At 71.4% G+C, this 45867-nt stretch carries 44 protein-coding genes; 22 read left to right on the top strand and 22 right to left on the bottom strand.

Going from position 1 to position 45867, the window contains the following annotated elements; translation table 11 throughout:
- Nucleotides 1–135 precede the first annotated feature (135 nt).
- Together KDK95_RS35965 and KDK95_RS18810 are read right to left on the bottom strand one after the other, a co-directional pair.
- The gene (locus tag KDK95_RS35965) at nucleotides 136–1275 is read right to left on the bottom strand and encodes a VIT1/CCC1 transporter family protein (RefSeq protein ID WP_212519509.1); all 1140 of its coding nucleotides are present in this window, start codon (nucleotides 1273–1275) and stop codon (nucleotides 136–138) included.
- 71 nt (nucleotides 1276–1346) lie between these two features.
- On the bottom strand, nucleotides 1347–2057 hold the full coding sequence (locus KDK95_RS18810) for a thaumatin family protein (RefSeq protein WP_249161520.1): 711 nt from the start codon (nucleotides 2055–2057) through the stop codon (nucleotides 1347–1349).
- Here KDK95_RS18810 and KDK95_RS35970 point away from each other — a divergent pair.
- Nucleotides 2056–2364: a hypothetical protein gene (locus tag KDK95_RS35970; protein ID WP_249161521.1), complete on the top strand. Its 309-nt coding sequence runs from the start codon at nucleotides 2056–2058 to the stop codon at nucleotides 2362–2364. The genes KDK95_RS18810 and KDK95_RS35970 overlap by 2 nt on opposite strands.
- Before the next feature lie 215 nt (nucleotides 2365–2579).
- Here the strand turns inward: KDK95_RS35970 and KDK95_RS18815 are convergent, their stop codons facing one another.
- Nucleotides 2580–2792: a hypothetical protein gene (locus KDK95_RS18815; RefSeq protein WP_212519511.1), complete on the bottom strand. Its 213-nt coding sequence runs from the start codon at nucleotides 2790–2792 to the stop codon at nucleotides 2580–2582.
- Here KDK95_RS18815 and KDK95_RS18820 point away from each other — a divergent pair.
- The 3 genes from KDK95_RS18820 to rho all read left to right on the top strand — a co-directional run bounded on the left by KDK95_RS18820 (nucleotide 2785) and on the right by rho (nucleotide 6751).
- Nucleotides 2785–3468: a thaumatin family protein gene (locus tag KDK95_RS18820; RefSeq protein ID WP_212519512.1), complete on the top strand. Its 684-nt coding sequence runs from the start codon at nucleotides 2785–2787 to the stop codon at nucleotides 3466–3468. The genes KDK95_RS18815 and KDK95_RS18820 overlap by 8 nt on opposite strands.
- Complete coding sequence (locus tag KDK95_RS18825; RefSeq protein ID WP_212519513.1) at nucleotides 3465–5327, top strand: sigma-70 family RNA polymerase sigma factor; 1863 nt, start codon at nucleotides 3465–3467, stop codon at nucleotides 5325–5327. The genes KDK95_RS18820 and KDK95_RS18825 overlap by 4 nt, the downstream gene beginning before the upstream one ends.
- Before the next feature lie 206 nt (nucleotides 5328–5533).
- Complete coding sequence (rho, locus tag KDK95_RS18830; RefSeq protein WP_249161522.1) at nucleotides 5534–6751, top strand: transcription termination factor Rho; 1218 nt, start codon at nucleotides 5534–5536, stop codon at nucleotides 6749–6751.
- Nucleotides 6752–6801: 50 nt separating this feature from the next.
- On the opposite strand, the gene KDK95_RS18835 is transcribed toward rho, so the two are convergent.
- Entirely contained in the window at nucleotides 6802–7557 is a 756-nt protein-coding gene (locus KDK95_RS18835; RefSeq protein ID WP_212519514.1) for an alpha/beta fold hydrolase, read from the bottom strand.
- Nucleotides 7558–7648: 91 nt separating this feature from the next.
- Between KDK95_RS18835 and KDK95_RS18840 the strand changes: the two genes are divergently transcribed.
- Nucleotides 7649–8944, top strand: a complete 1296-nt coding sequence (locus KDK95_RS18840) for an NRAMP family divalent metal transporter (RefSeq protein ID WP_307844451.1) — start codon at nucleotides 7649–7651, stop codon at nucleotides 8942–8944.
- Between the two features lie 30 nt (nucleotides 8945–8974).
- Here the strand turns inward: KDK95_RS18840 and KDK95_RS18845 are convergent, their stop codons facing one another.
- A complete protein-coding gene (locus KDK95_RS18845; RefSeq protein ID WP_212519515.1) occupies nucleotides 8975–9322 on the bottom strand; it encodes a hypothetical protein in 348 nt (115 codons plus the stop codon).
- Between the two features lie 71 nt (nucleotides 9323–9393).
- Entirely contained in the window at nucleotides 9394–10119 is a 726-nt protein-coding gene (locus KDK95_RS18850; protein ID WP_212519516.1) for an SDR family oxidoreductase, read from the bottom strand.
- A gap of 90 nt (nucleotides 10120–10209) precedes the next feature.
- Here KDK95_RS18850 and KDK95_RS18855 point away from each other — a divergent pair, with 90 nt between their 5' ends.
- The gene (locus KDK95_RS18855; RefSeq protein WP_212519517.1) at nucleotides 10210–10797 is read left to right on the top strand and encodes a TetR/AcrR family transcriptional regulator; all 588 of its coding nucleotides are present in this window, start codon (nucleotides 10210–10212) and stop codon (nucleotides 10795–10797) included.
- Here KDK95_RS18855 and pdxR read toward each other — a convergent pair.
- Complete coding sequence (gene pdxR / locus KDK95_RS18860) at nucleotides 10794–12299, bottom strand: MocR-like pyridoxine biosynthesis transcription factor PdxR (protein ID WP_212519518.1); 1506 nt, start codon at nucleotides 12297–12299, stop codon at nucleotides 10794–10796. The genes KDK95_RS18855 and pdxR overlap by 4 nt on opposite strands.
- A gap of 28 nt (nucleotides 12300–12327) precedes the next feature.
- Here pdxR and KDK95_RS18865 point away from each other — a divergent pair, with 28 nt between their 5' ends.
- Genes KDK95_RS18865 through KDK95_RS18875 form a run of 3 tightly spaced genes read left to right on the top strand, consistent with a single transcriptional unit; the run spans nucleotide 12328 to nucleotide 15093 of the window.
- Nucleotides 12328–13326 (top strand): DMT family transporter, encoded by a 999-nt coding sequence (locus tag KDK95_RS18865; RefSeq protein ID WP_212519519.1) that lies wholly within the window; start codon nucleotides 12328–12330, stop codon nucleotides 13324–13326.
- Nucleotides 13327–13376: 50 nt separating this feature from the next.
- Nucleotides 13377–13718, top strand: a complete 342-nt coding sequence (locus tag KDK95_RS18870) for a YciI family protein (RefSeq protein WP_212519551.1) — start codon at nucleotides 13377–13379, stop codon at nucleotides 13716–13718.
- 22 nt (nucleotides 13719–13740) lie between these two features.
- The gene (locus KDK95_RS18875) at nucleotides 13741–15093 is read left to right on the top strand and encodes an RNA polymerase sigma factor (protein ID WP_212519520.1); all 1353 of its coding nucleotides are present in this window, start codon (nucleotides 13741–13743) and stop codon (nucleotides 15091–15093) included.
- Here the strand turns inward: KDK95_RS18875 and KDK95_RS18880 are convergent.
- On the bottom strand, nucleotides 15044–15697 hold the full coding sequence (locus KDK95_RS18880; RefSeq protein ID WP_212519521.1) for a DUF998 domain-containing protein: 654 nt from the start codon (nucleotides 15695–15697) through the stop codon (nucleotides 15044–15046). The two genes, KDK95_RS18875 and KDK95_RS18880, sit on opposite strands and share 50 nt — an antisense overlap.
- Nucleotides 15698–15712: 15 nt before the next feature.
- Nucleotides 15713–18094: a SpoIIE family protein phosphatase gene (locus KDK95_RS18885; RefSeq protein WP_212519522.1), complete on the bottom strand. Its 2382-nt coding sequence runs from the start codon at nucleotides 18092–18094 to the stop codon at nucleotides 15713–15715.
- Between the two features lie 184 nt (nucleotides 18095–18278).
- Here KDK95_RS18885 and KDK95_RS18890 point away from each other — a divergent pair, with 184 nt between their 5' ends.
- Nucleotides 18279–19562: a citrate synthase gene (locus KDK95_RS18890; protein WP_212519523.1), complete on the top strand. Its 1284-nt coding sequence runs from the start codon at nucleotides 18279–18281 to the stop codon at nucleotides 19560–19562.
- 15 nt (nucleotides 19563–19577) lie between these two features.
- On the opposite strand, the gene KDK95_RS18895 is transcribed toward KDK95_RS18890, so the two are convergent.
- Both KDK95_RS18895 and KDK95_RS18900 read right to left on the bottom strand, forming a co-directional pair.
- The gene (locus tag KDK95_RS18895; protein ID WP_212519524.1) at nucleotides 19578–21143 is read right to left on the bottom strand and encodes a sensor histidine kinase; all 1566 of its coding nucleotides are present in this window, start codon (nucleotides 21141–21143) and stop codon (nucleotides 19578–19580) included.
- Entirely contained in the window at nucleotides 21140–21838 is a 699-nt protein-coding gene (locus KDK95_RS18900) for a response regulator transcription factor (RefSeq protein ID WP_212519525.1), read from the bottom strand. Before KDK95_RS18900 ends, KDK95_RS18895 begins: the two co-directional genes overlap by 4 nt.
- 212 nt (nucleotides 21839–22050) lie before the next feature.
- On the opposite strand from KDK95_RS18900, the gene KDK95_RS18905 reads away from it, so the two are divergent.
- Genes KDK95_RS18905 through KDK95_RS18915 form a run of 3 tightly spaced genes read left to right on the top strand, consistent with a single transcriptional unit; the run spans nucleotide 22051 to nucleotide 26359 of the window.
- Nucleotides 22051–23220, top strand: a complete 1170-nt coding sequence (locus KDK95_RS18905) for an NAD-dependent epimerase/dehydratase family protein (RefSeq protein ID WP_212519526.1) — start codon at nucleotides 22051–22053, stop codon at nucleotides 23218–23220.
- Nucleotides 23217–24161 (top strand): NAD-dependent epimerase/dehydratase family protein, encoded by a 945-nt coding sequence (locus KDK95_RS18910; RefSeq protein WP_212519527.1) that lies wholly within the window; start codon nucleotides 23217–23219, stop codon nucleotides 24159–24161. The genes KDK95_RS18905 and KDK95_RS18910 overlap by 4 nt, the downstream gene beginning before the upstream one ends.
- A complete protein-coding gene (locus KDK95_RS18915) occupies nucleotides 24122–26359 on the top strand; it encodes a glycosyltransferase family 2 protein (protein ID WP_212519528.1) in 2238 nt (745 codons plus the stop codon). The genes KDK95_RS18910 and KDK95_RS18915 overlap by 40 nt, the downstream gene beginning before the upstream one ends.
- On the opposite strand, the gene KDK95_RS18920 is transcribed toward KDK95_RS18915, so the two are convergent.
- Complete coding sequence (locus KDK95_RS18920) at nucleotides 26260–26709, bottom strand: GtrA family protein (protein ID WP_212519529.1); 450 nt, start codon at nucleotides 26707–26709, stop codon at nucleotides 26260–26262. The two genes, KDK95_RS18915 and KDK95_RS18920, sit on opposite strands and share 100 nt — an antisense overlap.
- Before the next feature lie 307 nt (nucleotides 26710–27016).
- Between KDK95_RS18920 and KDK95_RS18925 the strand changes: the two genes are divergently transcribed.
- The 3 genes from KDK95_RS18925 (at nucleotide 27017) to KDK95_RS18935 (ending at nucleotide 30059) form a co-directional block, all read left to right on the top strand.
- A complete protein-coding gene (locus KDK95_RS18925) occupies nucleotides 27017–28129 on the top strand; it encodes a tyrosine-protein phosphatase (protein ID WP_212519530.1) in 1113 nt (370 codons plus the stop codon).
- Between the two features lie 62 nt (nucleotides 28130–28191).
- Nucleotides 28192–29172 (top strand): LacI family DNA-binding transcriptional regulator, encoded by a 981-nt coding sequence (locus KDK95_RS18930; protein ID WP_212519531.1) that lies wholly within the window; start codon nucleotides 28192–28194, stop codon nucleotides 29170–29172.
- A 98-nt stretch (nucleotides 29173–29270) separates the two neighbouring features.
- Complete coding sequence (locus tag KDK95_RS18935; RefSeq protein WP_212519532.1) at nucleotides 29271–30059, top strand: hypothetical protein; 789 nt, start codon at nucleotides 29271–29273, stop codon at nucleotides 30057–30059.
- A gap of 43 nt (nucleotides 30060–30102) precedes the next feature.
- Here KDK95_RS18935 and KDK95_RS18940 read toward each other — a convergent pair whose 3' ends face one another.
- Nucleotides 30103–31035 carry a LacI family DNA-binding transcriptional regulator gene (locus tag KDK95_RS18940; protein ID WP_212519533.1) on the bottom strand — a complete coding sequence of 311 codons (933 nt, stop codon included), beginning with the start codon at nucleotides 31033–31035 and terminating at the stop codon, nucleotides 30103–30105.
- Nucleotides 31036–31238: 203 nt separating this feature from the next.
- On the opposite strand from KDK95_RS18940, the gene KDK95_RS18945 reads away from it, so the two are divergent.
- Genes KDK95_RS18945 through KDK95_RS18965 form a run of 5 tightly spaced genes read left to right on the top strand, consistent with a single transcriptional unit; the run spans nucleotide 31239 to nucleotide 37520 of the window.
- Nucleotides 31239–32675, top strand: coding sequence for an aldehyde dehydrogenase family protein (locus tag KDK95_RS18945; protein WP_212519534.1), 1437 nt, complete (start codon nucleotides 31239–31241; stop codon nucleotides 32673–32675).
- On the top strand, nucleotides 32672–33859 hold the full coding sequence (gene lhgD, locus KDK95_RS18950) for an L-2-hydroxyglutarate dehydrogenase (protein ID WP_212519535.1): 1188 nt from the start codon (nucleotides 32672–32674) through the stop codon (nucleotides 33857–33859). The genes KDK95_RS18945 and lhgD overlap by 4 nt, the downstream gene beginning before the upstream one ends.
- A gap of 31 nt (nucleotides 33860–33890) precedes the next feature.
- The gene (locus KDK95_RS18955) at nucleotides 33891–34757 is read left to right on the top strand and encodes an amidohydrolase family protein (protein WP_212519536.1); all 867 of its coding nucleotides are present in this window, start codon (nucleotides 33891–33893) and stop codon (nucleotides 34755–34757) included.
- Nucleotides 34757–36436 (top strand): thiamine pyrophosphate-dependent enzyme, encoded by a 1680-nt coding sequence (locus tag KDK95_RS18960; protein ID WP_212519537.1) that lies wholly within the window; start codon nucleotides 34757–34759, stop codon nucleotides 36434–36436. The genes KDK95_RS18955 and KDK95_RS18960 overlap by 1 nt, the downstream gene beginning before the upstream one ends.
- A gap of 22 nt (nucleotides 36437–36458) precedes the next feature.
- Nucleotides 36459–37520: an Ldh family oxidoreductase gene (locus tag KDK95_RS18965; RefSeq protein WP_249161526.1), complete on the top strand. Its 1062-nt coding sequence runs from the start codon at nucleotides 36459–36461 to the stop codon at nucleotides 37518–37520.
- 185 nt (nucleotides 37521–37705) lie between these two features.
- Here KDK95_RS18965 and KDK95_RS18970 read toward each other — a convergent pair whose 3' ends face one another.
- The 9 genes from KDK95_RS18970 to KDK95_RS19010 form a co-directional block, all read right to left on the bottom strand.
- A complete protein-coding gene (locus tag KDK95_RS18970; protein ID WP_212519539.1) occupies nucleotides 37706–38737 on the bottom strand; it encodes a uroporphyrinogen decarboxylase/cobalamine-independent methonine synthase family protein in 1032 nt (343 codons plus the stop codon).
- Nucleotides 38730–39194 carry a GlcG/HbpS family heme-binding protein gene (locus KDK95_RS18975; RefSeq protein WP_212519540.1) on the bottom strand — a complete coding sequence of 155 codons (465 nt, stop codon included), beginning with the start codon at nucleotides 39192–39194 and terminating at the stop codon, nucleotides 38730–38732. Before KDK95_RS18975 ends, KDK95_RS18970 begins: the two co-directional genes overlap by 8 nt.
- Nucleotides 39194–39979 carry an alpha/beta fold hydrolase gene (locus KDK95_RS18980; RefSeq protein ID WP_212519541.1) on the bottom strand — a complete coding sequence of 262 codons (786 nt, stop codon included), beginning with the start codon at nucleotides 39977–39979 and terminating at the stop codon, nucleotides 39194–39196. The genes KDK95_RS18975 and KDK95_RS18980 overlap by 1 nt, the downstream gene beginning before the upstream one ends.
- Nucleotides 39980–39984: 5 nt before the next feature.
- A complete protein-coding gene (locus KDK95_RS18985) occupies nucleotides 39985–40383 on the bottom strand; it encodes a VOC family protein (RefSeq protein WP_212519542.1) in 399 nt (132 codons plus the stop codon).
- Nucleotides 40380–41162, bottom strand: coding sequence for a fumarylacetoacetate hydrolase family protein (locus KDK95_RS18990; protein WP_212519543.1), 783 nt, complete (start codon nucleotides 41160–41162; stop codon nucleotides 40380–40382). Before KDK95_RS18990 ends, KDK95_RS18985 begins: the two co-directional genes overlap by 4 nt.
- On the bottom strand, nucleotides 41162–42616 hold the full coding sequence (locus KDK95_RS18995; RefSeq protein ID WP_212519544.1) for an NAD-dependent succinate-semialdehyde dehydrogenase: 1455 nt from the start codon (nucleotides 42614–42616) through the stop codon (nucleotides 41162–41164). The genes KDK95_RS18990 and KDK95_RS18995 overlap by 1 nt, the downstream gene beginning before the upstream one ends.
- Before the next feature lies 1 nt (nucleotide 42617).
- On the bottom strand, nucleotides 42618–43499 hold the full coding sequence (locus tag KDK95_RS19000) for a VOC family protein (RefSeq protein WP_212519545.1): 882 nt from the start codon (nucleotides 43497–43499) through the stop codon (nucleotides 42618–42620).
- A gap of 66 nt (nucleotides 43500–43565) precedes the next feature.
- Entirely contained in the window at nucleotides 43566–44507 is a 942-nt protein-coding gene (locus KDK95_RS19005; RefSeq protein WP_212519546.1) for a LysR family transcriptional regulator, read from the bottom strand.
- A 112-nt stretch (nucleotides 44508–44619) separates the two neighbouring features.
- Nucleotides 44620–45186, bottom strand: a complete 567-nt coding sequence (locus tag KDK95_RS19010; protein WP_212519547.1) for a carboxymuconolactone decarboxylase family protein — start codon at nucleotides 45184–45186, stop codon at nucleotides 44620–44622.
- A 141-nt stretch (nucleotides 45187–45327) separates the two neighbouring features.
- Here KDK95_RS19010 and KDK95_RS19015 point away from each other — a divergent pair, with 141 nt between their 5' ends.
- Nucleotides 45328–45735 carry a cupin domain-containing protein gene (locus KDK95_RS19015; RefSeq protein ID WP_212519548.1) on the top strand — a complete coding sequence of 136 codons (408 nt, stop codon included), beginning with the start codon at nucleotides 45328–45330 and terminating at the stop codon, nucleotides 45733–45735.
- The last annotated feature ends 132 nt before the right edge of the window (nucleotides 45736–45867 follow it).

The following is a 45867-nucleotide window of genomic DNA, read 5'->3' on the forward strand; positions in this document are numbered from 1 at the left end:
GCGGCCGCTGAACGCGGTGAACGTGAACAGCGCCACCGCGCGGTACGGAGGCTGCTCCGGCATCAGGCCCCGGATGTGGTCGAGCCCCTCCTGCTCCCACGGGTACGGGCTCGGCCCGATCTGCGCCGCGATGGTTCAGGACACGCGGGTGCCGATCAGGTGGCCGATGGCGAAGGTCACGGCGGCTGCGAGGCCGCCGACTACCATCTGGCGGAGCCCGGAGCGCCAGGCGGAGCGGCCGTTGAGCAGGCCGATTCCGGCGCCTACGGCGAACAGGGCTAGGCCGAACAGTACGATCGCGGCGACCAGCGCTGCCGTGCCGCTGCCGAGGAGGTAGGGCACCACGACGACGAATGCGCCGACGGCGAACGCGAGGAGGCTGGAGAAGGCCGCCGACCACGGGGAGCCGAGCGAGTCCGGATCCAGCCCTAGCTCTTCTCTGGCCAGGGTGTCCAGCGCGACCTCACGGTCGGCCATCACCCGGTCGGCGACCTTTTCGGCCTCCGCCTTGGCCAGGCCCTTGGCCCGGTAGAGCAGCACCAGCTCGGCGTGCTCCTCCTCGGGGTTCTCCTCGAGCTCCTGGGCCTCGAGCGAGATCTCCCGCTCGAACATCTCGCGCTGGCCGGTCATCGAGATGTACTCGCCGGCCGCCATCGAGAAGGACCCGGCCAGCAGGCCGGCGATGCCGGCTAGCAGGATCGTCGAGCGGGACGAGCCTGATCCGGCGAAGCCCATGACCAGCGACGTGTTGGACACCAGCCCGTCGCTGACGCCGAAGATCGCGGCGCGCAGGGCGCCGGAGCGGTCGCCGCGGTGCCAGGCCTCGCGCTTGGCGATCTGCTGCCGCGGGTCGGGCTTGCCGCCCTCGATCAGCTTGGCCAGGGCCCGGGCGTGGCCCCGCTCGTCGCCGGCCATCCCGGGCGCGGCGTCCGGGTCGGCGTCGTACATCCCGGCGTCGGCGCGCTCGGCCCGCTCGATCATCGGCAGCACGGCCTGCGTCGACAGGCGGCGCGCGGCCACCCCGATCATCCGGGTCCGCAGGCTCGTCCGGCCGGGCGGCGGCACCGGCTCGCCGGCGTCCCTGAGCATCGTCTCCCAGTGCGAGGCGTGCCGCCGCTCGATCGCCGCGAGCTCCTCGAAGATCGTCCGCCGCTCGCCCTGCTCGTTCTCGGCGAGGCTGCGGTACATCGCCTCCGCGTCGCGCTCGCTGGCCAGCAGCTCGCGCCAGCGCGTCGGCCGGTCGGTCTTCTTCTCGCGGTTCATGTGCTCCCTCACGTGCTGCGATCCACCGCGGGCGGCAACCCGCTCGTGTATTCAAACACGCAGTTCACCGTCGGTATGCCCGCCTAGGGGGTGATGCCGAAGGTGATCCGGTAGTCGCAGTGTCCCTTGCACGCCATGGTCGCCGAGTCGTCGAACGCGTAGGAGTAGGCGTACGGCTCCGCGTCCTTGAAGACGAGCTTGGCGTAGTCGACCGGCCACTTCGCCGGGTCGCAGTTCGCGCGGCCGGACCACGAGCCGGTGCAGCAGTAGGCGTCCCCGCCGAACGCGGCGCACGCGGTCTCGCAGGCGACCGCCTGGCCGTCCGCCTTGACCTGCATCGCGCTCGGGCAGACGACGGCCTTCGTGCACGCGCCCTGGTAGCAGCCGTTCGAGCTGATCGGGTCGGCGTCGACGCGGTGCGTGGTGTTGATGTACATCGGCAGGTTCGCGCCGTCGACCATGCTCACGTCGTAGAAGTCCATGCCGTCGAACGAGTCGAGGGTCAGTTCGGCGAGTGTGGTGGCCCCGCCCTCCGAACCCTGGCACTGGAAGAGGCCGCCGCAGTCGCCGGTCTGGCAGTGCCCGACGCCGCTCGCGTTGAACGAGCAGCCGGTGCGTCCCCAGACGCGGCCGCCCCAGCCGTTCGGGACCTTGAAGGTGACGCTCTGGCCGGGTGCCAGCTTCCAGCCGGTGACCGGGATCGGGTGCTGCGCGTTCGGGTTGGTCGCGGCCCAGATCGTCTCGTCGTCGGCGTTGACGATGGTGATCAGGTGGTAGCTCGAGGAGTCGGCCATGGCGGCGCTCACCGGGGCCGATGTGGCCGACGTGGCCGATGCATGTGCGCTCTTCGAGGTTGAAGGGGTGGTTGAGGTTGACGGTGACGTTGTTGGGCTTGGGCTGGCGGCGGCGGTCGTCGGGATCGCGGTGGCGGACGCGCTGCTTGAGGAGTGCGTGGGCACGGGCGATCCGTCGGCGGTGTCGTGCGCGCCGAGCGGGCCGACGGTGGTGAGCCAGGTTGCCGTGCCGAGCGCCGCGGCAACGGCGAGCAACGACAGTAGGACAGTGCGCGTAGTTCGGCGGCCGGAAGTGCGTCTTCTGTGATTCACGCTCAGGAGACCGCGGCCGGCGCTTCCGGATTACCGATTTTTTTTCGGTAATCCTGCCGCGGCCGCGCCGGTCTCCTGTGCACTGGCCACCAATCCTCCTGGAGTACGAATGAGCGGACGTAGCGCGATCGCGCTGGTCCTCGTGGCGCTGGCAGTGATCGCCGGAGGCGTTTTCTACGCGAACTCGCGGTCTGATGCGCCGGCGACGGTTCACGCGGCGTCCGCGGAACTCTCTCCGAGTTCGCTCGCGACGTCCGCCGCGTCGTCGCCGGTCGCGTCGCCGAGCGCTTCGCCGACACCGAGCGCGAGCACGGCGAGCAGTGCCGCGAGCCACACGCCGAGCGCCTCGACGCACAGCGCGTCGGCGACCGGTTCGTCGTCCCTCGTCGCACCCGCCGGGTGGCGGAGGTTGACGATGGTCAACCGGCTCGATCAGACGATCTGGCCCGCGATCGCCGCGGACCCGAAGCACCCGATCTCCGCGACCGGCTGGGTGCTGGCGCCCGGCGCCAGCCTCAGTATCCTGATCCCGGATCACTGGGACGTGCGGATGTGGGCGCGCACCGGCTGCTCGTTCGACGCCTCCGGGGTCGGATCGTGCACGAGCGGCGGCTGCGGGCGCCTCGAGTGCGGGAGCACCTGGGGCGAGTTCCCCTCGACGCTCGCGGAGTTCAACCTCAACGCGTGGAACGGTATGGACTTCTACGATGTGAGCCTCGTGGAGGGCAACAACCTGCCGATGTGGGTCAACAGCTACGGCGGCACGTCCACCGACAAGCTCGACGCGAACGGCTGCTCGGCGGCCGGGTGCACCCGCGATGCGAACCTGACCTGCCCGGCGAAGCTGCAGCGCGTGCGCGGCGGGAAGGTCGTGGCGTGCCTGAGCGCCTGCCTCGTGTTCAACACCGCTCAGACGTGCTGCACCGGCGCGTACGCGGCGCGGTCGGCGTGCGTTCCCTCGACGTGGCCCATCGACTCGGCCGCGGTGTTCAAGAAGGCCGAACCGTTCGCCTACTCGTACGTTGACGACGACGCGACGAGTGTGCTTACCTGCGCGGGCGAGTGCGATTATCGCGTGACCTGGGGTGTGAGCTCATGACCTTCCCTGAACCCGAACTCGTCGCCGCCGCGCGAGACGGCGACGCGCATGCGCTCGACGCCGTGCTGACCGGCTCGATGCCGCTGGTCTACAACCTCGCGGGCCGGGCGCTGCACGGTCACGCCGACGTGGACGACGTCGTGCAGGAGACGATGCTGCGTGTCGTGCGCGGGATCCGAGAGCTGCAGCACCCTGAGTCGTATCGGTCGTGGCTCGTTGCGATCACCCTGCGGCAGGCTCGCGACCAGGGCAGGAAGCGCAGTACGGCGGAGTCCCGCACAGCGACCGCCTCCGACGCGGGTTGCGAATTCGCCGACCTCGGTTCCGACTTCGCCGGGGTCGCGATCCTGCGGCTCGGGCTGACGGAGCAGCGCCGCGGAGTCGCCGAGGCCACCCGCTGGCTCGACCCGGAGGACCGCGAACTGCTGTCGCTGTGGTGGCTTGAGGAGAGCGGCCATCTCGACCGCAGCGAACTCGCCCATGCGCTCGGCGTCTCCACGACGCACGCCGCCGTGCGTGTGCACCGGCTCAAGCGGCGGCTCGACGCGACGCGCGGCATCGTCGAGGCGCTGCGGGACGCGGGTCGTTGCAGCTCGCTGCGTTACGTCGCGGAGGACTGGGACGGGACGCCGAACCCGTTGTGGCGCAAGCGGTTCGACCGGCACATTCGCGACTGCGATATATGCGCGCCACGCGAGCGCGCCCTGGTTCCGGTCGCGCGGTTGCTGCGCGGGATGCCGCTCGTCCCGGTGCCGTTCGCGCTTCAGGCGCCTGTTGGCAGCGGCGGCGCCGGGATGGCGGGCCGTGGCCGGGTCGGTCACCGTCCCCGGCTGCGACCGCGCCCGCACTCGCTCTTCAGGTCGCCGCCGGTCATGATCGCCGGAGTCGGTGTCGCGGCGGCCGCGGCCGCGGCGTACGCCATCCTGCCGAGCGGCCACCCGGCCTCTACCCCGTTGGCCGACGTCACGCGCCCGGCCGTGGTGACCACGAGCGCATCGCCGAGCCCGACGACGGCGAGCCCCACTCCGCCGCGTACGACGGCCGCACCGAGCAAGAGTGCGAGCAGCGCCCCGGCCGACACGAAGGCCGCCGCCGTGGCGAGCACCGCCGCGCAGACGAGCACCCGCAAGGGCGTCGGCGTCTGGACCTTCAACGGCGAAGACACGGCGCTGGCCGAGTCAGGAGCCTCCTGGTACTACACCTGGTCCGCGGGCGACGAGGGGATATCCGCACCCAAGGTCGGCTTCGTGCCGATGATCTGGGGCTCCAGCAGCGTCACCTCGGCCACGTTGGCCCAGGCGAAGTCGGACACGAGCTGCGGCTGCATGCTCGGATTCAACGAGCCGGACATGAGCGCCCAGTCGAACCTGACGCCGAGCCAGGCGCTCTCGCTCTGGCCGCAACTGGAAAGCACCGGCCTCGAGCTCGGCTCGCCCGCCGTGGCCGCCGGTGGCGCGACCGCCGGCGGCTGGCTCGACCAGTTCATGTCGGGCGCCCACAAGGACGGCTACCGGGTCAACTTCATCACCCTGCACTGGTACGGCTCGGACTTCGACACCAACGCCGCAGTCAGCCAGCTCCAGTCGTACATCGAGGCCGTGTACGCGCGCTACCACGTGCCGATCTGGCTGACCGAGTTCGCACTGATCAGCTGGGCGACCGGAACCGCGGCCTACCCGACCGAGGCCCAGCAGGCCGCGTTCCTGACCGCCGCCACCTCGATGCTCGACTCGCTCAGCTACGTCCAGCGCTACGCCTGGTTCGGCCTGCCCGCCACCAGCGGCCTGCCCAGCACGGGTTTGTTCCAGCCGGGACCGGTGGTCACGCCGGTCGGAACGGCCTTCGAGGCGGCCCGGTGAAGGCCGACTGAGCAGGGGATTGTTTAGGCCCCCTACGCTTCGTGGTACAGTACAGGAAGCGTAGGGGGCGCGATCCACACCGATGTCCTAGTTCCGGTGTCGCGAGCCTCTCTTCTCTACGCGATCAGACGCACTGAATCCTTCCGCGCCTCGTGTCCTGCCCAAGGTCCGGCCGTTCGGTGCCACCCGAATCTAAGGATATTGCTATGACCACCATGCTCGAACACCCAGTACCGGCGCGTTCCGACGCGCCCGCATCCGCACAGCCCGAACGGGTCGGCGGCATCGTCGACCTGCAGGGTACCCACGGCTTCCTGCGCGTGGCCGGCTACCTGCCGGGCCCGCAGGACCTGTACCTGCCCGCGGAGCTGATCCGCAGGCACCAGCTGCGCGCCGGCGACCTGGTCGTCGGCACCGCGGCGCCCCGCTCGAACGGCTCCGGCGGCTCAGGCTCCGGCGGCTCCGGCGGCCGGAAGGAGCAGCAGCAGTCCAAGGCGCGGCCGCTCACCCGCGTCGAGCTCGTCAACGGCGCCCCCATCGAGGTGCACGGCTCCCGGCCGCGCTTCGCCGAGCTCACCCCGATCCATCCGCACGAGCGGCTGCGGCTGGAGACCGGCCCCGATGTGCCCGGCACGCGGGTCATCGACCTGCTGGCGCCGATCGGCAAGGGCCAGCGCGGCATGATCGTCGCCCAGCCCAAGACGGGCAAGACGCAACTGCTGCAGTCCATCGCCCGCGCGGTGGAGCGCAACCACCCCGAATGCCACCTCATGGTCGTGCTGCTCGACGAGCGCCCGGAAGAGGTCACCGACATGCGCCGCGCGATCGGCGGCGAGGTCGTCTCCTCCACGTTCGACCGTCCCGCGCACGAGCACATCGCGATCGCGGACCTCGCGATCGAGCGGGCCAAGCGGCTCGCCGAGCAGGGTACCGACGTCGTCGTCCTGCTCGACTCGCTCACCCGGCTGTGCCGGGCGCACAACAACGCCGCCAAGCCCGGTGGGCGCACGCTGTCCGGCGGCGTCGACGCCGCCGCGGTGGCCGGACCCAAGCAGCTGTTCGGCGCCGCGCGCAACCTCGAGGAGGCCGGCTCGATCACGATCCTGGCCACGGCCCTGATCGACACCGGCTCGCGCGCCGACGACTACTTCTTCGAGGAGCTCAAGAGCACCGGCAACATGGAGCTGCGCCTCGACCGCGCCCTGGCCGACAAGCGGGTCTTCCCGGCGATCGAGATGGCCGGGTCCGGCACCCGCCGCGAGGAGCTGCTCATGTCCGCCGAGGAGCTCGACACCGTCCGCCGCCTGCGCCGCGTACTCGGCGCCCAGCCCGGCACCCAGGCCACCGAGCTGCTGCTGGAGCGGATGAAGAACACCGCCGGCAACGCCGAGTTCCTGCGCCAGATACGCAGCACCACGCCGTAATCCAGCACCACGCCGTAATCCCCCGTACGCGGTGCCCGGCATCCGGCGCGTCAAGCCTCGGCGAGGAACTCCGCCATAGCGGCCGCCAGCTCGGGCGCGGCCAGCGCGCTGCCGTGATCTCCAGGCACGCGCACGAAACGGGCGTCGCCCAGCAGCGCCGCCAGCTCGTCGGCGTCAGAGCGCTCATCCTGGTCGCCGATCACCACGAGCGTCGGAACCGTGATCCGGCGCAGCTCCTCCTCCGACGTCGGGACGAGCGAGTCCAGCACATTCAGCAGCGCCTGCGGGTCCGCGCCGAGCTTCCCGATCCAGTACGCCATCCGCGACTCGGGCGAATCGGGCGCGAGCTCCGCCCCCTCGACCATCGCCGAGAGCGCGCGGCGGTTCATCCCGCCGCCCTGCGGGCCGCTCACCTTCGCAAGCCCCTGACCGGCCACGATCGCACGCCGCGGCCGAGCGCCCCGGGCCAGCGCGCGCACCACGATCCGCCCGCCGAGCGAGTAGCCGCCGAGGTCGTACCCTTCGTCCCCGAGCCCGAGGTGCTCGACGAGAGCCAACAGATCGTCAGCGAGCACGTCCGGCGGATACGCGGCGGAGTCATGCGGTCGCGCACTGTCGCCGTGGCCGCGGAAATCCGGAACGACGACCCGGTGGCCACGCTCCGCGAACGAGCCGGTCTGGCCGTACTCGAACATGCGCTCGCCGCCGCCCGCGAACCCGGGCAGCATCACCAGCGTCCGGCCCGCGCCGGCCTCGCGGTAGACCAGTTCGACGCCGTCGCGACCGGTGAATCGATGAGCATCCATAATGAGAACAGTGTCACAGCCGGGCACCAGTACGCCCGCTTGCACACCCCCGGGTTTGGCGAGAGGTAAGGCTCACCTTACTCTCGGAGGCGTGGCAGTAGACCTCACCGAGCAGACCCAGCCGTCGCCTCCCTCCGGCTCCGACCCGGCGGTCCGTCGGCGGCGATGGCGGCTCATGGCGATTCTGGCGCTGTGGGGTCCCGGTCTGATCGTGATGCTCGCCGACACCGACGCGGGCTGCATCATCACCGCCTCGCAGTCCGGCGCGCAGTTCGGCTACTCGATGGTGCTGCCTCAGGTCGTGCTGATACCGATCCTGTTCGCCGTGCAGGAAATCACCGCCCGCCTCGGCATCGTCACGGGAAAGGGCCACGGCCAGCTCATCCGGGAGCGCTTCGGGCTCAGGTGGGGCTTGGTCTCGGCGAGCACCCTGGTGCTGTCCTCGATCGGCGCGCTGCTGACCGAGTTCGCGGGCGTGGCCGGCGTCGGCGAGCTGTTCGGCATCTCGAAGTGGGTCACCATCCCGACCGCCACCGTCTTCCTGCTCGGCCTCGCGTTCACCGGCAGCTACCGGCGCGCCGAGCGGATCGGCATCGCGGTCGGACTGGCCGAGCTGGCGTTCGTCCCGGCGATGCTGCTGGCCCACCCGCACGTGCACGACCTGTTCCAGGGGACGGCCGGTCTCCCGCTCGGCAACCAGCAGTACGTCTACCTGCTCGCGGCGAACGTCGGCGCCGTCGTCATGCCGTGGATGATCTTCTATCAGCAGAGCGCGGTCGTGCAGCGCGGACTGACCGTCAAGGCGCTCAAGCAGGCGCGCCTCGACACCGGCGTCGGCACGCTGCTCACCCAGGGGATCATGATCGTGGTCGTCATCGCTTTGGCCGCGACCGTCCACAAGGTCAACCCCGGCGCCACCCTCGACGACGTCGGCCAGATCGCCTCCTCGATGGCGCCCTTCATCGGTTCGAACACCGCGAAGGTCCTCATCGGCGCCTCCATCCTCGGCGGCGCGCTGGTGGCCGCGCTCGTCGTCTCGCTCGCGGGATCCTGGGGCCTGGCCGAGGTGCTGGGCTGGAAGCACAGCCTCAACGACCGCATCAGCCGCCGTAATGCGAAGTTCTACATCACCTACGGCCTGGCCCACATCGTCGGCGCCATCCTCGTCCTCGTCAGCGTGGACCTCGTCGGCCTCGCCGTCGACTGCGAGGTGCTGAACGCGCTCCTGCTGCCCATCGTCCTCGGCTTCCTTCTGGCACTCGAAGCCAAGTGCCTCCCGGCAGAACACCGCATGCGCGGTGCCTACCGGATCGTGCTGACCACCCTGTGCGTCGTCGTGATCTGCTTCGGCCTCTACATGGTCCCCAGCACCTTGGGCTGGACCTGAGCCTCCAGGACCCCTCGGCGGCGAGCCAGTTCACGTCCGGAGGCGGCAACTGCTTCCATTCGGCTGGTCCACGCGGATGCTCCGGATGTCTCGCCAGTGCAGGACTCGGCGCCGGCGGAGCGGAGGGCGGATCACGAGCGTCTCTTCGCTGAGTTCGAGCTGGAGAGGAAGGAGATTCAGCGCCACGACGAGCGCGGTGAGCGGGACGAAGGTGATGAACCAGTAGAACAGGAAAGTGGAGGTTGCCCGGTCGAGGCTCGAGTCGGCGCTGCGCTGGAACCAGCGAGCCGATTCGAGGGCGATGAGCGTCATCAGGACGGCCGACGGCAGCCACTTCTGTCGCTTGGTGCGTGTGATGGTGACGATGCCGGGAGCCACCGGCAAAGGTTGCAGCACCGGCCGAGCCACTGTCAACGCACTGCTCTCACCGTCGTCCCGCTCCGGGTCGCCTACTTGCCGGTGAGGACGAAGCCGCCGTCCACGGTGGTGACGGTTCCGGTCACGAACTGGTTCTCCATCAGGTACAGGTGCGCCGCCGCGATCTGCTCGGGTTCGCCGATGGCGCCGGTGAGGGCGCGGCCGGCGAGGGTGTCGAAGATGCCTTCGCGGGCAGGCTCGGGCACGGCGTCCCACATCGGGGTGCGGACGGCGCCCGAACGCACGGCGTTGACGCGGATCGGTGCGAGGTCGACGGCGAGGCCGCGCGTGAGGCCCTCGATCGCACCGGCACCGGCGGCGGCGAGTGCGGCACCGGGGGCGGGCCGGACGCCGACGGTTCCGGTCGTGAACACGATCGAGCCGCCGGGGCGGATACGGGCGGCCGCGTACTTGGCGGCGGTGACCGAGCCCCAGAACCGCACGTCGAACGTGTGCCGGGCGTCCTCGAGCGGGATCTCGCCCAGCGGCCGCGGGGTGAAGCGGTCGCCGGCCGTGAAGACGACGTGGTCGAGCTCGCCGACGCGGGCGAACAGGTCGGCGACGGCCGCTTCGTCGCGGATGTCGAGTTCGGCTCCGTCGCAGGTGCCGGGGAGTTCGGCGAGCGCGGCCGCCACGCGCTCGCCGCTGCTCGACGCGATGGTGACGATCGCGCCGGCCGACGCGGCGGCGTGGGCCGTGGCCAGTCCCATGCCGGAACTTCCGCCGATGACGACGATGCGCTGTCCGGTCAGTGCCATGAGGATCCTCCGGGATCGATGTGATGACTCAGTGAGACATCAGCCTAGCGCATGATGGCTCACTGAGTCATCACTGCTAGGATCGACTCCATGCCGCGCTGGGAGCAGGGAGCCGAGGAGCGGCTGCGCGACGCCGCGATCGAGCTGTTTCTTGAGCACGGCTACGAGAACGTGACCGTCGCGCAGATCACGGAGCGCGCGGGCCTGACGCGCCGCACCTTCTCGCGCTACTTCACCGACAAGCGCGACGTCCTGTTCGCCGGCTCCGAGATGCTGCCGGTGGCGCTCGCCGACGCCGTCCTCAAGGCCGACACCGCGCTCACGCCCTTCGAAGCCCTGCTCACGGCGCTCGAACAGGTCGGCGACGTGCTGGCCGATCGGGTCGCGCAGCACGCCGCGCAACGTCGTGCGATCGTCGACGCGAGCCCCGAACTGCGCGAACGCGGGCGGACGAAGTTCGCCGACGTTGCTGAAGCGCTGGCCGGCGCTCTGCGGCAGCGCGGTGCGAGTCCTTCGAGCGCGGCGCTGCTTGCGGACGTCGGCGTGGCGATCTTCCAGACCGCGTTCGGGCGCTGGGTCGACGCGCCGAAGGAAGCGACGCTCGCTCAGCGCGTGCGTGAGGCGGCCGAGGAGATCGCCGACGCGATCGGCGTAGGCGAGCAGTCCCGCAGCCGCTAGCGGATCTGCCTCAGGGCTTCGCCGATGAGCTCGATGCCGTGTGCGGCTTCGGTCGGCGGTGCGGCGGCGTAGCCGAGGACGAGGCCGGGTGCGGCGGGGGCCTGATAGTGCCAGGAGAGCGGCTGGGCTTTCACACCGAGGTCGAGGGCCGCGGCGGCCAGGTCCGTGTCGCGGAAGGGCGCGTCGAAGGTGATCGTCAGGTGCAGGCCGGCGGCGGCGCCGTGGATGCGGGCCGCGGGAATCCGGGTGCGGATCGCGTCGATCATCGCGTCGCGGCGACGGCGGTGGCGTCGGCGGAGCATCCGGAGGTGGCGTTCGAGCTCGCCGGATTCCATCAGCTCCGTGAGGACGAGTTGCGGCAGGACGGCGTTGCCGAGGTCGGCGTAGCGCTTGGCGATGACGACGGCCTCGCGGTAGCGCGGCGGAGCGATCAGCCAGCCGACGCGGAGCGCGGGCGCGAGCGTTTTCGAGACGCTGCCGGTGTAGAAGACATGATCGGGCAGCAAGGCCTGGACGGCGGGGACCGGGGGTCGGTCGTAGCGGTGTTCGGCGTCGTAGTCGTCTTCGAGGATGAGGCCGCCGGTGTCCTCGGCCCACGTCACGAGCTCGCGCCTGCGTCCGCCGTCGAGCACGACGCCGGTCGGGAACTGGTGAGCCGGGGTGAGGGCGACGACGGACGCGCCGCTCGCACGGAGCGCGTCGACGCGCAGGCCGTTGTCGTCGACGGGGATCGGCGGCGTGCGCAGTCGGCGGCTGGCGAGGTGTTGGCGCACGCCGAGGGAACCGGGGTCCTCGACTGCGATCTCCGCGACGCCGTCGTCCATCAGCATGCGCGTGACCAAGTCGAGCGCCTGGGCCACGCCGGTGACGATCACCAGTTGCTCCGGCTCGATCCGCACGCCTCGGGTTCGGGCGAGCCAGTCGGCGACGGCGCGGCGGAACGGCGGCGCGCCGCGCGGGTCGCCGTAGCCGAAGTTCGCGGGCTCCAGGTCGTCGAGCACGCGTCGTTCGGCGCGGAGCCAGGCGCCGCGCGGGAACGCGGCGAGGTCGGGCACGCCGGGCGTCAGGTCGATGCGCGCGGGGCTGGCGCGTAAGAGGTCGAAGACGTCGTGCGCGGGCGGGGAGGCGAAGTCGGTGCGCGCGGGGGTCGGACCACGACCGGTGAAGCTCGCACGTGCACTGACGGGGGCTGCCGGAGCCGTCACCGGAGCGGCGGCGACGAACGTTCCCGACCGGCCGCGGCCGACGAGCTGTCCGTCCTCGATCAGCCGCCGGTACGCCTCGGTCACCACGCCGCGCGAGACCCGCAGCTCCTCGGCGAGCACGCGTCCGGGCGGTACGCGGCTGCCGACCGGCAGGCGTCCGTCCGCGATGGCCGCGCGCAGCTGCCCGCTGAGCCAGCCGGACACGCCGCCCTGCGGCGCCCGGCTCACGTCCAGCTGCAGGAAATCGGTCCCGGCCTCTTTGGACCTGTCAGACAGCTCGGGTTTGGACCTTGGCACCGGACCATTATCCCGCGACAGTGAGCTGGTGGGAACTGTGGGAACGACGCAAACCGCGAAGGGCGGCCGCGCGCGGAACATCGCGGCCGGTGCGATCGGAATGACGCTGGTCGGCGGCAGTGTCAGCGTGTCGCACGTGCTGACCTCGGCGCCGCTGTTCACGGCCCAGGCGATCCGGTACACGGCGGCGGCCGGAATCCTGGTCGCGCTGGCGAAGCGGTCAGGAGTGCGGCTGCAGCGGCCACGGGGCCGCGAATGGCTCTGGCTCTGCGGCATCGCAGCGTTCGGGCTCGTGCTGTTCAACGTCGCGGTCGTGCGCGGCGTCGCACATGCCGAGCCCGCGGCCATCGCGGTCGCGGTCGCCTGCGTGCCGGTGGTCCTCGGCGTGGCCGGCCCGCTGATGGAGCGGCGTAGCCCGAGTCACCGGGTGCTGATCGCCGCGGTCGCGGTGACGGCGGGCAGCGCGCTCGTCGAAGGCACCGGACATACGGATGGGGTCGGCGTCGCGTGGGCCGCGGTGGCGCTGGTGTGCGAGGCGGCGTTCACGCTGCTCGCGGTTCCGGTCCTCCCCCGGCACGGCGCGTGGGGAGTGTCAGTGCACTCAGTGTGGATCGGGGCCCTGATGCTCGCCGTGCTCGGTCTCGCAACCGAAGGTCCGCGCGCGGCGGCCCGGCTCACGGCGGTCGATTGGGCGGCCATGGGCTATCTCGCCGTCATGGTGACGGCGGTCGCCTTTCTGCTCTGGTACTCGACGGTCGCGGCCCTCGGCGCCGGGCTCGTCGGCCTGCTCACCGGCATCGCGCCGATCTCGGCGGCGGTCGCCGGCGTGGTGATCGACGGGCGCGTCCCGAGCCTGCCGGTGTGGTGCGGCGTGCTCGTCGTCCTCGGCGGGCTGTCGACGGGACTCTCGACGCGGCTTTCGGCGCGGCTTTCCGGCGGAGGCGGCGCGCGGGAGGGCGCGCCGATGGATGCGCCGGAAAATATTTCGCGCGAGGCTGTAGTAGAGCAGGCCGCCCGATCGTCATGAGGACGAAAGCGGCGCACGGCGCCACCCGACCGACGAGCGGAGAGATCGAGATGAAGTACCTGATGCTGGTGTGCGTGGACCCCGACCTCGAGCCGGGAGCCGCCGAGGGCGCTCCGGACGTGGACGACTGGGTCGCGGAGACGGATGGCAAGGGCATCCGGCTCATGGGCGACCGGGTGCGGCCGGGCAGCGACGCGACCACCGTGCGCGTGCGCAACCGCGAGGTGCTGCTCTCGGACGGCCCCTACGCCGAGACCAAGGACCTGATCGCCGGGTTCGACGTCCTCGAGTGCGCCGACCTCGACGAGGCGATCGAGGTCGCCTCCCGGCACCCGATGGCCTGGGGCGGCGTGATCGAGCTGCGTCCGTTCTGGGTCGACGGCCAGGACTGAGCGGGCAGGGAGCGGACCGCGGATGAGCGGCGCGAACGCGCGGGACTCGCGGGACCTGCGGGATGCGCGGGATTCACGGGATGCGCAGGACCCACGGGATGCGCGGGACTCGCGGGACGCGAACGCGCAGGCCGCGCACGACGCGAACACCGGGGACGTGAGCTTGCGCGAGGCCGTCGCCGCGGTCTACGCCGACGGGTGGAGCCGGATCGTGGCCACCATGATCCGGTTCACCGGCGGCGACTGGGATCTGGCCGAGGAGTGCGCGCAGGACGCCTTCGCGCAGGCGCTGCGCTCCTGGCCGGACACCGGCGTGCCGCGGCAGCCGCTCGCCTGGCTGACCACGGCCGCCCGCAACCGGGCCGTCGACCGGATGCGCCGCGCGTCGACCGAGACGGCGAAGCTCAGGGAGTGGGCCGCGATGGAACGCGAGCAGCCGCCGCCGTACACCAGGGACGGGGAGATCCCGGACGAGCGCCTCGAGCTGATGTTCACCTGCTGCCATCCCGCGCTGAACCTGGACGCGCAGGTGGCGCTGACCCTGCGCGCGCTCGCCGGGCTGAGCACCGCCGAGATCGCCCGGGCGTTCCTGGTGCCGGAGCGCACGATGGGCCAGCGCATCTTCCGCGCGAAGCAGAAGGTCGCGCACGCGGTCATCCCGTTCCGCGTCCCGCCGGCGCACCTGCTGCCGGACCGGCTGCCCGCGGTCCTGCACGTGCTCTACCTGCTCTACAACGAGGGATACAGCGACCAGCGGCACAAGGCGCGGCTGAGCGCGGAGGCGATCCGGCTCGCGCGCGTGCTCGCGGCGTTGATGCCGGACGAGCCGGAGGCGCACGGCATGCTCGCGCTGATGCTGCTGCACGACGCGCGCCGTCCGTCGCGCGCCGATGCGGCCGGCGAGCTCGTCACGCTCGCCGAGCAGGATCGCGGCTCGTGGGACGCGGGCGAGATCGACGAGGGCACGGCGGTGCTCGAACGCGCGTTGCGGATGCGCCGCGCCGGGCCGTTCCAGATCCAGGCGGCGATCGCGGCGTGCCACGCGACCGCCCCGTTCACGGCCGAGACGGACTGGCCGCAGGTCGTCGGCCTCTACGACCAGCTCGCACGCATCGCGCCGAGCCCGATCGTCGATCTGAACCGCGCCGTCGCGCTCGCCATGACGCAAGGGCCTGAGGCCGCGTTGGCGGTCGTCGACCGGCTCGCCGAGTCCGGCCGCCTCGACGGCTACTACCTGCTGCACGCCACCCGCGCGGACCTGCTGCAACGATCCAGCCGGAGCGCCGAGGCCGACGCGTGCCTCCGTACGGCGATCGAATTGGCCCCTACCGACGCCGAACGGCGTCTCCTCGCCCGGCGTCTTTCCGCGAGCTGACGATCGGTTCGTCAGGGAGCCGGGAATGCATGACGCAGGCCACGACGATGACGAACGGCCAGAGGGACTGCGCGCCGGTCAGCACCCGCTCGGCGACACCGGCGGCTCCGTGGCCGTGCAGTTCGACGAGGAACCACGCGGCCCCTGCCGCCATCAGCACGGTGACGACGTAGCCGACCAGGGGTCTGAGCGCCCAGACCAGCGACGATGACCTATCGCGCCGTGCGGCCAGGACCGGGAAGAGCGCGAGCAGTGTGAAGCCGATGCCGGTCGTCACCAGGTGGCGCGGCGAGGTCCCGCCGGGCGGTTCCGGCGAGAGCGCGACCAGCACCGATACGACGCCGCCGCAGCCCAGCACGACGCGGCCGGGCATCGCCGCCGTCCGCAGGCCCAGCGCGGTGGTGAAGTAGCAGACACCGAGCACGTACAACGCACCGGTCATCAGCCACGAGTCCGCGGCGCCGTCGGCAGCCAGCGCACTGATCGAGTCGTCCACCGCAGTGTACGAGGCCGGCTGCAGCGCCGCGCCCAGCGCCCAGCCCCCGATCAGCACCAGAGGGGCGAGTCCGGCGGAGAGCCGCGCCCACCATGGAACGATCGTCATGATTCCACCGTACGTTCACGGCGCGAGGATCTCAGCCCAGATGGTCTTTCCAGTGAGGGAGTGCCGAGTGCCCCAGCGATGGGCCATCTGGGCGACGAGCATTAGACCACGGCCGCCCTCCTCCCAGTCGCGGGCCCGGCGCAGATGCGGCGCGGTGCTGCTCGCGTCGGAGACCTCGCAGATCAGCACGCGGTCATAGATGAGTCGCAGGGTGATCGGATCGGACGCGTAGCGGATGGCGTTGGTGACCAGCTCGCTGGCGATGAGTTCGGCCGAATAGGTGAGATCGTCGAGGTCCCATTCGGAGAGCCGCCGGGAGACGCCCTTGCGGGCGAGCGCGACGGCGGTCGGGTCGGAGGGGATGCTCCACGTGGCGACGCGCTCGGCGCCCAGGGCCCGCGTGCGCGCGATCAGCAGGGCGACGTCGTCTTTGGGCCGGGTGCCCGCCAGGCCGCCGAACGCCGCGTCGCAGGCCTGGTCCAGCGAGATGCCGGGACGCGCGAGCGCGCGGCGGAGCCGCTCGTAGCCCGCGTCCACGTCGTGGTCGGGCACGTCGATGAGCCCGTTCGAGAACAGCGCGAGCAGGCTTCCCTCGTCGAGGTCCACATCGGCCGCCTCGAAGGGCAGGCCGCCGATCCCGAGCGGCGGTCCGACGGACACCGCGGCCGCGGCCGCCGCGCCGTCCGGCGAGACGATGATCGGCAGCGGGTGCCCGGCGCTGGCCATCGTGCACTTGCGGGAGACCGGGTCGTAGACGACGTAGCAGCAGGTGGCGCCGATCTCGTCGCCCTCGGAGGCCGGCGCGTTCTCCGCCGCGAGGCGCAGGACGAGGTCGTCCAGGCTGGTCAGCAGCTCGTCCGGCGGCAGGTCCACGTCGGAGAGCGTGCGCACCGCCGTGCGCAGCCGGCCCATGGTCGCCGAGGCGCGGACGCCGTGGCCGACCACGTCGCCGACGACCAGGGCGACGCGGGCGCCGGAGAGCGGGATCACGTCGAACCAGTCGCCGCCGATCCCGGAGCGGGCCCCCGCGGGAACGTAGCGCGAGACTGCCTCGACAGCCCCCTGCTCGGGCATGCGCTGCGGCAGCAGGCTGCGTTGCAGCGAGAGCGCCGCCTCGCGCTCGCGCGTGTACCGGCGGGCGTTGTCGATCGCGACCGCGGCCCTGGCGGCCAACTCCTCGGCCAGCAGCAGATCGTCGCGGCCGAAGCGCTCCATCCGGTCCTGGCGGCTGCGGCGGTAGAACACCGCGACGCCGAGGGTCACGCCGCGGGCCCGCAGCGGCACGGCCATCATCGAGTGGTAGCCCTGGCCCTGGATGATCGCGGCCCGCCGGGCGTCCTGCCGCATCCACTCGACGAATTCGAGGTCTTCGGCGTTGCGGAGCACGCCCGCCCCGGAGGCCAGGGCGCGAGCGGGAGGTGAGAACTCGGGATAGCTGTCGACGCCGCCGGGCCCGAGTACCGTCGGCAGCAGCGTGCCGGGGGCGAAGCGGTGCGTGACGCGACGCAGCGTGACCGTGCCGGACAGCTCGCCGTCGCCGAGTTCGATATCGGAGTCGAGGGCGGTGAGCAGGTCGACGCTCGCGAAGTCCGCGAACTCCGGAACAGTCACCTCCAGCAGCTCCTCCGCCGTCCGGGTGAGATCCAGCGTGCTGCCGATCCGGCTCGCGGCGTCGTTGAGCAGCACGAGCCGCTTGCGCGCCCAGAACTGCTCGGTGATGTCGTGCGCGATCAGCGCGACGCCGTGCACCTCGCCCTCGGGGTCCTTCAGCGGCGCGAAGTCGACTGACCATGCGTGGATCCGCCGCTCTCCCCCGGTGCGCTGGAAGCTCTCGAGGTGCACCGGCTCGCCGGTCTCGAGCGCGCGGCGCAGTCCGTCCGCCAGGTTGATCGTCTGCGGCTGCGTGGTGATGTCGTGGATGTCGAGGCCGCGCACGGTCTCGTCCGGCAGGCCGACGACCGGCCTCATGGCCTGGTTGGAGCGGCGGTACTTGAGCTCGGCGTCGTAGAGGGAGACCGAGCAGGCCGGCAGCTGGTCGAAGGCCCAGCGCGCGAGGTCGTCGTCCTCCGGCCGCGCGTCGCCGTCCCGGCCGATCGGGCAGACGAAGCGCCACTTGCCCGAGCCGTGGTGCGCGATCGCGACGACGTCCACCCGGCCGCCGTCCCGGTGCCGCAGCGCGAGCGGGCCGCTCCAGCGCTCGGTGTTCTCGGCGGCCGCCCGGCGGACCTCCTCGGGCGCGGGACGCTCGAACAGCAGCCCGCACGCCGGCCGGCCGACGATCTCGTCCGCTGGGTAGCCCAACAGCCGCTCGGCCGGGCCGTTCCAGTGCGTCACGAAGCCGCGGGCGTCGACGACGACCTCCGCCGTGCCCGTCTCACCACTGAGGCGTTCCGTCACCGATCGACCACCCACCGCGCGCGTGAAGGTCATCGTAACATTCGGCCCACCGGGCGGCGCCGGGGAAACATCACCTGATCGGCCCGTTTAGCCACAGAGGCTCGCCTCGGCGGATGCCGCGTGCTAGACGTGGAATGCGGGGCCGCACCGGTCGCGCCGCCAGACGAGTCACGGAGGGCCGGTCATGTCCACTTCCGCCGACGACGAAGCCCGGGTCGAGCTGCGCTATCCGGGAGGCGAGCTGAAACTCCCGATCCGCGGCGCCACCGACGGCGCGTCCGGCATCGAGCTCGGGCCGCTGCTCAAGCAGACCGGCCTGGTGACGCTGGACACCGGATTCGTCAACACCGCCTCGTGCACCTCGGCGATCACCTACATCGACGGCGACGCCGGGATCCTGCGCTACCGCGGCTACCCGATCGACCAGCTCGCCGAGCGCTGCAGCTTCCTCGAGGTGAGCTACCTGCTCATCTACGGCGAGCTGCCGAGCGCCGCACAGCTCGAGGACTTCTCCGAGAAGATCACCCGCCACACGCTGCTGCACGAGGACCTGCGCCGCTTCTTCGACGCCTTCCCGCGCAACGCGCACCCGATGTCCGTGCTCTCCTCGGCCGTCTCGGCGCTGTCCACCTTCTACGAGGACAGCCTCGACCCCTTCGACGCCGAGCACGTCGAGCTCTCCACGATCCGGCTGATCGCGAAGCTGCCGACGATAGCGGCGTACGCGCACAAGAAGTCCGTCGGTCAGCCGATCCTCTACCCGGACAACTCGCGCGGCCTGGTGGAGAACTTCCTCCGGATGACGTTCGGCCTGCCCGCCGAGCCCTACGAGGCCGACCCGCTGTTCGTGCACGCACTCGACGTGCTCTTCATCCTGCACGCCGACCACGAGCAGAACTGCTCCACCTCCACCGTGCGCTTGGTCGGCTCCGCCGAGGCCAACCTCTTCGCCAGCGTCTCGGCCGGCATCAACGCCCTGTTCGGGCCCGCGCACGGCGGCGCCAACGCGGCCGTGCTCGACATGCTCGTCAAGATCCACGAGTCCGGCGACCACGTCGACACCTTCGTCGAGCGCGTCAAGGACCGCTCCGCGCGCGTGCGCCTGATGGGCTTCGGCCACCGCGTCTACAAGAACTACGACCCCCGCGCCGCGATCGTGAAGAAGATCGCCGACGAGATCATCAACCAGACCGGCGGCGATCCGCTCCTCGACCTGGCCAAGCAGCTCGAGGAGCGCGCGCTCTCCGACGACTACTTCATCGAGCGCAAGCTCTACCCCAACGTCGACTTCTACACCGGCCTCATCTACCGCGCCCTGGGCTTCCCGACCCGCATGTCCACGGTCCTGTTCGCCATCGGCCGCCTGCCGGGCTGGATCGCCCACTGGCGCGAGATGATGAACGACCCGGCCACCAAGATCGGCCGGCCTCGGCAGGTCTACACCGGCTATCCGGAACGCGATCTGTGACGGCGGACTTCGCTCTCAGCCCACTGCCATCGGAAGGCTCAGGGTGAAACAGGCACCGGCCCCGGGTTCGGTGCGGACGGTGGCGGTGCCGCCGTGGGCTTCGGCGATGGCGGCGACGATGGCCAGGCCTAGGCCGCTGCCCTGCTGGGCGGTGGTGCGGGCGCGGGAGGGGTCGGCGCGGTAGAAGCGTTCGAAGACGCGGGCGGCGTCGGCGGGGCTGAGGCCCTGGCCGGTGTCCAGCACGTCGAGGGCGTAGCGGCCCGGCTGCTCGTCCGGGCGGACGCGGACGGTGATCGGGGTGTCGTCGGGGGTGTGCCGCACGGCGTTCGTCAGGAGGTTGTCGACGGCCTGGCGCAGGCGGTTCTCGTCGCCGGTGACGACAGGTTCGGCGGAGCCGGAGGGGCGCTCCACGGCGAGTTCGATCGTGCGGTCCGCGGTCCGGGCCCTGGCGGCTGTGATGGAGTCGGCGGCGAGGGCGACGAGGTGCACGCGGTCGTGCGCGAGGGGGCGCTGCTGGTCGAGCCTCGCGAGCAGCAGGAGGTCCTCGACGAGCACGCCCATCCGCGTCGCCTCGTCCTCGATGCGGCGCATCAGGTCGGGCGTCTGTCGGGCGTCGACCGCGCCCTGCCGGTAGATCTCCGTCAGACCCCTGATGGAGGCGAGCGGGGTGCGCAGTTCGTGGCCCGCGTCGGCGGCGAACTGGCGCATGTGGGCTTCGGAGCGCAGCGCCTCGGCCTCGGAGCGCGCCTGGGCGCCGAAGGCGGCCTCGATCTGGCCGAGCATGCCGTTGAGGGATTTCGAGAGCTGGCCGATCTCGGTCTTCGGGTGGCCGTGGGGGATGCGGCGGGCGAGGTCGCCCGCCGAGATCGCGGCCGCGGCCGCCTCGATCTCGCGCAGCGGTCGCAGGGTTCTGCGGACCAGGACGTATCCCACGCCGAGCAGCGCGAAGCCGACGGCGATGTCCACGCTGATGTCGAGGCGGTCCAGGTGCGCGACGGTCGCGTCGACGCTGCTGAGCGGGGTGGCGACCAGCACGTAGCCGTCGGCCACCGTCTTCGAGTCCGCGGGCGGCGTGCTGCCGTAGGTCGACGTGCGGACGGAGGCGGACGCCTGGGCCTGCGCGGTGAACGGGGTCAGGTACCTCTCGCTCACGACCACGATCTGCCACTCGATCTTGGCGCCGCCGACCGTGCTGCTCTCGGTGATGGTCGAGCCCGACTCGGCCGCCGCCTCCAGGGTCGCGGCCGACGGCATGGTCGGCAGCGCGTTGGACTGGCCGACGGTCGCGCTGCACGAGGTCAGCGCCGTCGCGCCGCTCGTCGTTCTGGTCAGCAGCTCGACGGCGTTGTCGCTCGGCAGGCTTCCGCAGTTGAGCGACTGGTAGGTGGGCTTGTCCCAGTGCGCGCCGGCGATGGTGCGCGCGACGGTCGTGAGCTGCTGGCCGCTCTGGTCGACGAGGTAGTCGCGGAAGAGGTTGACGCCCACGGCTCCGGTCACCGAAAGCCCGACTGCGGCCAGGCCCAGCGTGCCGAGCACCAGCCGGGCCCACAGCGGGATCCGGGACCACAGCCGCAGCCTCACTCGCCGGCCCTGGGCTCGCGCAGGATGTAGCCGACGCCGCGCACGGTGTGCAGCAGCCGCGGGCCGGCGACCTCGAGCTTCTGCCGCAGGAAGGAGACGTACGACTCGACGATGCCCTGCTGGCCGGCGAAGTCGTAGTGCCAGACGTGGTCCAGGATCTGCGCCTTGGACTGCACCCGGCCGCTGTTCGCCATCAGGTACCGCAGCACCTTGAACTCGGTCGGCGAGAGCTCGATCCGGGTGCCGCCGCGGCGCACCTCGTGAGCCTGGTCGTCGAGTTCGAGGTCGGCCACCACGTAGCGGCCCGGGACCTGCTCGCCGAGGGAGCGGCGCAGCACGTTGTTGATCCGGGCGACGACCTCCTCGAGGCTGAACGGCTTGGTCACGTAGTCGTCGCCGATGGCCAGGCCGGCGACCTTGTCCTCGACCGCGTCCTTGGCGGTCAGGAACAGCACCGGGACGCGGCGGGTCTCGCGCAGCCGCGCGGCCACGTCGAATCCGTCCATGTCCGGCAGCATCACGTCGAGGATCACCAGGTCCGGCGGCTGCGCGTCGGCCGCGGCCAGCGCCTCGCGGCCGTCCGCCGCCGCGCTCACCGCGAAACCGGAGAACCGCAGGCTCACCGCGAGCAGCTCCCGGATGTTCGGCTCGTCGTCGACGACCAGCAGGTGGGCGAGCGGTTCCGGAAAGTCCATGGGCTCATGCTCTGACCCGTTCCTGAAAGGTGTCTGCAGGTTTCCCTGAAGTCCGCCGCAGATTCCGCGTCCGTCCACCAGGTCGGGCCGCTGACGTGCGCGGATGTGCAGGGAGCTTGCAGGAAGCGCCCAGAAACCGCTCAGCCCGGCCCGGTGGACTGCCTGCTGTCGGCGTCACCGGACGGCGGCAACCGAGAGAAGAGGTGTGTTGCATGCGGATCCTGGTGCTGGGTGCCGACGGTTACCTCGGCTGGCCCACGGCGCTGCACCTGTCGGCCGCCGGACACGAGGTCGGCGTCCTGGACAACTTCGCCCGCCGCGAGTACGACCGCGAGCTCGGCGTGGAGAGCCTGGTGCCGATCGAGTCCTTCGACGCGCGGGTGCGGGCCTGGCGCGAGGTCTCCGGCCGGACGCTCACCCCGTTCGCCGGCGACCTGACCGACGCGGCGTTCACGACGGACGCCGTGCGCTCCTTCCGGCCCGACGCGATCGTGCACTTCGCCGAGCAGCGGGCCGCGCCGTACTCGATGATCGACCAGGACCACGCCGTCTACACGCAGACGAACAACGTGGTCGGCACGCTGAACCTGCTCTACGCGATCGCCGAGGTGGATCCGTCGATCCACCTGGTGAAGCTCGGCACGATGGGCGAGTACGGCACGCCGAACATCGACATCGAGGAGGGCTGGCTCGAGGTCACCCACAACGGGCGCACCGACCGGATGCTCTACCCGAAGAAGCCGGGCTCGTTCTACCACCTGTCCAAGGTGCACGACAGCCACAACATCGAGTTCGCCTGCCGGATCTGGGGCCTGCGCGCCACGGACCTGAACCAGGGCATCGTCTACGGGCACCGCACCGAGCAGACGGCCGCCGACCCGCGGCTGGCGACCCGCTTCGACTACGACGCGGTGTTCGGCACCGTGCTCAACCGCTTCGTGATCCAGGCGGTGCTCGGCAGGCCGCTGACGGTCTACGGCGGCGGCGGCCAGACCCGCGGCATGATCGAGATCCGCGACACGGTCGAGTGCGTCAGGCTGGCCTGCGAGAACCCGGCCGAGGCCGGGGAGTTCCGGGTCTTCAACCAGATGACCGAGTCCTTCCGCGTCGACCACCTGGCCAAGACGGTCGCCGAGGCGTTCCCCGGCGAGGTGCGCATCGAGTACCTGGACAACCCGCGCGTCGAGCAGGAGGAGCACTACTACCGCGTCGTGCACACCGCCCTGCCGCGCCTGGGCCTGGTGCCGCATCTGCTCTCGAACACGCTGATCGAGTCGCTGTTCCCGCTGGTCGCCGAGCACCGCGACCGGGTCGAGTCGGAGGCGCTGCTGCCGGGCGTCCGGTGGCGCGGCGCCCTGCCGCAGCCCGCGGGGGCGGCGTGACCGCGCGGAGCACCGGGTCGCGGCTCGCCGGGGCCCGGATCCTGGTGACCGGCGGCGCCGGGTTCATCGGCCGGCACGTGGTGCGCGCGCTGACCCAGGCCGGGGCCTCGGTGCTGGTCGCGGACCAGCGCCCGGGGCCGGTCCCGGACTGCGGCCGGTTGCTGATCGGCGACCTGCGCGACCAGGGCTTCCGGGAGCGGATCGTCACCGCGGACCTGGACGGGATCGTGCACCTGGCGGCGGCGACCTCGGTGCTGGCGTCGGTGAACGATCCGGCCGGGGTGCACGACCTGAACGTCACGGCGACCGCCGCGCTCCTGGAACTCGCGCGGGTGAAGGGCGTTTCGCGCTTCATGCTCGCCTCGACCAACGCGGTCGTCGGCAACACCGGCGACTCGGTGATCGACGAGAAGATCGCGCTGCGCCCGCTGACGCCGTACGGCGCTTCCAAGGCGGCGTGCGAGATGCTGCTGTCGGCCTATCAGGGCTCATACGGCATGACGACGTGCGCGCTGCGGCTGACCAACGTGTACGGAACCGGCATGGCGGCGAAGGACAGCTTCGTGCCGCGGATCATGCGGGCCGCGCGCGACGGCGGCAAGGTCGAGATCTACGGCTCCGGCGAGCAGAAGCGCGACCTGGTCAACGTCCTGGACGTCGTGCAGGGCCTGGTCCTCGCCTGGCAGCAGGACGCGACGGGGCCGGTGGTGATCGGCAGCGGCGAGTCGGTGAGCGTGCTCGACCTGCTCGAAGCCGCGCGCAAGGCGACCGGGATCGACATCCCGGCCCGGCACATCGCGGCGAAGCAGGGCGAGATGCCGGCCGTGCGGGTCGACATCGGCCGGGCCGCCGCGCTGGGCTACGAGCCGGCCGTGTCGCTGGAAGACGGCCTGCGCGAGGTGTGGGCCGACTTCCGCCGCACGACCCGCACGGCAGCATGATCGGCCGGCTGGTGCGCCGCTTCCTCCAGGGGATCCGGAAGCTGCCCGGGCTCGCCCGCACGCACTGGATGTTCTCCATCGTCCTGGTGCTGGGCCTGACCGGCAGGGCTCTGACGATGGCGGCGTACCGGCCGGCCCTGTTCTACATCGACTCCGCGAACTACCTGACCAACCGGTTCACGCTCAGCCCGACCGCGCAGGACCCGCTCGGCTACTCGCTGATCCTGCGGGCTCTGCTGGACATCGGGCACCTGAGCCTCGTCGTCGCGGTGCAGCACGGAGCCGCACTGGCGATGGCCGTGTGCATGTACGCGCTCTTGCACCGAAAGGGCGCGGCACGCTGGCTCGGCGCGCTGGCCACGGCGCCCGTCCTGCTCGACGCGTACCAGTGGCAGATCGAGCAGAACATCCTCTCGGACAGCCTGTTCCTGGCCATGGTCGCCTTCGCGGTGACGATCCTGGCCTGGAACAGGCGTCCGTCGTGGAAGGCCGTCGCGGGCGCCGGGCTGCTGCTCGGCTGCGCGAGCGTCGTGCGGACGGTCGGCGAGGCGACGTTCGTCCCCGCCGCGATCTACGTCGTGATCGTGCTCGGGCCGACGTGGCGGCGCCGGCTCGCGTCCGGCGCGCTGCTGGCCGTGCTGTTCGCGGTTCCCTTGGCCGCCAACGCGATCTACGCGAGCGCGGACACCGGCGGTTCGGTGCAGAGCTCGCAGAACCTGCTCTACGGGCGGGTCGCCACGGTGGCCGACTGCGCGCGGGTGCCGAGCAGCCTGAAGTCGCTGTGCCCGGCGGGATCGGTCGCCTACCGCAAGTCGCTCGGCCCCGACTACTACGCGCACGATCCGTCCTCCCCCGACACCGACGCCGGGACCACCGAGATCAACCTCTTCGACCACTGGGTGCTTCTGCATCAGCCGCTGGCCGTCGCGGAGGCGGTCGGCAGGGACTTCCTGCAGCTGTTCGTCTCGCCGCGCACGACGGTCAGCGGCGGCACGGCGATCTCGCGATGGCAGTTCCAGACCAGCTTGCCGACCTGGACCGGCACCCCGAACGAGATCCGGTCGCTGATCCAGGAGTCCGGCGGCTCCGGGAGCGGCCACCTGAACCTCGGCCTGTCCGCGTGGCTGCGGCACTACCAGCTCGACGGCGGGTACACACCCGGCTGGTTCTTCGGCGCCGCGCTGCTGGCCGGGCTCTCCGGGATCGTCCGGCGGCGGTCCTGGATGCGCGCGCAGGCGCTGCTGTGGACCGGAACCGGCGTCGTGCTGCTGCTCGGCGCGGACGTCTTCGAATTCTCCTGGCGGTACCAGCTGCCCGCCCTCGTATTCCTACCCATGGGAGGTGCTTTCGCCTTGATCACCAGGAAGAGGCCGCTCCTCGAGAGCTTTCCGGACGACGTCGACGCCGCGGCGACGGAGGGCTTCCACGCGCGCTACGGGGCCGACGTCGAGTTCGGACCCGTCGTCGTCCTGATCGCCGCGTACAACGAGGCCGAGTCGATCGGCGCGGTCCTCGACCGGCTGCCGGCCGAGTGCCACCGGATGCGCGTCTGCCCGCTCGTGGTCGTGGACGGCGCGACCGACGACACCGCGGCCGAGGCGATCGAGCACGGCGCCTTCACGTGCGTCGCCCCGACGAATCGCGGCCAGGGCGCGGCGCTGCGGCTCGGGTATCAGCTCGCGCACGCTGGCGGTGCCCGCTACGTCGTCACGACGGACGCCGACGGCCAGTACGACACCTCGAAACTGCCGCGGCTGCTCTCCCCGATCGTGAACGACGAAGCCGATTTCGTCAGCGGATCGCGCGTACTCGGCCGAGACGAAAGCGGAAATCGCATACGCAACGCGGGCTGCCATTTCTTCGCCGCACTCGTCAGCCTGCTCATGCTCCAACGCGTCACCGATACGTCTTTCGGGCTGCGCGCCATGCGCACGGAAGTGCCGGTTTCGGTAACGCTGCGTCAGCCGCAGTATCAATCCTCGGAACTGCTGATCGGCGTCATGTCGCACGGTTGGCGGGTGCACGAGGTGCCCATGACGATCGCGCGGCGGGACGCGGGACAGACGAAGAAGGGCAACGCGCTGGTGTACGGCTCCCGCTACGCGCGCGTCGTGCTCGGCACCTGGTGGCGCGTGCGGCGGTCGGCGAAGACCAGCCGGTCGAACAGCACGAACTTGGTGACGAACACGACGCCGTAGGCGAGCAGGTAGGCCGCGGCGAGCAGCACCGACTGCGCGCCGCGGCTGGTCACCGTGTTCATGATCCAGTCGTCGGTCGCGGTCGTCGCGAGAATCGCGAATCCAGCCGTGATCAGCGTTATCAGCCAGTAGAGAGTCAGCTCGCGCAGCTTCTCGCCGCCGGTGCGCGTGTCGGAGCGCCACGCCCAGCGCCGGTTCAGCACGTAGTTCGGCAGCGCCCCGGCGGCCCAGGCGAGAATGGTCGCCCACTGCGAGTCGGCGCCGAGGTTGTACGCTCCGACCAGGACGATTTCGCTGCACGCCATCGCGACGAGCGAGCCTGCGCCGTAGCGGAGGAATGTGCCGATCATGGGGCTCCCTTCACGTCGACGCTAGTCTCCGAATCTGAAAAGTATCTGTACGGGTCTGTTGAGAATCTCAGGGCACGGCCGTATCCGGCCGATCGGGAATTTGAAGAATTCGATCCGGGTACGGCGGAACCAGGACTCGTATTGCCGGCCGTGACTTGATGCGCCGTCAGGGCTGCGGAAAGTCACGCGAAGGCGGAGGCGACTCGGGGTCTCCGGGTAAGGCCGACCGCCCAGTTCATCCTGCCGACACCGGACGGCCATGCCGGGAGCGACGCTAATTCGCATTAGTGATTTAGCCTCACCGACCATGAACCCCTCCTCCCGCATCACCCGTGGCGCTGCGGTCTTCGCCGCCGCGGCCGTCGTCGCCGCAGGTGCGAGCACCGCGAGCGCCCAGACCTCCGCGCACCCGGCGACGCAGAGCGCCGACCACGGCACTGTGTTCAGCCGCGTGCCGTTCACCGACGCGAGCGTCACCGCGAACACCTCGGCGGGCACGCTGACCGTCACCTGGACCGCGCCGAACCTGCATGGCGGCGTGGCCGTCTACGCCGGTTCCGCCAAGACCGGCCAGAAGCACTTCGTCGGGCTCGCGGCGGCCTCCACCGGCACGGCGACCGTCTCCGCCGCGTACGGCGACTGGATCCGGCTCGTGCCGTCGTCCGGCGACGCGCTCGTGCTGACGGTCCGCGACCTGGGCCTGGCCAGCGACCCGAACCTGCGTGACGTCGGCGGCTACCGCACGGTCGACGGCCAATGGGTGCGCATGGGCGTCGTCTACCGCTCGCAGGCGCTGTCGCTGAGCAGCTCCGACCTGGCCGTCGTCGACACGCTCGGCATCACCGACGACTACGACCTGCGCACGGCCTCGGAGATCGCCTCCTCCCCCGACGTCGTCCCGACCGGCGCCACCTACACGAACCTCAACGTGCTGGCTGACATATCGCTCTCGCCGACGCTGACCAGCGCCGACGCGGCGGCGGAGTACATGCAGGAGATCGAGCAGGACTTCGTCACCGACGCCACCGCGCGCGCGGCCTTCGGCTCCCTGCTGACCGGGATCGCCGACAGCAAGGGCGCCTCGCTCTACCACTGCACCGCCGGCAAGGACCGCACCGGCTGGGCCACGGCCGTGCTGCTCACGCTGCTCGGCGTGCCGCAGGACACTGTCATGCAGGATTACCTGCTCAGCAACACCTACTACTTCGGCTCCGCCTCCGTCCAGGCGCTGCTGAAGGAGATGCCGGCCGCCGAGGCCGCGATCTACACCCCGCTGCTCGAAGTACAGGCCTCCTACCTTCAGGCCGGTCTCGACCAGGTGAAGGCCACCTACGGCTCGATGTACGACTACGCGGTCAAGGGCCTCGGGCTGAGCCCGCGGACGATCGCGAAGCTGCGCGCCAAGCTGCTCGTCGGCTGACGACCGTCGGCCGCCTCGCCCCTTCGGCGCTAGAGTGGGCGCCGGGAGAAGCGAGGCGGCCGATGAGACGACCCTCCAACCGGGTCACCAGCACAGATGTGGCGCGCGAAGCAGGCGTGTCGCAGACGACCGTCAGCTTCGTCCTGAACGACACGCGCGGGCAGACCATCCCCGAGGAGACCAGGCGGCGCGTCCTGGAGGCCGCGAAGCGGCTGGACTACCGGCCGCGCGGCTCCGCCCGCTCGCTGGCCGCCGGCCGCAGCGACGTCGTGCTGCTCGCGCTGCCCGGCGTGCCGATCTCGGCGAACCTCTCCCGCTTCATCGAGCAGCTGGCCGCGGCCCTCGCCGAGAACGGCCTGTCCCTGCTGACGCATCTGGTGGAGGGCCACGGCCGTCCGCTGCCGGACCTGTGCGCCGCGGTGGACGCCTCCGTCGTCGTCAGCCTGATTCCACTGGACGCGGAGACGGCCGCCGCCGTGCAGCGGACCGGCGCCGAGCTCGTGCACGGTGCGGCGGGACGGGCTCAGGTCGAGCTGCAGGCGATCGGCCGTCTCCAGGCCGGGCACCTGATCGAGTCGGGCCGCGAGCGCCTGGGCTACGCGCTTCCCGCGCTGCACGCGACCGAGTTCCGCGTGCGGGAGCGCATGCGGGGCGTCGAGGCCGAGTGCGCGGACCGGGGACTCGCCCCGCCCCTCGCGCTCACCGTCGACATGGACGGCGAGCAGGCGGCCCTCGTCGTGGACGAGTGGGTGCGCTCGTCGGTGACCGGGGTGTGCGCGTACAACGACGAGGCGGCCATGGCGGTCCTGGCCGGGATGCACCGGCGCGGCCTGAGCGCCCCGGACGACCTCGCGGTGATCGGGGTCGGCGACATCGTCGCGGGCCAGGTCTGCATCCCGCCGCTCACGACCGTCGCCGTCGACTACGAGAACTCCGGCCGCGACCTCGCGCGTGTCGTCGCGGCACGCCTCGAGGGCGAGACCCCGGCCGAGAGCGCGAGTGTCACCCGCCCGCGCCTGGTCCGCCGCGCCTCCGCTCCCTGAACCGCCGTTCCCCCGCATGGGCACTCTGCGGTTGCAGGCCCTCGCCGCCCGCCTTCTACTCGGGTCGTGGAGTACTAGGCGAGGAGGCTGGTCCACGGATGCTTTCCGCTCGGAGTCTTTTTCAGGAGATCTACCAGAACGACGAGGCCTTCCGGCTCTTTTGCAGCATCGCGATGAGCGGCGAGAGCCAGGGAGGCTGGGAGAACGGCCGGATCTCGGCGCTGGTCGCGGACCCGGTCCTGGCACCGAAGATCGCCCGGCACGGCGCCGACGAGGACAAGCACGGCCGGATCTTCCGCGGGCTGATGCGCAACCGCGATCTCGAACCGGTCGAGGTCCCGCCGGAGGCGGACTACACGATGCTGCTGGAGAAGCAGGGCATCGGCCTCGCGCACGCCCGGCTGCGCGATAACCAACCGCTGACCGGGCACGACATCACGGTCTACCTCGCGCACAGCCGCGTCACGGAGCAGCGCGCCTCCGAGCAGATGCGGCTGCTGTGCCGCGTGTTCGAGCACGACTCGCACATGGGCAAGGCGGTGCGCCAGATCAGCGCCGACGAGGACAACCACCTCGCGTACTGCCATGAGGAGCTGCTGCGGCTCGCGAAGGACGGCCGGCGTGCCGAGATCGACGCGATCCTGAACCGGACGGCGCACGCCGAGATCAAGGTCTACCGCGATGTCAGCCGGGCGGTGATGGCGCACATGGGCCGCATTCTCGGCTGGTCGAGAGCGAAGTCGGAGATCCTGGCAGCCGGCATCCACGGCGTTTACCTCTACGAGCTCTCCGGCGGCTGGCGGCGGATGACGTCGCTGCGGATGCCCACGGTGCGCAACGCGCTCGGCGGCCCGTCGGCGCAGAAGGTGGCGACGCCCTCGGCCTAGGCCGCGGCCGAGGTGCCGCGGATCGGGCGGGTCGCGTGTGTCGTCAGGCGGATTCGCGGGCGACGATGCGGCCGGGCTGCGGCGCCAGGTCGTGCGCGTCGAGGCCGAGCACGTTGCGGGCCGCGCGTCTGCCGTGCACGTCGGCTTCGCGGTGCAGCGTGGTGAGAGCCGGGGTCGCGAGGGCTCCCGCCTCGTCGTCGTCGAACCCGATGACGGCCACGTCGGCGGGCACCGAAAGTCCGAGGTCGCGCAGCGCGCTCATCACGCGGAGGGCGATGACGTCGCTGAACGCGGCGATGGCGGTCACGTCCGGGTGCCCGGCCCGGAACGCTTCGACGGCGGCGACGCTCTCCGCACCCGGACGCGGCACGTCGAAGCACGCCGGGCGCGGCACGCCCAGCGCCTGCGCGGACTGCGCGGTCAGGCGCACGCGGGCCTCGGTGAGCGCTGAGTGCGTGTCCGGCAGGGCGAGCGCGATCCGCTCGTGGCCGTGCTCGACGAGGTAGCCGATCTGCAGCGCCGCGTGCGCCGCGAGGCCGTCGCGCCAGCCGCCGCCGAAGTCCTCGAGGTCCTTGCCGGCCTGGTACGACTCGCCGAACCGGAGGATCGCGCGCGGCGCGATCGCGTGCAGGACCTGGTCCGTGGCCCGGTCGGTGTACGGGCCGTGCCGCACGAACAGCGCGTGCCCGTGCGCGGTCAGCTCGGCGTCCAGACCGCGGATGAAGCCGCGCGAGTAGCTGCCGTCGTACTGCGGGTCGATCTCGAGCACGACGACCCGCGACGAGCCCTCGCGCAGCGCCCTGGCCACGCCGTTCGGCACATAGCCCAGGCGGGCGGCGGCCGCGTGCACCCGCTCGCTGGTGGCCGCGGAGATCGACTGGTTCGGGTCGTTGGCCAGGACGAATCCCGCCGTGGCCCGCGAGACTCCGCTCGCGGCCGCGACGTCGTTGAGCGTGACCCGCCGGGATGCGGCCATGAATCTCCTCGGGTGCCGGGCGCGCCGCCGATTCTACCGGGTCAGGATTCCCGGAGCGCAGGTCAGAGCGGGTCCGTGGGGAGCCGTGTACAGCTAAGTTTGCGCCTTGACCCATTTCGGGGGCCTGTTCGCCGCTCCTACGCTCGTGACACCTCGCCGTGCCGGTGAGGCTTCTCGACGGATGGTGGGAGTGCGCGACGGTGGTGACTGATCCAGCAACGGACCCGGGGCGGACGATAGACGTGCTCGACCCGTCGGACACGCGCCGGGTGGTGGCGCGGGTCCCGGCGATGACGGGCGGCGAGGTCCTCGGGCTCTACGACGCGGCCGCGCAGGCGGCTCCGGGCTGGGGCCGGACCTCGCCGATCGAGCGCGGCGCGATCCTCGCCCGGGCCGCCGCGCTGCTCCGGGAGCGCTCCGCCGAGATCACCGCGGACCTGGTGTCCGAGATGGGCAAGACGCTCGCCGAGGCGGGCGGCGAGGTGGCCAAGGCGGCCGACTTCTTCGACTACTACGCCGGGTTCGCGCGCCAGCCGTACGGGCAGCTGCTCGCCGATGCGCGGCCGGGCACCGAGACCAGCGTGCGCACGGAGCCGCTCGGCGTCGTCGCGCTGATCACGCCGTGGAACGACCCGCTGATCACCCCGGCCCGCAAATCGGCTCCGGCACTGGCGGCGGGGAACGCCGTGATCCTCAAGCCCGCGACCGACACCCCGCTCGTCGCGCTGCACCTGGCCCGCGCCCTCGCGGACGCCGGCCTGCCCGCCGGGCTCTTCGCGGTCGCGGTCGGCAGGGCGAGCCAGATCTCGGACGTGCTGCTCGACGACGAGCGGCTGGCCGCGGTGTCCTTCACCGGCAGCACCGAGGTCGGCCGGACGATCCAGCGCCGCGTGGCCGGACGCAACGTGCGCGTGCAGACGGAGATGGGCGGGAAGAACGCGACGGCGATCCTCGCCGACGCCGACCTCGCGCTCGCGATCCCGACCGTGGCCGCCGCCGTGTTCGGCCAGGCAGGACAGCGCTGCACGGCGACCAGCCGGGTGGTCGTGGACCGCGCGGTGGCCGACGAGGTGATCGCCGGCCTCGTCGCGTACGCCGGGAGCCTGCGCGTCGGCCCCGGCTCCGACCCGGCCACGACGATGGGACCGCTGGTCAGTGCGCAGCAGCAGAAGGAAGTCCTGACGCACGTCGAGCGGGCGAAGGCCGAGGGCGCGACCGTCGCGGTGGGCGGATACGCGCCGACCGAGGGCGGGTTCGAGCACGGATGCTACGTCGCTCCGACCGTGCTGACCGATGTGCGGCCGGACATGGCGATCTGGCGCGACGAGGTCTTCGGCCCGGTCGCGGCCGTGCGCGTGGTCGACGGGTTCGACGAGGCGGTGGCGGCGGTCAACGACTCGGTCTACGGCCTCGCCGCGGGCGTCTTCACGACGAGCCTCGAGCACGCGCACGAATTCGCCGCGCGGGTGAACGCCGGCCAGGTCGCGGTCAACCTGCCCACCCCCGGCTGGGACGTGCATCTGCCGTTCGGCGGCTTCGGCGACTCCGGATCCCCGTTCAAGGAGCAGGGCGCCGAGGCGCTGCGCTTCTACACGCGGGTGAAGACGGTCGCGATCCGCGTCGGCGGCGGTGCCCGGTGAAGCGCGTCGGCGTGGTCGGCGCGGGTCTGGTCGGCCTGGCCGTGGCCCGGCGGATCGCGCAGACGACCGGAGCCGAGGTGACCGTCTTCGAGAAGGAGGACGTGATCTGCAAGCACCAGTCGGGCCACAACTCCGGGGTCGTGCACTCGGGCATCTACTACAAGCCGGGCTCGCTCAAGGCCACGCTGTGCCGGCGCGGCGTCGAGCTCATCAAGGAGTTCACGGCCGAGCACGGGCTCGAATACCGCGAGCTCGGCAAGGTCATCGTCGCGCGCGACGAGGTCGAGGTGACCCGGCTGCGCGACCTGCAGGACCGGGCCGCGGGCAACGGCGTCCCCGGCGTGCGCTGGCTCGGGCCGGAGGAACTGCGCGAGCTGGAGCCGCACGTGACCGGGCTCGCCGCACTGCACTCCCCCACGACGGCGATCGTCGACTACCCGGCGATCGCGCACGCGCTTGTCGACGATCTGACGAAGTTCGGCGGCAGCGTACGGCTGAACGCGCCGGTCGACGGGGTCGAGCGCAGCGCCGGCGGGGTAGCGGTGACCAGCCGCGGCGAGCGGGACGAGTTCGACCGGCTGGTGCTGTGCGCGGGGCTGCAGTCCGACAGCGTGGCCCGGCTCGCGGGCGACGACCCGGGACCGGCGATCGTGCCCTTCCGCGGCGAGTACTACCGGCTCGTCCCGGACCGCCGGCACCTGGTCAACGGCCTGGTCTACCCGGTGCCCGATCCGGCGTACCCGTTCCTCGGCGTGCACCTGACGCCGCGGATCGACGGCACCGTGGACGTCGGGCCGAACGCGGTGCTGGCGATGGCCAGGGAAGGCTACAAGCGCACGGACATCCGGCCCGCCGACCTGCTGAGGACCCTGGCCTGGCCCGGCTCGCTCCGCCTGTTCAGGCAGCACTGGCGGATGGGCGTGCACGAGTACCGCGGCTCGTTCTCGAAGCGCGCCTTCACCGCCGCTGCCCGCGCCTACGTACCGGAACTCGCGCCCGCCGACCTGGTCGCCGCGCCCGCCGGAGTGCGGGCGCAGGCGGTGGACCGGGACGGCTCGCTGGTCGACGACTTCCGGATCTCCGCGCTCGGCCCGGTCACGGCCGTGCGCAACGCCCCCTCTCCCGCCGCAACCTCGAGCTTGGCGATCGCCGAGTACGTGGTCGACCACATCACCGCGAAATAGTCGGTGCTCTAGAAAAGAAGCGAGGACCCGCATGTTCATCGTCGACACCCAGATCCACGTGTGGAAGGAAGAAACCCCCGACCGCCCCTGGGTCCCCGGGGCGCGCGAGCGGATCCGGCTGAACGGCCACCGCGAGGAGGCGTTCAGCTACCAGGAGGCCCTCGGCCTGATGGACGAGGCGAAGATCGACCGGGCGCTGATCGTGCCGCCGTCCTGGGAGGGCGACCGGATCGACTACTCGCTCGAGGCCTGCGAGGCGCACCCGGACCGCTTCGGCGTGATGGCGCGCGTTCCGCAGAACAAGCCCGAGGAGGGCGCGGAGCTGATGCGCGAGCTGGCCGCGAACCCGTACGTGAAGGGCACCCGGCTCACCTTCCACCGGCCGATCGACCGCAACTGGATGATCGACGGCACCTGCGACTGGTACTGGCCGCTCGCCGAGGAGCTCGGCCTGGTCACCATGGTGCACGCGCCGATCTGGAAGGCGGAGCTCGGCCAGATCGCGGCCAAGCACCCCGACCTGAAGATCATCATCGACCACATGGGCATCATGGCCCGCTGCGTGGACGACGCGATCGGCTACTGGGTCCAGGAGACCGCCGACCTGTGCAAGCACCCGAACATCTACGTCAAGGTGTCCGCGGTGCCCGGCTACTCCACCCAGCCGTTCCCGAACCTGAACATCGCGAAGTACGTGCACGAGGTCGTGGACAAGATGGGCCCGGAGCGCGCCTTCTTCGGCACCGACATCACCCGGCTGATGGGGCACGGCATCACCTGGACGGACACCGTCGAGCAGTTCACCGAGCACTTCGGCTTCACCGAGGAGGAGCTTGAGTGGATCATGGGACGGGGGATCAGCGAGTGCCTGGGCTGGCCCGTGCCGGAAGGAAAGTGATGGCTGAGGGATCCGCGGCTCTCGACGGCGGCGAGGCCATCCTCGCCGCCTGCCGGGACATCGGCGTCGATGTCGTGTTCTGCTCCTCGGGCTCCGAGTGGGCGCCGGTGTGGGAGGCCCTGGCACGGCAGCGCCGTGACGGGGCCCCCGGGCCGCGCTACCTGGACCTGATGCACGAGACGCTCGCCGTCGCGATGTCCACCGGCTACACCCTCGCCACCGGCCGGCCGCAGCTCGTGCTGCTGCACGCCGTGCCCGGCCTGCTGCAGGGGGCGAACGGCATCCACGGCGCGCTGCTGACCGGCGTGCCGATGGTGGTCGCCTCCGCCGAGTCCACCACGTACGGCGAGACCGGCACGGACCCGGGCTCGCAGTGGTACCGGAACCTCTCGATCGTCGGCGGCCCGCAGGCCGTCGCGGCGCCGTTCACGAAGTGGTCCACGCAGGTGGGCGATGCCTCGACCGCCTACGGCCACGTGGTGCGCGCGGCCGAGCTGGCCCGCCGCGCGCCGGCCGGGCCGGTGTACCTCAACGTGCCGATGGAGGTGCTGCTCCAGCCGTGGAGCAGGCCCGCCGCGGCCCGTCCGGTGCCCGAGCCCGGCGCCCGGGTGAGCCCGGCCGTCGAGCTGGAGCGCGCCGCCGGGCTGCTGAAGACGGCCCGCAGGCCGGTCATCCTGACCGAGTCGGCGGGCCGGCACCCGGACGGCTTCGAGGCGCTGCTGGAGCTCGCCGAGGCCCTGGAGATCCCGGTCGTCGAGCCGCAGTCGGCGGTCTGCGCGAACTTCCCGCGCACCCACCGGCTGCACCGCGGCGGCGACCCGGCGGCCCTGCTCGCCGAGGCCGACCTCATCGTGCTGGTCTGCTGCCGCGCGCCGTACTACCCGCCGAGCAACCGGCCCGCGGACTCGCGGGTGCTGGTGATCGACGACGTGCCGCACCGGCCGTACGTGGACTACCAGGTCCTCGGCGCGGATCAGTACCTCGAGGGCGATGTCGCGCCGACGCTGCGCGCACTGACCGCGTCGGTGCGCGAGGCGGGGATCGACGGGGCCCTGACGGGCGAGCGCGCCGAGCGGTTCGCCGCTGCCCCGGCCGAGCGGCCGCGTCCCGAGGCGGCGGGCATCGACCCGGCCGACGTCGTGGACTGCCTGCGCGAGCTGCTCGACCCGGACGCCGCGGTGATCGACGAGACGATCACCCACGCGCGGGTCGTGCAGGGCCGGCTGAAGGCGGACCGGCCCGGGCGGTACAGCTACGTGCAGGGCGGCCTCGGCCAGGGCATCGGCGTCGCGCTCGGCGTGAAGCTGGCCGACCCGGCCCGCGAGGTCGCGCTGACCGTGGGCGACGGGTCGTTCCTCTACAACCCGATCGTGCAGTCGCTGAGCGCGGCCAAGAGCCTGGACCTGCCGGTGCTCATCGTCGTGTTCAACAACCGGCAGTACCTGTCCATGAAGCTCAACCACCTGCGCTTCTACCCCGAGGGCACCGCGGTCGCCGAGGACGACTTCCACGGCGTCGACCTGTCCGACCAGCCCGACCTGGCCGCCCTCGCCGAGCCCTTCGGCCTGCTCGGGCTGACCCTCTCCGAACCCGACGAGCTGCGCGCCGGACTGGAGAAGGCGCTGCAGGCCGTGCGCGGCGGCACCACCGCGATCGTGGACGTCCGCGTCAACCGCTGAGACCTCTCTTTGGAGCCCTGATATGCCACCAGCCCGAGTGAGCGTGCCGGAGAAAAGCCTGCGCACGCTCGTCAGCGATCTCTTCCTCTCCTACGGCCTGACCCGCGACCACGCCGAGACGCTCACCGACGTGCTCGTCTGGGCGAACCTGCGCGGGGTCGACTCGCACGGCGTCTCCCGGGTGCCGCGCTACCTCGAACTGTTCGAGAACGGCCAGGCCAACGCGCGGCCCGACGTGACCGTGGACGTGCTGCGCCCGGCCATCGCGATCGTCGACGCGGACTCGGCCCCCGGCCCGGTCGCGCTGACCCGCGCGATGGACGAGGCCGTGAGCATGGCCCGTTCCACCGGTGCCGCGTGGGTGGCCGTGCGCGGCACCGTGCACACCGGCGCGATCGGGTACTACACCGAGCGGGCCGCGCAGTACGGCATGGCCGGGCTCGGCATCGTGGCCGGCGTGCCGAACATGGCGTACCCCGGGAGCAACACCTCGGCCGTCGCCACCAGCCCGCTCTCGGTGGCCGTGCCCGCGGGCAAGCACCCGACCGTGACGCTGGACATGGCCACGGCGGTCATCGCCCTCGGACGGATCGCCCAGCTCAAGGCGCAGGGCAAGCCGCTGCCCGAGGGCGCGGCGGTGACCAAGGACGGCCGGCCCACCACGGACCCGGCCGAGGCCGCGATCCCGCTGCCGGTGGGCGGCGCGAAGGGCGCGGGCATGTCGCTGCTGTTCGAAATGCTCGCCGGCGGCCTGACCGCCAACCCGATCGTGCCCGCCTACCACGGCGGGACCGAGGAGGGCCGGCGGCACCGGCAGAACGCGCTGCTGATGGCGATCGACATCGCGGCCTTCACCCCGGTCGAGCAGTTCCGGAGCACGGTCGACGCGACGGTGGACGCCATCAAGGCCCTGCCGCCGTCCGACCCGGACGCGGAGATCCTGGTCCCCGGCGAGCGCGGCGCCCGCACCTTCGACGAGCGCTCCGCCGCCGGCATCCCGCTGCCCGCCAAGCTGCTGGCCTCGCTGAGCCAGGCGGCCGCGGACAAGGGCGTCGCGATCCCCGAAGAGCTGCCCTCCGTGTAACCCCGCAGGAAAAGGGAGATCCCCGCCGACCGAGAGGTCGGCGGGGATCTCTGTCTCCCGGGACTCCTCGCTCATGCGGAAATCCCCGCCGACCTCCGTCGGCGGGGATCTTCGTCTCCCGGGACTCTCCGCTCACCAGGAAATCCCCGCCGACCACCGTCGGCGGGGATCCCTGTCTCCCCCGGTCAGAGCTCGTTGCCCCAGAAGTAGCGGGCGGTCATCTCGACAAGCTGCAGCTTGGCGTGCTGTTCGGCCTCGGTGAAGGCGGCCGGGGCCGCGGCGAATCCGCCGTTGGTGGAGATCGCGATGTCGTCGATGTCGACGATCCTCGCGGCCTGGTCGACGCGCGCGACGAGCTCGTCCACGTCCTCGGGCTCCGTCGTGGACAGGTCCACGACGCCGAGCGAGACGACCGTGCCCGGCGCCAGTTCGGCGAGCGGGAAGCGGCCGGCCTCGTCGGCCGGGTACTCGACGTGCACGCGGGCGAAGGGGCCGCCGGCGAGCAGCGCGGCGATCGCCTCCGTGTCGTAGCCCTGGTTCACGTAGCCGGCGCCCGACGTGGTGAGGTCGAGGCCGACGCGGAAGTCCGCGGGGACGTCCAGGCCGGCGATCGCCTTCGCGTCCACGGCGCGCAGGCGCGCGAGGATGGCGTCCGGCTCCAGGCCGAGCTCCTTGGCCCGCTCCCGTCCGGCGCGGGTGACCAGGATGCCGGCGAGCGGGTTGTGCAGCTGCACGTAGGCGACGCCGTCCGCGGCCAGCGCCTCGATCTCGTCGTGCGCGATGGCCGCGAGCGCCGCGGCGTCCGCGTCGTTCGCGCCGCTGAGCTCGGCGACGAAGCCGGGCGCGGGCAGCGCAACGAGCAGCGGGCGCTGGATCGCGCCGGCCAGGAACGCCGTCTCGTCCTGGACCAGCCGGCCGCGCGCCTTGGGCGAGCCGACCAGCGGGCGGAACTCGGGAGCCAGCAGCGGGCCGACGAGCTCGGCGACCCCGCCGCGGGCGTCGGCCTCCACGCCGAAGCCCTCGATCTGGTCGTAGTACGGCGCGAGGCTGTTGCGGCGGCGGAACTGGCCGTCGCCGATCGCCGCGAGGCCCAGCCGGCGCTGCGCGCGCACGGCGGCGCGGATCGCCTCGTCGAGTCCCTCGGCGCCGCCGCCGAGCTCCGCCGGGCGGATCAGCGTGCTGTGGTGGTCGATGTGGTACTTGAAGTCGTCAGCCATTGCCGTTCGGCTCCTTCCGCGCCCCGGCCCAGGCCGGGAACTCCGTCGACCAGCCGGCCGCCTCGACGACGCCCTTGGCGATCGCCTCGTCCTCCTCCGCGCTGCCGCCCGCGATCCCGACGCCGCCGAGGATCTCGTCGCCGCGCTTGAGCGTGTAGCCGCCGAGGGTGGCGACGATCGGCTGGTGGCCCATCCGCGCCACCTGGCTGAAGAACACCGGGTCGCCGTTCGACCAGGCCTTGAGCATCGCCGTGGGCCGCTGCATCACGGCCGCCGAGTACGCCTTCGAGATCGCGATGCTCGGCGTCATCGGCCGCGCGCCGTCCATCCGGCTGACGGCGACGACGTAGCCGCCGTAATCGACCACTGCGACGCTCACCGCCTTGCCGAGATCGAACGCGCGCTGCTGCGCCGCCTCGATCAGCGCCTGGGCTTCCTTCAGGGTGGGTCCGCTCATCACTTCGCTCCGTAGATTTGAGTCAGGAACCGGCCGAGCGCGGCGTTGAACAGCTCGGGCGCCTCCCAGTACATCGAGTGCGGCGCGTCGGGGACGAGCTCGAGGACCGAGCCGGCGATCCGCTTCGCCGCGGCGCGGACCGTGTCCGCGCTCAGCACCGCGTCGAGCTCGCCGGCCAGGAAGCAGATCGGGATGCCCGAGTCCACCACCGTCTGCACGCTCGGGCCGTCGGCGTTGAGGTTGCGCAGGTCGGCCATCTTCGCCGTGTTGAACGTGCCCATCTGCCGGAACAGGAAGGTCTTCGCCGGGTCCCGCTCCCGGAAGGCGGGGGTGAGCAGCCGGTCGAGCACCGGCAGCTTCTCCGCCTCGGCGCGGTCGGCGCGCACCAGCGCGGCGAGCTCCTCGTCGGCGATCCCGCCGAGCGAGTGCGCGAGCACGACGCCGGCCGCCTTCGCCGGGTCGCGCAGCGCGGTCTTGAGCGCGGCCGCGGCGCCGATCGACTGCCCGAGCAGCACCGCCTTCCCGACGCCGGCCGCGTCGAGCACGGCCTCGATGTCGTCCGGGAAGACGCGGCTGTCGAACTCGTCCATGCCGGAGTCGGAGCGCCCGAATCCGCGCAGGTCGAGCGTGATCACCTGGTACTCGGCCGCGAGGACCGGCACCTGCTGCCACCAGGCGGCGTGGTGGCCGCCCGACCCGTGCACGAACAGCACGGCCGGCGCGCCCTGCGGGCCGTGGACCTCGTAGTAGATCTGCGTTCCGTCAGCGGAAGTCGCGAAGGGCATCGCGCTCAGCTCTCCTTCTTGGGCGCGCCGCCGCCGGGCCGGTTGCCGTGGTAGACGAGCTCGATCATGGTGTGGTCGGGGTCGTGGATGTAGCAGAACTTGGAGTTGTTCTCCGGCCGCTCGATCGTCCGGGTGTGCCGGATGCCGAGGCCGTCGAGGTGCTCCATGAAGCCGTCCCAGTCCTCGACCTCGACGGCGAAGTGGTACGGCGACATCCGGTCCATCTCCTCGACCGGCGTGAAGTGCAGGTCGAAGTTGCCGCGCGTCATCAGCACGACCTTGGTGTTGCTCTTCGGGGTGATCGACTTGAGGCCGAACACCTCGGAGTACCACTTCTTCGTGCGCTCCGGGTCGGTCGTCGGGAAGTTCACGTGGTGTATGTACGCGGGCCGATTGCTAGTCATGGTGCTGATTCCTCCGTCACGGGGTTGGCGAGGCTGCCGATGCCGGTGATCTCGATGCCGAGCGTGTGGCCCACGGGCATCTCGACCATCGCGTCGGTGCCCATCCAGATCACGTCTCCCGCGCGCAGGGTGATGTAGCGGGAGATGGCGCAGATGTAGTCGTAGGGGTCGAAGAGCATGCCGCCGGTGGGGAACTCGGCGAGTTTGTCACCGTCGAGGGTCACGGTGGTGGTCGCGCCGAGCGGGTCGGCGTCGGTCTCGATCCACGGCCCCATCGGCTTGAAGGTGTCGCTGTTCTTGGCGCGCCACAGCGTCCGGTCGGCGCGCTGCCAGGTGCGGGCGCTGACGTCGTTGCCGATCGTCCAGCCGAACACGCTGGCCTGCGCCTCGTCGCGGGAGCAGCGGCGCACGTCCCGGCCGATCACCGCGACGAGCTCGGCCTCCGCCTCGAACGGGCCGGTGCAGTCGGCGGGCTTGACGACCGCCTCGCCGTGCCCGATCAGCGCGCTCTGCGCCCGGTACCCGACCTCCGGCCGCTTCGGGATCGCCACGGACGAAACCCGCGCGGAGGCCTCCGCGTTGTGCGCCACGTAGTTGAATCCGACCGCGTAGAACGTCGGCGGGATCACCGGCGGCAGCAGCGCGGCGCCGGCGAGCGGAAGCCGCGTCGCAGAGCGCTGGTATTCACCGAACGGACTGCCGTGGACGAGGACCAGCTCCTCGTCCTCGACGATCGCGAACGCCGTGTGCCCGCCGTATCGAGTTCTCGCCCAGCGCATCAGCCGAGAGCCAGCTTGTGCGAGACGCGCTTGGTCACCAGGTAGCCGTCCAGGCCCTCGGCGCCGCCCTCGCGTCCGTGGCCGCTCTCCTTGAATCCGCCGGAGGGCGCCTGCGGCACCGAGCCGCCGGTGTGGTTGATGGACAGGATGCCGGCCTCGAAGCCGCGGACCAGCCGGTCGGCCGTGGCCGCGCGCTCGGTGAACCCGTAGGCCGCGAGCCCGAACGGCAGCGCGTTCGCCCGCTCCATGACCTCGTCCAGATCCGAGAACTCGAGGATCGGCGCGACCGGGCCGAACGGCTCCTCGTGCAGGATCCGGGAGTCCTCGGGCACGTCCACCAGCACCGTCGGCGGGTAGAACAGCCCCTCGCCCTCCGGGACCTGGCCGCCGGTCAGCACGCGCGCACCGCGCTTCTGGGCGTCGAGCACCAGCTCGTGCACGCCCTCGCGCCGCCGCTCGTTGGCCATCGGGCCCATCGTCACGCCGCTCGCGAGGCCGTTCCCCACCTTCACCGCCTCGCTCGCCGCGACGAAGGCCTCGACGAACCGCTCGTAGATCGCCTCGTGCACGTAGAACCGGCTCGGCGACGTGCAGACCTGGCCGGCGTTCGCGTACTTGCCGCGCGCGCAGGCCTTCGCCGCGGCCACCGGGTCGGAGTCCGCGCAGACGATGACCGGAGCGTGGCCGCCGAGCTCCATGCCGGTCGGCTTCATCACCCCGGCCGCCATCCTCGCCAGGTGCTTGCCGACCGGGATCGAGCCGGTGAAGGCGACGAACTTCACGGTCGGCGACGGGATCAGGTGCTCGGAGACCTCCGCCGGCACGCCGAACACGAGGTTGAGCACGCCCGGCGGCAGCCCGGCCTCCTCGAAGCAGCGCGCCATCAGCACGGACGTGCCCGGCGTCTCCTCGGAGGGCTTGATGATGATCGAGCAGCCCGCGGACAGCGCCGCGGCGATCTTGCGCATCGGGCCGCCCGCCGGGAAGTTCCACGGCACGAACGCCGCGACCGGCCCCACCGGCACCCGGTGCACGCTCAGCGTCTCGCCGACCGCGCTCGGGATGATCCGGCCGTGCGCGCGCCGGGCCTCCTCGACGTTGTACTCAAGCAGCGCGGCCGCGCGGCCCGCCTCGCCGACCGACTCGGCCAGCGGCTTGCCCTCCTCGGCCGTCATCACGCGGCCGATCTCCTGCGCGCGCGACCTGATCAGCGCGGCGGCCTTGCGCAGGATCGCGCTGCGCTGCTCGATGGGCGTGTCGCGCCACACGGCGAAGCCGCGCTCGGCGGCCGCGAGTGCGCGGTCCAGGTCCTCCGCCTCGGCCACCGGCACCCGGCCCAGCACCCGGCCGGTGGCCGGCTCCGTCACCGGCTCGCCGCGTCCGCCCGCGCCCTGCGTCCAGGCGCCGTCGATGAACAGCGCAAGCTCGGGATATTCCACCTCGAACTCGTCCATGTCAGTTCTCCCCATCCCGATTGCTCTGCAGCGTCCAAAGGTGGTGCGGCGGGGTCTCGGCGTGCACCCGCGTCTCCCAGGTGTCGTCGACGCGGTCCATGTCCGCCGCGTACTCGACCCGGCCGCCGCACGGCGCGTGCACGAAGCGGAAGACGTTCGAGCCGATCGTGTGCCGGCCCAGCTTCCGCGCCTCCCGCCAGCCGTTCTCGATCATGAAGTTGGCGCCGTTGACCACGTCGTCGAACGACGCGACCTCGTACGCGGTGTGGTTGACCCCGGCCCGGTCCGGCCGGTGGCAGAGCAGCATCGTGTGCTGGTCCGCGTCGCCGGGCGCGCGCATGAACACGCCCATCGGCTCGACCACGTCGGTGGCCTTGAAGCCGAGCCGGTCCAGGTAGAAGCCGACGGCCCGCTCGCGGCCCTGCTTCGGGATGTTCAGCGCCACATGGCAGATCCGCAGCGGGCTCACCCGGCCGGGCGGGTCCAGCGGCGTGTTCAGCCGCGCCTTCGTGCCGAAGCCGTTGGTGCCCGGGTACTCGACGACGGGCTCCGTGACCTGCTGCACCGCGAAACCGAGGCCGAAGCCGGTCTCGTCGAGCGTGTGCAGGCTGCCGTCCTCGTCCACGCGCACCTCGCGGTCGCGCTCCAGTTCGGCGCGCAGCTCGTCGAGGGCTTCCGGCGAGTCCACCCCCCACACCACTTCCCGCAGCGTGGGCCCATCCTCCAGCGGAGCCGGCAGGCCGGGCTCGTCCATCGGGACCAGCCGGATCTCCTGCCCGACCCCGGTCCGGAGGCCCTGCAACCCGAAATCCTCGAAGAAGCGGGTGCACCGCGGGATGTCGTCCACCGCGTAGACGACGCGCTCGATACGCGTGATTGTCACCAGCACACGCTCCTGTCCAAGTCCGTCGTATTCGCCACTGAGGCTAGGGAGGTTCGCAGAGCGCGCTCAAGGGCCGGTGATGGCCTGAACTGCACTCTTAGTTTGCGGAGCGGTCAGCGGGTGCTTCCGGAACCAGGCCGAGATGTAGTCGAGGAACACCCGCACCTTGCGCATCGTGTGCGAGCCCGGGGAGTGCACCGCGTACAGCGAGCGCTCCGGTCCGCCGTACTCCGGCAGCACGCGGATCAGCGAGCCCTCCTCGAGGTCCGCCATGACCGTGCGCATGGGCATCAGCGCGATGCCCCGGCCGCGCACCGCCGCCTTGCGCAGGGTCAGGTAGCTGTTCGAGGAGTAGACCGCGGAGACGACCTTCAGCCGGGTCTGCTCGCCCTCGTGGGTGAGGTTCCAGATCGGGTCGTTGATGTGCACCAGGCAGTCGTGCTCGCCGATCGCGACCGGATCGGTGATCGGGTCGCGCAGCTTCAGGTACGAGGGCGCCGCGCACAGCACGTAGTCGATCCCGGCGACCCGGCGCACGAGCAGCGTGCTGTCCCGCAGGTCACGGGTGTGGAATGCGATGTCGTAGCCCTTGTCCAGGAAGTCGAAGGTGCGGTCCGACATCCCGCCGACCTCGAAGCGCACGTGGATCTTCGGGTGGTCCACGGCGAAGTCCGCGATGGCCTCGCCGAGGTCCAGGTTGCCGATCCACTTCGGGCAGATCACGGCCAGCGGCCCCTCGGGCCGGTCGTGGATGCCGCGCAGCGCCTCGTCCTCCGACTCGATCTCCTCGATGATGCGGCTGGAGAAGTCGAAGTAGCGGCGTCCGACCGTCGTCAGCGTGACTGTCCGGGCGGTGCGGTTGACCAGGCGGAGCCCGAGCTGGTTCTCCAGCTCGGACACGTGCCGGGAGACCAGCGACCCGGATATCCCGAGGTGCCGGGCCGCCTGGCTGAAGCTGCCGTGCCGGCCGACCCCGACGAAGCTGCGCATGACCGTGATGCGGTCCATCGTGACGCTCCTTTGCGTGCTGCGTGGACGGGGCCCCTGCGCGGGTCCCGGTACACCGTTCTCTCACTAGATCGATCTATCTGTAAAGCACGATCCTGAGAAAACGCCCAGATCAACCCGCGATTCGGCGGTATCCGCGCACGTCAGGGAAGGGCGGCTGGCGATCCGGCTGCAGATCCACCTGGAAGGTGTTGAGCAGCATCGCGAGCATCGAGTAGTTGCCGAGCGAGCCGATCAGGTCGACCAGGCCCTGCTCGCCGAAGCGCTCGAGGCCCTCGGCGAAGGTCTCGTCGCTCACGAAGTGGGTCTCGAGCACCTCGGTGGCGAAGCGGTGCAGCAGTTCCGCGTCCGGGTCCGGGAACTCCGGCTTCTCCCCGCGCGCCATCCGCTCGATCGCGGCGCGGTCCACGCCCGCCTCCACGGCCTTGTCGACGTGCGCGTTCCAGGAGTACTGCGCGGAGAAGTGACGTGCCGCGACGAGCAGGCTCAGCTCCCGCAGGTGCAGCGGAAGCGCGGACTCGAAGCGGCAGTACGCGCCGAGCGCCTCGACGCGCTCGCACAGTTGCGGGCTGCGCAGCCAGACCAGGAACGGCCCGCGGGTGCCGCCGCGCCGCGCGGTGATCCGCGCGCTCAGCTCGGCCTGCTCGGGGCTCAGTTCGGTGAGCGGTCCCAGGCGCATGGGGTGGTTCTCCTTCGATCGGATGAAGTGGCGTGATCCCACTCTCCACGCTCGCGGCCCGGCGAGACAGCAGCTGGCGTGCAGGATTAGTCTTCGGCTCCGCGAACCCCGGCCCGGCCCGGCGCCCCGTAGTCTCGCCGCATGACCATCATCAAGGCAGCGGAAGTCACCCGCCTGGGCCGCGGCGGCGGCGTCGAGACCATCCCCCTCATCACCCGCCACACCGCGACCGAGCACATCACGATCACCTCGGGCATCAGCACGTACCCCGTCGGCACCGGCGCCCCGATGCACACGCACAACTGCGTCGAGCACGTCACCCTCCTCGCCGGCACCGGCGAGTGCGTCATCGACGGACAGGTGACCCCCTTGGAGCCCTACGACACCACCTACGTCGAAGCCGGCATCCCCCACCTGTTCCGCAACACCGGCGACGTCCCGATGACGATCCTGTGGATCTACGACACGGACTACGTCACCCGGACGTTCATGGCGAACGGGAAGACGGTGGAGCACCTGTCGGCGGACGATCGGATGGTCGAGGACTGAGGTGGGGGGGGTGAGGTTGGGGGTGAGGTCTGGAGGCTGAGGTTGAGGATTGAGGTTGAGGATTGGGGTCGGGGGCTGCGGCCAGGGGCTGTCTAAGCCTGACGATCGACGACCGGCCCTGCCTACGTCGCC

This window comes from Actinospica acidithermotolerans (genome assembly GCF_018139625.1).
In the GTDB taxonomy this organism is placed as follows: domain Bacteria; phylum Actinomycetota; class Actinomycetes; order Streptomycetales; family Catenulisporaceae; genus Actinospica; species Actinospica acidithermotolerans.

What these genes read in the sequence shown, in the direction of transcription:
- KDK95_RS18820 (WP_212519512.1), top strand. Translation starts at nt 2,785, where the DNA reads ATGGTCAACCGGCTCGATCAGACGATCTGGCCCGCGATCGCCGCGGAC.
- KDK95_RS18985 (WP_212519542.1), bottom strand. Translation starts at nt 40,383, where the DNA reads ATGACTAGCAATCGGCCCGCGTACATACACCACGTGAACTTCCCGACG.
- KDK95_RS19015 (WP_212519548.1), top strand. Translation starts at nt 45,328, where the DNA reads ATGACCATCATCAAGGCAGCGGAAGTCACCCGCCTGGGCCGCGGCGGC.
- KDK95_RS18900 (WP_212519525.1), bottom strand. Translation starts at nt 21,838, where the DNA reads ATGGACTTTCCGGAACCGCTCGCCCACCTGCTGGTCGTCGACGACGAG.
- KDK95_RS18935 (WP_212519532.1), top strand. Translation starts at nt 29,271, where the DNA reads ATGCTTTCCGCTCGGAGTCTTTTTCAGGAGATCTACCAGAACGACGAG.
- KDK95_RS18980 (WP_212519541.1), bottom strand. Translation starts at nt 39,979, where the DNA reads ATGCCCTTCGCGACTTCCGCTGACGGAACGCAGATCTACTACGAGGTC.
- KDK95_RS19005 (WP_212519546.1), bottom strand. Translation starts at nt 44,507, where the DNA reads ATGGACCGCATCACGGTCATGCGCAGCTTCGTCGGGGTCGGCCGGCAC.
- KDK95_RS18810 (WP_249161520.1), bottom strand. Translation starts at nt 2,057, where the DNA reads ATGGCCGACTCCTCGAGCTACCACCTGATCACCATCGTCAACGCCGAC.
- KDK95_RS35970 (WP_249161521.1), top strand. Translation starts at nt 2,056, where the DNA reads ATGGCGGCGCTCACCGGGGCCGATGTGGCCGACGTGGCCGATGCATGT.
- KDK95_RS18965 (WP_249161526.1), top strand. Translation starts at nt 36,459, where the DNA reads ATGCCACCAGCCCGAGTGAGCGTGCCGGAGAAAAGCCTGCGCACGCTC.
- KDK95_RS18940 (WP_212519533.1), bottom strand. Translation starts at nt 31,035, where the DNA reads ATGGCCGCATCCCGGCGGGTCACGCTCAACGACGTCGCGGCCGCGAGC.
- KDK95_RS18970 (WP_212519539.1), bottom strand. Translation starts at nt 38,737, where the DNA reads ATGGCTGACGACTTCAAGTACCACATCGACCACCACAGCACGCTGATC.
- KDK95_RS18890 (WP_212519523.1), top strand. Translation starts at nt 18,279, where the DNA reads ATGTCCACTTCCGCCGACGACGAAGCCCGGGTCGAGCTGCGCTATCCG.
- KDK95_RS18870 (WP_212519551.1), top strand. Translation starts at nt 13,377, where the DNA reads ATGAAGTACCTGATGCTGGTGTGCGTGGACCCCGACCTCGAGCCGGGA.
- KDK95_RS18880 (WP_212519521.1), bottom strand. Translation starts at nt 15,697, where the DNA reads ATGACGATCGTTCCATGGTGGGCGCGGCTCTCCGCCGGACTCGCCCCT.
- KDK95_RS18960 (WP_212519537.1), top strand. Translation starts at nt 34,757, where the DNA reads ATGGCTGAGGGATCCGCGGCTCTCGACGGCGGCGAGGCCATCCTCGCC.
- KDK95_RS19010 (WP_212519547.1), bottom strand. Translation starts at nt 45,186, where the DNA reads ATGCGCCTGGGACCGCTCACCGAACTGAGCCCCGAGCAGGCCGAGCTG.
- KDK95_RS18905 (WP_212519526.1), top strand. Translation starts at nt 22,051, where the DNA reads ATGCGGATCCTGGTGCTGGGTGCCGACGGTTACCTCGGCTGGCCCACG.
- KDK95_RS18850 (WP_212519516.1), bottom strand. Translation starts at nt 10,119, where the DNA reads ATGGCACTGACCGGACAGCGCATCGTCGTCATCGGCGGAAGTTCCGGC.
- KDK95_RS18955 (WP_212519536.1), top strand. Translation starts at nt 33,891, where the DNA reads ATGTTCATCGTCGACACCCAGATCCACGTGTGGAAGGAAGAAACCCCC.
- rho (WP_249161522.1), top strand. Translation starts at nt 5,534, where the DNA reads ATGACCACCATGCTCGAACACCCAGTACCGGCGCGTTCCGACGCGCCC.
- KDK95_RS18930 (WP_212519531.1), top strand. Translation starts at nt 28,192, where the DNA reads ATGAGACGACCCTCCAACCGGGTCACCAGCACAGATGTGGCGCGCGAA.
- KDK95_RS18920 (WP_212519529.1), bottom strand. Translation starts at nt 26,709, where the DNA reads ATGATCGGCACATTCCTCCGCTACGGCGCAGGCTCGCTCGTCGCGATG.
- KDK95_RS18825 (WP_212519513.1), top strand. Translation starts at nt 3,465, where the DNA reads ATGACCTTCCCTGAACCCGAACTCGTCGCCGCCGCGCGAGACGGCGAC.
- KDK95_RS18875 (WP_212519520.1), top strand. Translation starts at nt 13,741, where the DNA reads ATGAGCGGCGCGAACGCGCGGGACTCGCGGGACCTGCGGGATGCGCGG.
- KDK95_RS18995 (WP_212519544.1), bottom strand. Translation starts at nt 42,616, where the DNA reads ATGGACGAGTTCGAGGTGGAATATCCCGAGCTTGCGCTGTTCATCGAC.
- KDK95_RS18990 (WP_212519543.1), bottom strand. Translation starts at nt 41,162, where the DNA reads ATGCGCTGGGCGAGAACTCGATACGGCGGGCACACGGCGTTCGCGATC.
- KDK95_RS18855 (WP_212519517.1), top strand. Translation starts at nt 10,210, where the DNA reads ATGCCGCGCTGGGAGCAGGGAGCCGAGGAGCGGCTGCGCGACGCCGCG.
- KDK95_RS18925 (WP_212519530.1), top strand. Translation starts at nt 27,017, where the DNA reads ATGAACCCCTCCTCCCGCATCACCCGTGGCGCTGCGGTCTTCGCCGCC.
- KDK95_RS18835 (WP_212519514.1), bottom strand. Translation starts at nt 7,557, where the DNA reads ATGGATGCTCATCGATTCACCGGTCGCGACGGCGTCGAACTGGTCTAC.
- KDK95_RS18975 (WP_212519540.1), bottom strand. Translation starts at nt 39,194, where the DNA reads ATGAGCGGACCCACCCTGAAGGAAGCCCAGGCGCTGATCGAGGCGGCG.